Source organism: Micromonospora sp. DT201 (assembly GCF_049841575.1).
GTDB lineage: Bacteria > Actinomycetota > Actinomycetes > Mycobacteriales > Micromonosporaceae > Micromonospora.
This window is the reverse complement of the sequence record NZ_JBNCKP010000006.1, coordinates 1-57671: the sequence shown is the minus strand read 5'-3', so window position 1 is coordinate 57671 and position 57671 is coordinate 1. Positions and strand designations below refer to the sequence as shown.

Annotated in this window: 46 protein-coding genes (1 of these 46 running past the window's edge); 28 read left to right on the top strand and 18 right to left on the bottom strand. The window is 70.6% G+C overall.

The features are described 5' to 3' along the window. Positions 1–571, top strand: partial view of a hypothetical protein gene (locus ACLQ28_RS13650; RefSeq protein ID WP_425686613.1) — the 3' portion only. 26 nt of this gene lie to the left of the window's left edge; 571 of the gene's 597 nt are visible here — the last part of the coding sequence; its start codon lies off the left edge, out of view; it ends in the stop codon at positions 569–571. Positions 572–605: 34 nt separating this feature from the next. Here the strand turns inward: ACLQ28_RS13650 and ACLQ28_RS13645 are convergent, their stop codons facing one another. The 6 genes from ACLQ28_RS13645 to ACLQ28_RS13620 all read right to left on the bottom strand — a co-directional run bounded on the left by ACLQ28_RS13645 (position 606) and on the right by ACLQ28_RS13620 (position 8035). Continuing rightward, on the bottom strand, positions 606–1346 hold the full coding sequence (locus ACLQ28_RS13645) for a cellulose binding domain-containing protein (protein ID WP_425686612.1): 741 nt from the start codon (positions 1344–1346) through the stop codon (positions 606–608). 74 nt (positions 1347–1420) lie between these two features. Then, positions 1421–1804, bottom strand: a complete 384-nt coding sequence (locus tag ACLQ28_RS13640; protein WP_425686830.1) for a DUF742 domain-containing protein — start codon at positions 1802–1804, stop codon at positions 1421–1423. Further along, positions 1779–2228 carry a roadblock/LC7 domain-containing protein gene (locus ACLQ28_RS13635; RefSeq protein ID WP_425686611.1) on the bottom strand — a complete coding sequence of 150 codons (450 nt, stop codon included), beginning with the start codon at positions 2226–2228 and terminating at the stop codon, positions 1779–1781. Before ACLQ28_RS13635 ends, ACLQ28_RS13640 begins: the two co-directional genes overlap by 26 nt. Next, positions 2225–4156: a nitrate- and nitrite sensing domain-containing protein gene (locus ACLQ28_RS13630; protein ID WP_425686610.1), complete on the bottom strand. Its 1932-nt coding sequence runs from the start codon at positions 4154–4156 to the stop codon at positions 2225–2227. Before ACLQ28_RS13630 ends, ACLQ28_RS13635 begins: the two co-directional genes overlap by 4 nt. Before the next feature lie 43 nt (positions 4157–4199). Continuing rightward, a complete protein-coding gene (locus ACLQ28_RS13625) occupies positions 4200–6764 on the bottom strand; it encodes a LuxR C-terminal-related transcriptional regulator (RefSeq protein WP_425686609.1) in 2565 nt (854 codons plus the stop codon). A 5-nt stretch (positions 6765–6769) separates the two neighbouring features. Continuing rightward, positions 6770–8035 carry an Hsp70 family protein gene (locus ACLQ28_RS13620; RefSeq protein WP_425686608.1) on the bottom strand — a complete coding sequence of 422 codons (1266 nt, stop codon included), beginning with the start codon at positions 8033–8035 and terminating at the stop codon, positions 6770–6772. A 297-nt stretch (positions 8036–8332) separates the two neighbouring features. Between ACLQ28_RS13620 and ACLQ28_RS13615 the strand changes: the two genes are divergently transcribed. From ACLQ28_RS13615 to ACLQ28_RS13600, 4 genes are all read left to right on the top strand, one after another. Continuing rightward, the gene (locus tag ACLQ28_RS13615; protein ID WP_425686607.1) at positions 8333–9220 is read left to right on the top strand and encodes an IniB N-terminal domain-containing protein; all 888 of its coding nucleotides are present in this window, start codon (positions 8333–8335) and stop codon (positions 9218–9220) included. Between the two features lie 115 nt (positions 9221–9335). Next, positions 9336–11192 (top strand): dynamin family protein, encoded by a 1857-nt coding sequence (locus ACLQ28_RS13610; RefSeq protein ID WP_425686829.1) that lies wholly within the window; start codon positions 9336–9338, stop codon positions 11190–11192. Beyond that, positions 11189–12649, top strand: a complete 1461-nt coding sequence (locus ACLQ28_RS13605) for a hypothetical protein (RefSeq protein WP_425686606.1) — start codon at positions 11189–11191, stop codon at positions 12647–12649. The genes ACLQ28_RS13610 and ACLQ28_RS13605 overlap by 4 nt, the downstream gene beginning before the upstream one ends. 218 nt (positions 12650–12867) lie before the next feature. Further along, positions 12868–16800, top strand: coding sequence for a ThuA domain-containing protein (locus ACLQ28_RS13600; RefSeq protein ID WP_425686605.1), 3933 nt, complete (start codon positions 12868–12870; stop codon positions 16798–16800). Between the two features lie 54 nt (positions 16801–16854). Here the strand turns inward: ACLQ28_RS13600 and ACLQ28_RS13595 are convergent, their stop codons facing one another. Next, a complete protein-coding gene (locus tag ACLQ28_RS13595; RefSeq protein ID WP_425686604.1) occupies positions 16855–17265 on the bottom strand; it encodes a hypothetical protein in 411 nt (136 codons plus the stop codon). 87 nt (positions 17266–17352) lie between these two features. Here ACLQ28_RS13595 and ACLQ28_RS13590 point away from each other — a divergent pair, with 87 nt between their 5' ends. Together ACLQ28_RS13590 and ACLQ28_RS13585 are read left to right on the top strand one after the other, a co-directional pair. Next, complete coding sequence (locus ACLQ28_RS13590) at positions 17353–17700, top strand: PadR family transcriptional regulator (RefSeq protein ID WP_425686603.1); 348 nt, start codon at positions 17353–17355, stop codon at positions 17698–17700. After that, complete coding sequence (locus tag ACLQ28_RS13585; protein ID WP_425686602.1) at positions 17697–18773, top strand: hypothetical protein; 1077 nt, start codon at positions 17697–17699, stop codon at positions 18771–18773. The genes ACLQ28_RS13590 and ACLQ28_RS13585 overlap by 4 nt, the downstream gene beginning before the upstream one ends. Positions 18774–18785: 12 nt before the next feature. Here the strand turns inward: ACLQ28_RS13585 and ACLQ28_RS13580 are convergent, their stop codons facing one another. Beyond that, complete coding sequence (locus ACLQ28_RS13580) at positions 18786–19280, bottom strand: septum formation initiator (protein WP_425686601.1); 495 nt, start codon at positions 19278–19280, stop codon at positions 18786–18788. Between the two features lie 132 nt (positions 19281–19412). On the opposite strand from ACLQ28_RS13580, the gene ACLQ28_RS13575 reads away from it, so the two are divergent. The 6 genes from ACLQ28_RS13575 (at position 19413) to ACLQ28_RS13550 (ending at position 23781) form a co-directional block, all read left to right on the top strand. Further along, positions 19413–19541: a hypothetical protein gene (locus tag ACLQ28_RS13575; RefSeq protein ID WP_425686600.1), complete on the top strand. Its 129-nt coding sequence runs from the start codon at positions 19413–19415 to the stop codon at positions 19539–19541. A gap of 24 nt (positions 19542–19565) precedes the next feature. Further along, a complete protein-coding gene (locus tag ACLQ28_RS13570) occupies positions 19566–20261 on the top strand; it encodes a response regulator transcription factor (RefSeq protein ID WP_425686599.1) in 696 nt (231 codons plus the stop codon). After that, positions 20258–21547, top strand: a complete 1290-nt coding sequence (locus ACLQ28_RS13565; protein WP_425686598.1) for an ATP-binding protein — start codon at positions 20258–20260, stop codon at positions 21545–21547. Before ACLQ28_RS13570 ends, ACLQ28_RS13565 begins: the two co-directional genes overlap by 4 nt. Positions 21548–21575: 28 nt before the next feature. Further along, positions 21576–22130, top strand: a complete 555-nt coding sequence (locus tag ACLQ28_RS13560; RefSeq protein ID WP_425686597.1) for a DUF5872 domain-containing protein — start codon at positions 21576–21578, stop codon at positions 22128–22130. A gap of 94 nt (positions 22131–22224) precedes the next feature. Then, positions 22225–22824, top strand: a complete 600-nt coding sequence (locus tag ACLQ28_RS13555; RefSeq protein WP_425686596.1) for a PepSY domain-containing protein — start codon at positions 22225–22227, stop codon at positions 22822–22824. A 153-nt stretch (positions 22825–22977) separates the two neighbouring features. After that, positions 22978–23781: a metallophosphoesterase gene (locus tag ACLQ28_RS13550; RefSeq protein WP_425686595.1), complete on the top strand. Its 804-nt coding sequence runs from the start codon at positions 22978–22980 to the stop codon at positions 23779–23781. Between the two features lie 99 nt (positions 23782–23880). On the opposite strand, the gene ACLQ28_RS13545 is transcribed toward ACLQ28_RS13550, so the two are convergent. From ACLQ28_RS13545 to ACLQ28_RS13530, 4 genes are all read right to left on the bottom strand, one after another. Continuing rightward, positions 23881–25263 carry a DUF222 domain-containing protein gene (locus tag ACLQ28_RS13545; RefSeq protein ID WP_425686594.1) on the bottom strand — a complete coding sequence of 461 codons (1383 nt, stop codon included), beginning with the start codon at positions 25261–25263 and terminating at the stop codon, positions 23881–23883. Positions 25264–25320: 57 nt separating this feature from the next. Beyond that, positions 25321–25896 carry a DinB family protein gene (locus tag ACLQ28_RS13540; protein WP_425686593.1) on the bottom strand — a complete coding sequence of 192 codons (576 nt, stop codon included), beginning with the start codon at positions 25894–25896 and terminating at the stop codon, positions 25321–25323. A 181-nt stretch (positions 25897–26077) separates the two neighbouring features. Beyond that, positions 26078–27970: an ABC transporter ATP-binding protein gene (locus ACLQ28_RS13535; RefSeq protein WP_425686592.1), complete on the bottom strand. Its 1893-nt coding sequence runs from the start codon at positions 27968–27970 to the stop codon at positions 26078–26080. Positions 27971–28094: 124 nt separating this feature from the next. After that, complete coding sequence (locus ACLQ28_RS13530; protein WP_425686591.1) at positions 28095–29303, bottom strand: chitosanase; 1209 nt, start codon at positions 29301–29303, stop codon at positions 28095–28097. Positions 29304–29577: 274 nt separating this feature from the next. Between ACLQ28_RS13530 and ACLQ28_RS13525 the strand changes: the two genes are divergently transcribed. The 3 genes from ACLQ28_RS13525 (at position 29578) to ACLQ28_RS13515 (ending at position 31609) form a co-directional block, all read left to right on the top strand. After that, positions 29578–30177, top strand: a complete 600-nt coding sequence (locus ACLQ28_RS13525) for an RNA polymerase sigma factor (RefSeq protein ID WP_425686590.1) — start codon at positions 29578–29580, stop codon at positions 30175–30177. Further along, positions 30174–30887, top strand: a complete 714-nt coding sequence (locus tag ACLQ28_RS13520; RefSeq protein WP_425686589.1) for a hypothetical protein — start codon at positions 30174–30176, stop codon at positions 30885–30887. The genes ACLQ28_RS13525 and ACLQ28_RS13520 overlap by 4 nt, the downstream gene beginning before the upstream one ends. Positions 30888–31000: 113 nt before the next feature. Continuing rightward, positions 31001–31609 carry a hypothetical protein gene (locus tag ACLQ28_RS13515; protein ID WP_425686588.1) on the top strand — a complete coding sequence of 203 codons (609 nt, stop codon included), beginning with the start codon at positions 31001–31003 and terminating at the stop codon, positions 31607–31609. A gap of 47 nt (positions 31610–31656) precedes the next feature. Here the strand turns inward: ACLQ28_RS13515 and ACLQ28_RS13510 are convergent, their stop codons facing one another. After that, positions 31657–33282 carry a glycoside hydrolase family 43 protein gene (locus tag ACLQ28_RS13510; protein WP_425686587.1) on the bottom strand — a complete coding sequence of 542 codons (1626 nt, stop codon included), beginning with the start codon at positions 33280–33282 and terminating at the stop codon, positions 31657–31659. A gap of 347 nt (positions 33283–33629) precedes the next feature. Between ACLQ28_RS13510 and ACLQ28_RS13505 the strand changes: the two genes are divergently transcribed. Then, complete coding sequence (locus tag ACLQ28_RS13505; RefSeq protein WP_425686828.1) at positions 33630–34625, top strand: LacI family DNA-binding transcriptional regulator; 996 nt, start codon at positions 33630–33632, stop codon at positions 34623–34625. Between the two features lie 6 nt (positions 34626–34631). Here the strand turns inward: ACLQ28_RS13505 and ACLQ28_RS13500 are convergent, their stop codons facing one another. The 4 genes from ACLQ28_RS13500 to ACLQ28_RS13485 form a co-directional block, all read right to left on the bottom strand. Further along, positions 34632–35339 (bottom strand): SanA/YdcF family protein, encoded by a 708-nt coding sequence (locus ACLQ28_RS13500; protein ID WP_425686586.1) that lies wholly within the window; start codon positions 35337–35339, stop codon positions 34632–34634. 88 nt (positions 35340–35427) lie between these two features. Beyond that, positions 35428–35661, bottom strand: a complete 234-nt coding sequence (locus ACLQ28_RS13495; RefSeq protein WP_425686585.1) for a hypothetical protein — start codon at positions 35659–35661, stop codon at positions 35428–35430. 17 nt (positions 35662–35678) lie between these two features. After that, positions 35679–36521, bottom strand: a complete 843-nt coding sequence (locus ACLQ28_RS13490; RefSeq protein ID WP_425686584.1) for an ABC transporter permease subunit — start codon at positions 36519–36521, stop codon at positions 35679–35681. Further along, entirely contained in the window at positions 36518–37444 is a 927-nt protein-coding gene (locus tag ACLQ28_RS13485; protein ID WP_425686827.1) for an ATP-binding cassette domain-containing protein, read from the bottom strand. The genes ACLQ28_RS13490 and ACLQ28_RS13485 overlap by 4 nt, the downstream gene beginning before the upstream one ends. 360 nt (positions 37445–37804) lie before the next feature. Here ACLQ28_RS13485 and ACLQ28_RS13480 point away from each other — a divergent pair, with 360 nt between their 5' ends. From ACLQ28_RS13480 to ACLQ28_RS13450, 7 genes are all read left to right on the top strand, one after another. After that, positions 37805–39949: a TOMM precursor leader peptide-binding protein gene (locus tag ACLQ28_RS13480; RefSeq protein WP_425686583.1), complete on the top strand. Its 2145-nt coding sequence runs from the start codon at positions 37805–37807 to the stop codon at positions 39947–39949. A gap of 578 nt (positions 39950–40527) precedes the next feature. Then, positions 40528–40713 carry a thiazolylpeptide-type bacteriocin gene (locus tag ACLQ28_RS13475; protein ID WP_089021435.1) on the top strand — a complete coding sequence of 62 codons (186 nt, stop codon included), beginning with the start codon at positions 40528–40530 and terminating at the stop codon, positions 40711–40713. A gap of 91 nt (positions 40714–40804) precedes the next feature. Further along, positions 40805–42769 (top strand): TOMM precursor leader peptide-binding protein, encoded by a 1965-nt coding sequence (locus ACLQ28_RS13470; protein ID WP_425686582.1) that lies wholly within the window; start codon positions 40805–40807, stop codon positions 42767–42769. 10 nt (positions 42770–42779) lie between these two features. Continuing rightward, on the top strand, positions 42780–44384 hold the full coding sequence (locus ACLQ28_RS13465; protein WP_425686581.1) for a SagB family peptide dehydrogenase: 1605 nt from the start codon (positions 42780–42782) through the stop codon (positions 44382–44384). A 38-nt stretch (positions 44385–44422) separates the two neighbouring features. Next, on the top strand, positions 44423–47203 hold the full coding sequence (locus tag ACLQ28_RS13460) for a lantibiotic dehydratase (RefSeq protein ID WP_425686580.1): 2781 nt from the start codon (positions 44423–44425) through the stop codon (positions 47201–47203). Continuing rightward, positions 47196–48269 carry a thiopeptide-type bacteriocin biosynthesis protein gene (locus ACLQ28_RS13455; RefSeq protein WP_425686579.1) on the top strand — a complete coding sequence of 358 codons (1074 nt, stop codon included), beginning with the start codon at positions 47196–47198 and terminating at the stop codon, positions 48267–48269. The genes ACLQ28_RS13460 and ACLQ28_RS13455 overlap by 8 nt, the downstream gene beginning before the upstream one ends. Then, on the top strand, positions 48266–49528 hold the full coding sequence (locus tag ACLQ28_RS13450) for a hypothetical protein (protein WP_425686578.1): 1263 nt from the start codon (positions 48266–48268) through the stop codon (positions 49526–49528). Before ACLQ28_RS13455 ends, ACLQ28_RS13450 begins: the two co-directional genes overlap by 4 nt. Before the next feature lie 18 nt (positions 49529–49546). Here ACLQ28_RS13450 and ACLQ28_RS13445 read toward each other — a convergent pair whose 3' ends face one another. Continuing rightward, the gene (locus ACLQ28_RS13445; RefSeq protein WP_425686577.1) at positions 49547–50896 is read right to left on the bottom strand and encodes an extracellular catalytic domain type 1 short-chain-length polyhydroxyalkanoate depolymerase; all 1350 of its coding nucleotides are present in this window, start codon (positions 50894–50896) and stop codon (positions 49547–49549) included. Between the two features lie 494 nt (positions 50897–51390). Here ACLQ28_RS13445 and ACLQ28_RS13440 point away from each other — a divergent pair, with 494 nt between their 5' ends. From ACLQ28_RS13440 to ACLQ28_RS13425, 4 genes are all read left to right on the top strand, one after another. Next, positions 51391–54729, top strand: a complete 3339-nt coding sequence (locus ACLQ28_RS13440; protein ID WP_425686576.1) for a GH92 family glycosyl hydrolase — start codon at positions 51391–51393, stop codon at positions 54727–54729. Positions 54730–54941: 212 nt separating this feature from the next. Continuing rightward, positions 54942–56111: a glycoside hydrolase family 3 N-terminal domain-containing protein gene (locus ACLQ28_RS13435; protein WP_425686575.1), complete on the top strand. Its 1170-nt coding sequence runs from the start codon at positions 54942–54944 to the stop codon at positions 56109–56111. Between the two features lie 29 nt (positions 56112–56140). Next, entirely contained in the window at positions 56141–56383 is a 243-nt protein-coding gene (locus tag ACLQ28_RS13430; RefSeq protein WP_425686574.1) for a hypothetical protein, read from the top strand. Positions 56384–56602: 219 nt separating this feature from the next. Beyond that, entirely contained in the window at positions 56603–57406 is an 804-nt protein-coding gene (locus ACLQ28_RS13425) for an SAM-dependent methyltransferase (protein WP_425686573.1), read from the top strand. Positions 57407–57671: the final 265 nt, after the last annotated feature.

Sequence of the window (57671 nt, the reverse complement as noted above, 5' to 3'; positions counted from 1 at the left end):
CGCCGGGCCGGTCGGCATCGCGGCCTACGGCCTCGTGCGTCTGTGGGGAAAATCCGATGAGGTGTACGGCCCGGGGTTCGACTGGCAGGCCGCACACCTGCTCGGCCTCGCCGGCATGGTGTTCTTCGTTCCGGCCGTGCTCGCACTGTCCCGCCTGCTGCCCCGCAGCCCGTGGCGCAGTGGGGTGGTGGCCCTCACGTTGATCGGGCTCGCCGCGACGATGGTGCAGTTCGGCGCCGACATCGTGGAAGGGCTCCTGGCCGCCGACCGGGCGGAGATGTCGGCGCTCAGCGCGGACTTCAAGGACATTCCCGGTGTCGAGGTGGCCTTCTACGACGTCGTACCCCAGCTCTTCTTCCTCGGCCTGGTCGTCCTCGCGGGCATGCTTGCGGCCAAACGGCGGCTGCCGTGGTGGAGCGCGCCGCTGCTGCTCGTCGGCATCGTCCTGCCGGTGGTCACTCTCGACCTGCTTCCCATCGGCGGCCTGTGCATGCTGGTGGCGTTGGCACCGGCGCTGCCGGCCGTCGCACAGCAGAGTGAGCCGACCACGCCGCCCATCATCGTCCACTGAGGACGTTTGCGATGCGCTGGTCTGCGCGGACCGATCAGTTCGGCAGACCGGTGCAGGCGGCACCGTCGATGGTGCACGCCTCGGGGGCAGAGCCAGCAGGTGAGCCGTTGACCCGGAACGTCACCCGGACCGAAGCGCTGCCGGGCACCCCGGCGGCGCCTTCGTCTGGCACGAACGTCCACACCTCACCGTCGCGGCTGGCCTGGGCGCCTTCGACCGCGCTGACGCGCAGAGACTCACGGGGCAGGGTGAGCGTCAATGTCCACCGCGGCACCGACACCGGCCCGGGGTTGTTGATCGTCACGGCCGCGCCATAGCTGAGCAGGGCCTTGTCCGCGATGGCGAAGGTGGCGTTCAGGGGGGCTGGTGTGGGTGGTGCCGTCGATCCGGTTGGTGTGGGCCTGGTCGACGCACCGGCGGTCGGTGGGATTGCGGTGGCCGACGCGGTTGGCGGGGGAGCGGCCACGGCCGGGCTGGTGGCCGCCGGTCGCGCCTGCGCCCGAGGAGTGCCGGCCGGCGGGGTGCCTACCTGCTCGACGGATGGTGGCGGGTCGAGAGTCACCGGCGTCATCTTCTCCGGCGTACGCAGCACCCCGACGACGGAGACGGCCGTGGCGATCAGCACCCCGAGCGCCGAGATCAAAGCCACCCAGGTGGCCCGCGAGACGTCGTCCCGACCGGTGAGCACCCGCCGGACGGCCGTGATCAGGGCCACGATCCGGTCCAGCAGGATGATCGCCACGGTACGGCGTGGCTGGGGTGGTGTTGCCGGCACTGCTTGTGTCTCCTTCAGTTCGTCGCCGGAAGCCAGCCCGCGATCGGTCTGGGTGGCGGATGGCACCTGTCCTGTCACAGGGCGCGAAGCCCGACGAGGATCGCCTCGAGCAGATCCTCGGCCGGCAGCTCCGACAGCATTGGCGGGTCATGCGTCTCGATCAGGCCGGCCGCGAGCAGGTCGCCGAGCAGCACACGAACGGTCCCCAGTGGAAGGTCCAGCTCGGCGCCGACCTCAGCCACCGACACTGGATGGTGACACAGCTCGACGATCCGCGCCTGTTCAGGGAAGAGCGGTGTCGAAGGTGTGACCGCCCGCCGGGCGACGACCAGTGAGATCAGGTCGAATCGACCGCGCGCGGGCGCGGTGCGCCCACCGGTCATCGTATAAGGCCGGGCGACGGGGCCCGCGTCGTCGTCGTACCACGCCTCGTCAGCGGTGCCGCTGGTGAGCACCAGTGTCCCCGATCGTCGCCGACGAGGCCGGTCCCAAACTGATCGGCAGATGCCGCTCCGCCTGCCCCACGAAGAGCGCGACCTCGTACGCCATGTCGCCGACCTCGATGTCGTCACCGGCGATCCGCACGGTGAGGATGGTGCCGTTCGGGATGGTGGCGATGAACAGGAACGCGCGGGACATCTGCACCACGACCTGGCGAAGGCGGCCCGAATCGCAGGTCCGGGTGGCGGCCAATCCCAACGCGATCAGGCCGGCGACGACGCCGGAAATCTGCTCGGCCAGCTTCGCCTCCACCTGCCGGGAACCGCCGATGGGCAGCCCGTCAGGGGAGAGCACGACCGCGAATTCCGCGCCGTGCACGCGGTCGACCAGGCGGTCCAGCGCGCCGGTCAGGCCGTCGTCGGTGACCACTGCAGACGTCATCGGTGTCTCCTCGCTGTTCTCGCGATCGGTATCTCGACCGTGTCGAGGCCGGTCCTGCCACGTTCGGGGCCGGTCGGCCCGGTGTGCCGGACCCGTGTCGGCAGCTCGCCCTCGCCGCTCGGGTCAGGCAGGTCGGCGCCGTCGCGGGCCGGCGGGTACGGGGTGCCTGTCGGTGCGGTGGCCGGTCCACGGCCGGTGTCACTCGCCGTGACCAGCCGGGCCGGGAGGAGCACGATCGCGGCCGTCCCACCGCGCTGGCTCGGACGCAGCGAGACGTGGGCGCCGCAACGGTTGGCAAGTACGGCAGCGGTGTACAAACCCGCGGGGCCAGTCGGCGGGCCGTCCGGTGGCGGGTTGCTGAGCAGGTGGTTTGCCTCGACCAGCCCGGACGCGTCCAGGCCGGGCCCATCGTCGATGACCAGGACGGCGCACCCCTGCGGTCGGTGCTCCCCGGTGACGCGGACGGTGGTCTCTGCCGCCGAGAAGGCGAGGGCGTTCTCGATCAGCTCAGCCAGCAGGTGGATCACGTCCGTCACGGCGGGGCCCGCGAGCGACCATGGCCAGTGCGGGGCGATCAGCACCCGGTGGTAGTCCGGCACCTCTGCGGCCGCACCGCGTGCGACGTCGAGCAGCGGGACCGGGCGCCGCCAGCGGCGGGCGGGCGTCGCACCGGCGAGGGCGATCAGCTTCTCCACGTTGCGTCGGATTCGGGTGGTGAGGTGGTCGAGCTGGAACAGCTCGCTGATCTCCTCGTCGGACCGCTCCCGGCGCTGCATCCCGTCCAGCAGGCTGAGCTGGTCGCGCAGCAGGACCTGGTTGCGTCGGGTGAGCCGCAGGAACAGCTCCGGGCCGCCGCCGGGAGTCGCCGGGGCATCCGGGGCTGGGGTCGGGGTCGGGGAGTCGACGTCCGGCCTGGTCAAGGCGTCGGTCAGGCGTCGGACGGTGCCTGCCCAACTCAACAGGAGCACGAGTACGACGATGAGGCCCAGCCCCAACACGGCGCCGGTACGCGCGACGATCACGGCGGCGCCCGGCGTGGCCCGCTCGACGCTGCTGCGGGCGGTGGTCGTCACCAGTGTCTGCAGTGCGCCGAGGGCGGCGTCCGCCGCGGCCCGCCAGCCCTGGACGGTGATCTCGGCAAGGGCGTTGCCGGTGTCCGCCCGGAGCAGGCTGTCCTCCAGGACGAGCAGGCCCGCGAACTCCGGGCCGGTCGCTATCCGCTGGTGCTCGGCCTGGCCGTCGACGGGCAACTCGGCTGCCGCCTCGGTGCGCGCGAACCGCTGGTTGCTGACCCGTTCGGCCAGTCGGCTCTGATCGTCGACGCCGAGCCGATCACTGGTCAGGGCCGTGCTGACCAGGGTGTCCTCCCGGGCGAGCAACTCCCGCGCGTGGGCCAGCGCGATCACCGCGCGGGTCTCGGCAGCCAACGCGCTCTCGTACCCGCCCCACTCTGGGCCGTACACCCAGAAGGCGACGTCGATGACCTGGTCGTACCCGTCGACCGCGTCGGCCTGGTCAAGCCCCCTGGCGTCAACCTGGGACCGGAGGGTGCCCAGGCCGTCGAGCCGTCGGACCAGCTCGCCGGCCCGGTCGCGGACCTCGCCGGCGCTGACCAGCCGCAGGTCGAAGCCCTCGGTGAACTCGCGGACCTCGGCAGCGGCCCGGTCGGTGTCCTCGCGTGCCCCGACCAGCGGGGTCGCCGTAGAGGCGGCTCCGGCGATCGTTTCGGCAGTGACCCGGCGCTCGGTCTGCAGGCTCAGGATCAGGCGGTCGATCGGTTGGCCCAGGGTGTCCGCCAGGGCCCGCACACGCAGCAGGTCGGCGGCGTCCTGGCCGGTCACGTAGGCCGCGTACGACCAGAGCGTGATCAGAACGGCCGCGAGCACGGCCAGCCTGGTCCGGATCAGCCGGACCTCGTTTCGCGTCACGTCCCGCTCCGCTCGGTGCGGTGGCGTCCGCGGCGTGGGCACCTCATTGGGTCACCCGCTGCGGCCACGGCTGCCCGGCCGTGTCGTTGGCCCGGTCGGCGACGAGGGTGCGCAGCAGAGCCAGCAACTCCGTGCGGTTGGCGCAGTTCAGCCGGTTGCGCATCCGCGCCACGTGGTGTTCCACGGTCTTCGCCGAGATGAAGAGCCGGTCGCCGATCTCCCGGTAGGTCAACCCGGCCAGCACCAACTCGGCAACCTCGTACTCGCGGTCGCTGAGCCCCTGCTGGGTCGGGCCGGTGGCCCGTGCCGTGCTCTCGGCGGTCGTCGGTGTCTGCCTGCCGGGACCGCCGGGCGGTCGCCCCTGCAAGGCTCGGGCGCACTCCAGCAGGGTGGTCATCGCCCGCCGGTCCGGGGTACGGATCGCGGCCTGGCCGGCGAGGCGAGCGCCGTCCCAGCACAACCCGGTGTCGTGCAGCCCTCGGGCGGCGGCCTCCACCCGGGCCGGGTCGACGACGCCCCGGAGCACCTCCACCCAGCTCTCCCCGGCGGCGGCGACCACGGCGGCGTAACGGCTGTGGCCCGCTACGGCGAGCAGCGCGGCGACGTGTTCGTCGGCGAGGGCCGGTTCACCGGTGAGGATCGCGGCGTGCAAGCCACTCCAGTGCAGCGGGACACTCCATAGTGGCGGGTTGCCGAGCCGGCCGAGCAGCGCACGCCCCTGCCGCAGGTACGGCTCGAGTCGGGCCAGATCACCGAGCCGGGCGCCCGCGATGGCCAGCTCACCCAGCGGCAGGAGCGTGAACAGGTCGACGGGGTGCCGGACCACCGCCTCCAGCGCCTGCCCCCAGCCACGCTTGAGCGCCCCGAGGTCACTGTTGCGCCGGCCGATGCCCATCCGGATCGCGGCGGCGAAGAGCAGATCGCGTGACTCCAACTGCCGCCCGTCGAGCGTCACCGCCGCGAGCCGGTCGGTCGCGGCGTGCGTCTCGCCCCGGACCATCAGGATCCAGGCCTGCAACAGTCGGTGACGGCGAGCCATCAGCGGGCCACCGACACCGGCACCCAGGGCCCGATGCAGCACCCGCTCGGCGATCTCCAGCTCACCGCAGTGCACCGCCGTCAACGCGGCGAGCGCCGCCGGGCTGTCCGGTAGGAGCGCCGCCCGCCCGTCCGGCTCCAGCAGCGCGGCGGCCTGCACGAGCGCGGAGAGCGCGGCGGTCGGCGGGCCGCTCACGCTCTCGCGTACCCCGTTGGCCATCAGCCGGGCGGCGCTGGCGTGCAAGGTTGGTGGTTCGCCCGTGGGGTCACCTGTCGGCGGCTCGGCGGTGGTGCTCAGGTCGCCGGTGGCGAGCTGACCGACGATGGCGAAGGCCGCCGCCGAGGCGGTGCCCGACCACCGGTACAGCTCCACGCTGCGACCGACGTGGCCGCGGTGCGCCAGGGCGGTCGCCGCCACCACTGCCGCCTCGGAGCGGTCGGTCGGAGCGGCCGTGGCCAGCAGTCGGTCCGCCAGCCGCAGGGCGTCGTCGAGGTTGCCGGCGAGCGCGGCGGCGTGCGCCTGCTGGGCGCTAGCGGGTCGTCCGGCCGCGGTGGCGGCCGCGAACAGTTCGGCGGCGAACGCCGGCTCGTCGGCCAGCGCCTCACCCGCTGCGGCTGCCAGGGTCGAGGCCGGGCAGTCGCCGAGCGCGCCGACCGCGAGCAGGGAGCGGACCAGCGGCAGCACCGCGCCGCCCCGAGCGAGCTGCAACTCGGTGAGCCGACGCCAGACCGCAGTCCGTTCGGTGGCGGCGCCGAGTGTCGTGACGGCCCGCCGGACGATCGGCGCGAGCCGGCCGTCGGCGCCGATCAGCCCGGCCGCCCGGGTGGTGGCGATCAGTTCGTCCACCGCCGCAGGCTCCCGGCTCAGGAGTGCGCCGAGCATGCTCACCGGCAGCGGTCCGCCCGCCGCGACGGCGAGCAGCAGCCGTCGTACGGCGGCGGGCTGGACGTCCAGGTCCGGCCCGAACTCTCCGACGACCGACCGGGGTGGGTTGACCACCGGGCCGGTCCGGGTCTCCGCGCCGGCCAGGCCGCGGGTCAGCCGTTCCACGTCCCGGGGTACGCCGGCGGTCTGTGCGTGTATGAAGTCGACCAGGTCCTGGTGGCGGCCCAGCTCTGGCGTGGCGGCGAGGTAGGCGGCGGTCTGCTCCCGGGTGAAAGGTGTGAGCAGCACGGCCTGCCCGTCGCGCCGTAGGGTGTCGACCAGTTCGCTGAGCGCCGCTGACCGGGGCCACGGCCGATGGGCGACCACCAGCCGGTGCCGACGGGTGGCGACCATACGCAGGAGCACCCCGATCCGTGCGTCGTCGAGTAGGTGCGCGTCGTCGACCAGCACCAACACGTCGGGGTCGAGCGGTTCGTCAGGCTCTGGAGCGGCCGTGCGTACGGTGATCCCGGCCCGCTGATGGACCCGCGCCAGCTCCGCGAGCAGTGCGGTCTTTCCGTGACCGCCTGGGCCGGCGATGCCGACACTGAGGGGGCCGGTCGGGTCCTGCCTGACCGCGTCCAGCAGGGCTTGCAGCCCCTTGTCGAGCGTCAGCCCCGATTCGGCGATGCCATGCATGATCATTGAAGTCATCCTTCGCGTCCCCGGCTGCGGGCCAGCACCAGGCGGGACGGCTTCGGCAGTTCCAGTGGGAGGACCCGGACCGGTGGCCGCGGTGGCGGATCACCCGGGACGGTGGTGTCGTGGTGGGGGCGGCGCGGTGCCGGGACGGTGGCCCGGCCGGTGCCGCTCACCGGGGCCGGGTCGCGGACCGGTGCCGGCTGGCGAGGGCGCGGCGACACCACCTGGCAGGCGGCCATCGCCGCCCCGGTCGCTGCGGTCAGTTGCGAGTCTGGTTCTACCTCGACGGGCACCGGAAGGGCCGCGCTGATCAGCTCGGTGACGAGCGGAATGCGGGTCGAGCCGCCCGCCAGTAGGACGCCGTCGAGCTGCGCCGGCGTCAGGTCGGCACTCTGCACGGCCCGAAGCAGGAGGTCGATGGTGGCCTGCACCGTCGGGCGGATCATGTGCTCGAATTGCGCCCGGGTCACCGGTATGCGTGCCGGGCCGTTCGGCAGGGTCAGCACCACGTCGGCCGTCAGCTCGACGGTCAGCGCCCGCTTGACCCGGTCACACTCCGCGCGCAGCCCGCGTAACGCGGCCTGGGTGCCGCGCCGTGCGGTGGTGGCCAACTCTCGGGACAGTGTCGTACGGGCGTACTCGGCCAGCGCCTCGTCGAAGTCGACGCCGCCGATCGCGTCGAGACCCTGGGGGGTGCCGAACGTCTCGTACGTGCCGCGCGGGGTGCGACGCACCAGGGCCGCCTCGAAGCTGTTGCCCCCCAGGGCGTAGACGACGGCCATGCTGCCCGCGAACCCACGGGCTGCGTGGCTCTCGGCCACCGTGACCGTGCGGGGCAGCAACGTCACGTGACGTAGGCCGAAGCCCGACAGTGCCCGGTGCAGCACCTCTCGCCGGTAGGGGCGCCACCCCGCCGGGTGGCTCAGCACGATCGCCTCGGCGGCACCGCCCTCCAGGGCGTGGACCCGATCCACCACCCACGCCGCCAGCTCGGCGGTCAGCGTCTGCGGCGCGCAGGCTTCGCCGCCGAGCAGCAGGGGCACGTCGTCACCGATCCGGTGGACGAAGTCCCGCGTGGTGCGGCTGCCGTCGTCGGTTGCGGGCTCGCCGACGTGCAACGAGCCGTCCTCCGACAGGGACAGCACCGACGGTACGAGAGCTGAGTTGACGTGCAGCGGGACGGCCTCGGGACGCGTCCAGGTCGCGCCGTGTCGCCGTGCGACCGCGGCGGCCGTGTTGGTGCAACCGATGTCTATCCCCAGGACGTACGGCATCGTCTCTTCTCTCCCCGTGGGTCGGCCGGTCGGTGGCGATGGCGTCGGTGCTGCCCGACGACCCACCCCCGGCGAACCCCGCGGGCTCCTACGTTCGTACCAGAGATCAGTCCCTGGTCGGGACCCTAATCTCGCCGGTATGGTTTCCCCCTCTCCCCCTAACGTACGAGGTGGCGGTGCCCCTAGTTCAACCGGGCCGGATGCGGGCTGAGCCCCGATGCCCGGGGGTGTGCCCGGCAATAGCGTCACTGTCGACGTACGACACTCGCCGACGCCACATCCGAGGAGACCCGGCACATGGACTCGCACCAGACCCTCCACGACTTCGTGCTCGACCTGCTGACCAACCCCGACGCCCGGTCGGCCTTCGACCTCGACCCCGAGGGTGCGCTGCGAGCGGCGGGGCTCACCGACATCACCGCGGCGGACGTGCAGGACGTCGTGCCGTTGGTCGTCGACTACGCACCGGGGCAGGGCCTCACGCCGTTCGCCGCGTCCGCAGGGCAGCTCGGGCTGGACCCGCTGGTGACCGACACCACCGACGTGGTGGGCCAGTTGCAGAGCGTGGCGCACCAGATCAGCGTCACGAGTTCTCCCTACGGTGTGGACGTCAAGGCCGGCGTTCTCGGTGCCATCGCGGTCGACCCGGCGACGGCTGCCGCCGGGGTCACCGTGCTGCCGGGGATCGGCCTGGGCGTCGGTCCGTACGGCCTCGACACCGACCTGGCCGGTGTCTCCGACGTGGCGCACACCCTCGACGCCGATGTGGTGCAGCCGGTGGACGCGATCGCGGACCCGGTGCTCGGGGACGTCACCGACACCGCCGGTGACCCGACCGGCCTGCTCGGCGACACCGACCCGAATCTGATCGGCGGCGACCTGACCGGCGGCGTCCTCTCCGGCGCCCACGGTCAGCTCGGCGGGGTCGTCAGCTCCCTCGGTGTCGACGACACCCTCGGCGGGCTGGGCCTCGGGCACGGCGACGGTGTCGTCGGCGGCGTGGTCCCGCCGCTCGACGTGCCGTCGACGGTGGGCGACGTGACGCACCAGGTGGACAGCCTCCTCCCCGGTGTCACCGACACGGTCGGTGACGTGACCGGTGGGGTCACCGATGGTGTGCTCGGCGGCGACTCGCACGCCTCGGCCGATCACGGGCTGCTGGGTATCACCGGCGGCCTGCTCTGACCCGGATTTCCGGTCGGAGCGGGGGGCCGGATCGTCTCGGGCGATCCGGCCCTCTCCGGTTCCAACTCCGGCCCCTCTTGATAATTGAGCCGAAATCAGCACACTTGGTGCGGTGATGGCCGGGATCTGGTTGGACGTGCTGGACGACATCGCCCGTACGTGCAGTGCACACGGTCGTGGTGACCTGCTCCAGACGGTCCGGCAGAAGCGCGCCCAACTGCTGGACCCGACGCTGCGCGTCCTGGTCATCGGTGAGCCGAACCAGGGCAAGAGTCAGCTGATCAACGCGATCATCAACGCGCCGGCCTGCCCGGTCGGCGATGGGCGCACGACAGTCCTACCAACCGTGGTGCACCATGCCGAGGCCCCGTCGGTCGCGGTGGCCCAGGCTCCGCCGCCGGCTCCCGGCCGTCCAGCCGGCACTGCGGTCGCGGTGACCGTCGAGCGGACCCCGGTGGCGCTCAACCAGGTCGCGGAGGGCGTGGCCGGCATGATCGGGCGTCGGCCGGGCGGCGGCCCGGCGTACGTCGAGATCGGGGTGCCTCGCGCCTTGCTCGGCGCCGGGTTGGTGCTTGTGGACACTCCCGGCACCGATGAGGTCGCCGGTATCGGCGGCGCCGCCTCGGTCGCTGCCCCCGCCCGGGCGGACACTGTGTTGCTGGTCTCCGACTCCACCCGGGAACTGTCGGTCGCCGAGCTGAACATGCTGCTGCACGTCATACGCTCGCACCCGAACGTGGTGGTGGTGCAGAGCAAGACCGATCTGGTGGCGGACTGGCGGGCGGTCGCCGAGCGCAATCGTCAGCACCTGGCCGAAGCCGGCGTCCCGGCGGCGCTGATCCCGGTCTCGGCGACGCTGCGGCTGCGCGCTGCCGCTGCCGACGACCGGGGCCTCAACGCCGAGTCCGGTTTTCCCGTGCTGATCGCCCGACTGCAACGGGACCTTGCCGGTAAGGCCGACCAACTGGCCCGGGCGTCGGTGCAGACGGTGGCTCGAACGGTGGTGGAGCAACTGGCCGCGCCGCTGCGTGCCGAGTTGGCGACCCAGGAGGCCGAGGAGCAGTCCGGGCCGATTTCCCGGCTGCATGCGGCGCAGCGCGAGGTCGACGAACTGCGCCGCTGCTCCACCCGGTGGCAGAACATCCTCAGTGACGAGATCGCCGATCTGCTCTCCGACATCGAGTACGACCTTCGTGACCGGACCCGACAGATTCTCCGCACGGTGGACGAGGCGTTCGACACCGCCGATCCGTTGGTCGCCTGGGACACCTTCGAGGACTGGCTGGCGAGGAGCCTGGTGGAGGCGGCGGAGGCCAACCACGAGTGGCTGATCCAGCGCTGCGACTGGATCGCCCGCCGGGTGGCCGCCAACTTCGACCGGTACGGCTACGACGTGCTGCCGCCCTGGTCGATGACGATGCCGGACGATATCGGCGAGCGGCTGCCAGAGCTGCAACGGCCGACGATCGACCGGTTCACCACCGGCCAGAAGCTGTTCACCGGCATGAAGGGCTCGTACGGCGGCATGCTGATGTTTGGTCTGGCGACCACACTGGCCGGAATGCCGATGATCAACCCGGTCTCGGTGGGCATCGGGGCGCTCTTCGGCGGCAAGAGCATCCGCGACGAGAGTAAGCAGTTGCTCCGTCGCCGCCAGGCGACCGTCAAGACGGCCATCCAGCGGCATGTCGACGACTTCTTCGTCCGGATGATCCGTGACTGTCGAGACGCCACCCGGCAGGTGCAGCGGATGCTGCGCGACCACTTCACGGGGCTGACCGAGGAGCTCCAGGAGGCTATTGTCCAGTCGTTTCGGAGTGCCAAGCAGGAGGCCGACACCGATGCTTCAGTGCGCGAGCAGCGGCAGCGCGAGATCCGGCTGAAGATGACCCGGTTGGCGGCGCTCTACGAGCAGGCTCAGCAGTTGACCGGCACCCGTTCGGCCCCGCTGCTGTTGGAGCCGCAGGCATGACCGTGGGACTGCGCCTGGACGAGGCGGCCTGGGGTTTGCTGCACCAGGCCATCGATCTCTATCAGGACAATGCCCGAGCCGTCGGGCAGTTGCGGCATCAGGTTGCCCGGTTGGAGCAACCACTGCGGATCGCGGTCGCCGGCCCGTGGCGTTCCGGCAAGTCGACGGTCGTCAACGCGCTGATGGGCGAGGAGGTCGCACCGGTCGAGAGGGCAGACGGCGCGTTCACCTGGTATGAGGACGGCGCTGAGCCGCGCGCGACCGCCTACCCGGCGGGTCAACCTCCGCAGGAGCTGACGGTGGTCAAGTCGGCAACCGGGCTGCGGGTGGATCTCGGCTGGGGCACGGGGGACGTGCGCGACATCGTGGTGCAGTGGCCGACGCGGGCGCTGCGGCAGGTCACGCTCATCGACACCCCGGCGGTCGGCGGAAGTGTGGAGCAGGGTCGGGTGCCGGTGTTGGAGCGGGTGCTGCGGGACTCGGACGCGGTGTTGTACCTGACCCGCGATGCCCGCGACAGCGATCTGCGGGTGCTGGAGTCCGGCCGGGACAGTGCGGTCGGACAGGCCGCCCCGATCAACGTGATCATGGTGTTGTCCCGGGCCGATGAGACCGGCGGAGGCCGGATCGACGGTCTGCTGACTGCCCGCCAGCTCGCTCGCCGGCACTACCGCGATCCGCGGGTGAGTGCGCTCAGCGTGAACGTGGTGGCGTGCAGTGGGATGATCGGCCTGGCGGGCAGGATGCTCGGCGAGTCGGACTTCGCCGCGCTCGCGACCCTGGCCCAGGTGCCCCGGGCGGAGCTGGACGCCCATCTGATCTCCGCCGACCGTTTCCTCGCTGGTGAGCTGCCGGTACGGCTGGAGACCGAGGTGCGCGCCGCGCTGCTGGATCGGTTTGGGGTCTTCGGTGTCCGGCTGGCGGCCACCTTGGTGCGCAGTGGTTTCGACAGCCGGGTGAAGCTCTCTGCCGAGCTCATTCGGCGCAGTGGTCTCACCGAGCTGCGTGAGTCGGTGACACGCTGTTTCATCGATCGCGGCGACACGCTCAAGGCCCGGTCCGCGTTGGCTGCGGTGGAGACGCTGCTGCGGGCCGAGCCCACCCGGGGTTCCGACGAGTTGGTTGGCGCGGTCGAACGGATCCTCGCCGGTGCACACGAGTTCCGGGAGCTACGCCTGCTGGTGGCGCTGCGCAACGCCCGGCTCGGGTTCGACGCCGAGTTGGCCGCCGAGGCGCAGCGGCTCATCGGGGGTAACGGGGTGGGCCTCGCCGCCCGGCTCGGTGTCGAGCACGAGGCGACCGCGCAGCGACTCTGGGAAGTCGCCGCTGACGCGCAGTGGCGATGGCGGGACCGGTCGGAGGACCCCCTGCTTTCGTTGGCGCAGCGGCGCGGGGCGCAGGTCGTCGTCCGCAGCTGCGAGGGGATGATCGCCGAGCTGGTCGCGGGCGGTCGCTGAGGCTGACGTGCGCCAGTGGCGGATCGTGTGGCCCGAAAACCGTTATCTGATCTCGCTCTCCACGGTCGCCTCTGACCTGCGGAGATAACGCTCTCACAGATTCTGTGTCGGTGCTTGACGCACCTACCGTCCGAACGCAACGATGCATTCGCATGTCTCGTCCCACCACCGCCAGGCGTGATCGGCGCACGCCGTCCCCGCACCGCGAAAGGACTATCGTGCGCAGATCCCTGAGAGCGTGGCTCGGCGTCGCGCTGAGCGCGATCCTCGTGGCGGGCGGCATCGTCGCCGTGCCACCCGCGGCCAGCGCCGCACCGTTCACCGTGCTGGTCTTCAGCAAGACCGCCGGCTTCCGGCACGGATCCATCACCCCGGGCATCGCCGCCATCCAGCAGCTCGGCGCCGCCAACGGCTTCACCGTCGAGGCCACCGAGGACGCAGCCCAGTTCACCGACGCCAACCTGGACCGGTTCGCCGCGGTGATCTGGCTGTCCACCACCGGCGACGTGCTCAACGCCGCGCAGCAGGCCGCGTTCGAGCGCTACATAACCGGCGGCGGCGGGTACGTGGGCGTGCACGCCGCGTCCGACACCGAGTACGACTGGCCCTGGTACGGCGGGCTGGTCGGGGCGTACTTCGCCTCGCACCCGGCCGAGCAGACCGTCACCGTCAAGGTCGCCGATCAGGTGCACCCGTCCACCGCGACGCTGCCGCAGCGGTGGAGCCGGTTCGACGAGCTGTACAACTACCGCACCAACCCTCGGGGCAACGTGCACGTGCTGGCGACCCTGGACGAGAGCACCTACACCGGCGGAAGCATGGGCGCCGACCACCCGATCTCCTGGTGCCAGAACTACTCCGGCGGCCGGGCCTGGTACACCGGCCTGGGTCACACCGACGCGTCGTTCACCGAGGCGAACTTCCGTCAGCACCTCCTCGGCGGCATCATGACCGCGTCCGGAGCGGTCGGCGCCGACTGTGGCGGCACCGTCAACAGCAGCTTCCAGCAGGTCGAGCTGGCCAAGGGCGCCGCCGAGACCGGCGAACCGATGAGCCTCACCGTCCTGCCGGACCGGGGCGTGCTGCACACCTCCCGCAACGGCGTGATCCGGCACACCGACGCCGCCGGCAACACCAAGATCGCCGCCACCCTGCCGGTCTACACCGGGGACGAGGAGGGCCTGCAGGGCATCAAGGCGGACCCGAACTTCGCCACCAACCGCTGGGTGTACGCGTACTACGCCCCACCGCTGAGCACACCCGGTGGCGGTGCCCCGGCGACCGGCACCCCGGCCGAGTTCGCTGTCTGGGATGGCGTCAACCGGCTGGCCCGGTTCACCGTGAACGCGGACAACACCATCAACCTGGGCAGCGAGACGCTGATCCTGAACGTGCCGACCAGCCGGGGCATGTGCTGCCATGTCGGCGGTGACATGGACTTCGACGCGGCCGGCAACCTCTACCTGTCCACCGGTGACGACACCAACCCGTTCGACTCGGCCGGCTTCACCCCGATCGACGAGCGGGCCGGGCGCAACCCGGCCTTCGACGCGCAGCGCACCTCGGCGAACAGCAACGACCTGCGTGGCAAGGTGCTCCGGATCAAGCCGAGCGCCGCCGGGGGCTACACCATCCCGGCCGGCAACATGTTCGCCCCGGGCACCGCGCGGACCCGCCCGGAGGTCTACGCGATGGGCTTCCGCAACCCGTTCCGGATGAGCGTGGACAAGGCCACCGGCATCGTCTACCTCGGTGACTACGGCCCCGACGCGGGCACTGCCGACCCGAACCGGGGGCCGGCGGGCAACGTCGAGTTCGCCCGGATCGACCGGCCCGGCTTCTACGGGTGGCCGTACTGCACCGCCCGCAACGACGCGTACAACGACTACACCTTCCCGTCCGGCCCGTCCGGGCCGAAGTTCAACTGCGCGGGTGGGCCGGTGAACAACTCGCCCAACAACACCGGCATCACCCAGTTGCCGCCGGCCATCTCGGCGTGGCTGCCGTACGGCGGGTCCGGCTCACCGCCGGAGTTCACCGGCGGCGGCCTGTCCCCGATGGGCGGCCCGGTCTACCGGTACGACCCGAACAACACCTCCGCCGTCGCGTTCCCCGAGTACTACGACGGGACCTACTTCGCCGGTGAGTTCGGCCGCCGCTGGATCAAGAACATCAAGCTCGACTCGGCCGGCCAACCCTTGAAGATCAACCCGTTCCCGTGGACCGGCACCCAGGTCATGGACATGGAGTTCGGGCCGGACGGCGCGCTCTACGTGCTCGACTACGGCACCGGCTGGTTCAACGGCGACGCCAACTCGGCGCTCTACCGGATCGAGTACGCCCGCACGGGCAGAGCGCCACGCCCGGTTGTCTCGGCCACTCCGACCAGCGGCACCGCCCCGCTGACCGTAGCCTTCTCCTCGGCCGGCACCCTCGACCCGGACGGGGAACCGTTCACCTACGCCTGGGACTTCGACAACAACGGCACCACCGACTCGACCGCGGCGAACCCGAGTTTCACGTACACCACCAACGGGACCCGCAGCCCGACGCTCACGGTCCGGGACACCACCGGCAAGGCAGCCACCGCGAGCGTGGTCGTCACGGTCGGCAACAGCGCCCCGGTCGTCACCGTGAACACCCCGTTGAACGGGCAGACCTTCAATTTCGGGGACGCGGTGCCGTTCTCCGTCACCATCACCGACGCCCAGGACGGCGCGATCAACTGTGCCCGGGTGAAGGTCAACTATGTCCTCGGGCACGACTCGCACGGCCACCAGCTCGGCAGCGTGCAGGGCTGCACCGGGGTCATCCAGACCTCGGCCGACGGTGAGCACGACACCGCGGCGAACATCTTCGGCATCATCGACGCCGAATACACCGACCTGGGCGGGGGCGGCCAACCGGCGCTGACCACACACACCCAGGCCGTCCTGCAGCCGCGGGTGCGTCAGGCCGAGCACTTCGGTGACTCGTCCGGCGTCCAGGTCGTCGCCGGAGCGGCCGGGCACGGCGGGGCCGCCGTCGGGTACGTCGACAACAACGACTGGATCTCGTTCCGCCCCTACAACCTGAACGGCATCCAGTCGTTCAGCGCCCGGGTCGGCGCCCCGGCCGGCGGCGGCGGCACGTTGGAACTGCGGGTCGATTCGCCCACCGGGCCGCTGGTCGGCTCGGCCACCGTGGCGCCCACCGGCGGGTACGCCACCTTCGCCACGGTCACCGGTGGGGTCACCGCACCGACCGGCACCCGGACCCTGTTCCTGGTCTTCAAGGGCACCGGCCCGTACTTCGACATCGACGAGTTCACCCTCTCCACCAACCCCGGCGGCCCAGGCCCCGATCCGGACCCGTCCACCGGCAACCTGGCCCAGGGCAAGCCGGCCCGAGCTTCCAGTTTCGAGGGTGCGTATGTCGCGGCCAACGCGTTCGACGGCGCGTCGGGCACCCGTTGGAGCAGCGTGTTCAGCGACCCGCAGTGGATCGATGTGGACCTCGGGGCCACGTACTCCATCAACCGGGTCAAGCTGACCTGGGAGGCGGCGTACGGCAGTGGGTACCAGATCCAGACCTCACCGGACGGGGTCAACTTCACCACGATCCGGACGGTGACCGGCGGCGACGGCGGCGTGGACGACCTGACCGGGCTTACCGGCTCCGGCCGGTTCGTCCGGCTCCTCGGCACCGTCCGGGGCACCGGCTGGGGTTACTCGCTGTTCGAGTTCGAGGTGTACGGCGGCACCGGTAACCCGACCGGGCCGGGAACCAACCTGTTGTTGAGCAAGCCGACGTCGACGTCCAGCAACGAGGGGGCCGACGTGGCCGGCGCCAAGGCGGTGGACGGCAGTCTCACCACCCGCTGGTCGAGCACGTTCTCCGACCAGCAGTGGATCCGGGTCGACCTCGGCACGCCTACCGCGATCGGTCGGGTCAAGCTGAGCTGGGAGGCGGCGTACAGCAGCGCGTACCAGATTCAGACCTCGAACGACGGCACCACCTGGACCACCGTGAAGACGGTGACCGGCGCCGACGGCGGCGTGGACGAGCACACCGCGCTCGGCGCCAATGGTCGCTACCTGCGGATCAACGGCACCGCCCGGGGCACCGGTTACGGGCACTCGCTCTGGGAGGTGGAGGCGTACACCAGTTGAGTCACCACCGCTGACGTGGCCGGCACGGATCACCGTGCCGGCCACGTCGGTCGCTCAACTGCTGGGCGTCGGCGAGGGCTGCCTGGTGAACGGCCACGGGTAGGCGCCGAACAGGTTGGTGCACGCCGTGAGCAACCCCTTCCGGGCGTCGGCCAGGCGCAGGTTGGCCGGCCCCTTGTCGACGGTGGGGTCGTTCTCGACCCAGAGCCTGCCGGCTTCCTCGGCGAGGGGTCCGAGTCGTTGCCCGGCCTCCCGGACGCCGGGATCGGTCGCTTCGATGGCGCGCATCGCAGTGCCCACGTCCTCGACGGGAGGGTTGTTCTTCTCGATGGTGAGCGCCACGCGGGTGCACGCGGAGGCGGCGAACTTGTCCGAGGGCGTGGTGGAGCTGGCCGCGGGGGCGGGCGCTTCGGTGGGAGAGCAACCAGCCAGCAGCAGAGAGGCGACAACGAGGGTGCGGATCACGGCAGGAGCTTAGCGATCTTCAGGTCCGGACCAGGTAGCGAATTCCTCCTCCTTGCATATACCGATGGACGGTATATGCTCCTCGGCATGACCGAGAGTCCACTTCGGGAACCGACATTTCTGGTGCTCACCGCGCTGGCCGAGGCACCCAAGCACGGTTACGCCGTCATCGAGGACGTGCTGCGCATCTCCGACGGTCGGGTGCGCCTCCGCGCCGGCACCCTCTACGCCGTCCTCGACCGGCTCCGCGCCGACGGCCTCATCGAGGTCGAGCGCGAGGAGGTGGTGCAGTCGCGACTGCGCCGCTACTACCGACTCACCGCGCTCGGCGCGCGTCGACTCGTCGAGGAGGCGGATCGACTGCGGCACAACGCGGACGCCGCCCGCGTGCGGCTGCGCCGAGGCGGCCTGCTGAGCAATGGAGGCGCAGCGTGAGCAGCGACGATCTGGAACGCCGCTACCGACGGTTGCTGGCCGTCTATCCGTGGGAGCACCGCCGGGCGTACGAGGACGAGATGCTGGCCGTGCTCGTCGCCGGCGCGCGGCCGGGCCAGCGGCGACCCGCCGCCGGTGACACGCTGAATCTGATCGGTGCCGGGCTGAGGGCTCGGCTGCGGGTGAGCGCACGGGGGTTCACCGGGTCGACCTGGGCGGACACTGCGGCGGTGACGGGCCTGCTGGTCGCGTCCATTCTGCTCGCGCTCGCCGGGAAGTCGCTGCTCGACCAGCTCATCCGGGATCCGAGCCTGCCACCGGGGTACGGGCCGGGCAGCCCCGATCTCGTCGACTGGCTTCGGGTGGCCGGCTGGGCGGGTGTCTGCCTCGCCGTGCTTTTCGGGTGGCGCTGGGCAGCCGCCGGTCTGGCCTGGGCTGGCGCGATCGGCTGGGTCGCGCTGGTCGCTCCCCAGGCCGGTGCCGAGCTCACCTACGTGGTGGACACCCTGCCGCGGATCGCCCTCGCCGTCGTGGCGGCCGCCGCGCTGACCGTGCCAGCATCGCGTCACCGGGCGAGAGCACTCCTGGGCGTACGCCGGTTGATGGCGTTGCTGCTCGCACCGGCCGTGATGGTCGCACTGTTGGAGATCAACCGGATGACCCGCCCCACCCTCGACCCTGTTGGCGGAACGTCCTACCAGGTCCTCTACGGCATCGAGGCGAGCAGCGAGCTGGTCATCTGGCTCTACGTCGCAGGTCTGGCAGCCGCCGCGCTGACCATGTTGGTCGCGCTGGTCAGGCTCGACCCCGGGGTACGCCGACGGATCGTCGTCATGCTCCTCCCGGTCGCGGCGCTCGCCCTGGTGATCGACAGCGCCCTCGCCGGTTGGTCCACCTCCACCATGCACATGGGGCACGTCATTCCCCTGGTGCCGGCGCAGTGGGCGATGCTGCTGCTCGTCCTACCGGTGACCTTCCTGGCCGGGGCACTGCTCGTCCGTCGTCGGGAGGAGACCATGCGCATGGTCGCCCTCGGCCGGGCCGCCGACCGCGAGCAGCCAGTGGGGCAGTAGGTCGCCCCACGGTCAGTCGTCGGCGGCGGCAACCGGCTCCGAGCCGATGCAGCGCACCTTCAACTCGTACTCGCGGGCCGCCCCCTCGAACGTGACCTCGACATCGTCGTCCGGGCCCCGGTCCACGTCCCTGACCCGGTAGCCCTGTGCGGGTGCCCAGGAGACGAGGCGTACGCCGCCGGCACCGCACTCGGCCACGGCCGTGCCGCCGTCGGTTGCGAAACTCCGGCGGACCCCGGAACTGGCGGTCGGCGCGACGCTCGTCGTGCCCGGGCCGGGGTGTGTGGCGCTCGTCGTGCCCGGGCCGGGAGGCGCGACGTTCGTGGTGGCAGTGGGCGTCGGCTCCGGCGAGGCGAGCGCGCGTTCGATCTCGGCCTCGCTGCGCACCCCGCCCGGCGTGCCGGTGATGCTCTCGCCCACCAGTCGGATCGCACCCAGCCCGATCAGGGTTGCCACGGCGGCGGTGGCCACCCACCCGGCGGCGACGAGGATCGAACGACGGCTCATGCCTCGACTATCCCCGATTCGGTGTTGACGCCGGCACATCCCGATGGGCACTGCTGGTGGTCGACTCCGCTTCGGCGATGTTGCGGTATCCCTGAGCTGAGATACCGCCACATCGGCGACATGGAGTCGATCATGCGCGAGCCGTCCGTCCCGCAGACCGCCACCGAGGGCACGGACGCCGTCGTCGCCCTCGCTACCGTTGGGCCCGGACAACGATCGGGCCGCTTCGTCGACCGCCACGGCGAGATCGCGAGGTCCTGAGGGCGAAACCGTTAGCCTGCCAGGGTGGCCCGCCTGCTGCTCATCGAGGACGACCTGACCATCCGTACGCCGCTGATCCGGGCCTTGCGGGAACGCGGCCATGCGGTGGCCGCGGCCTCGACCGCGATGGCCGGGCTCCGCGACGCGCTGGAGGACCGGCCCGACCTCGTGGTGCTCGACCTGGGCCTGCCCGACCTGGATGGACGCGAGCTGCTGCGGATGCTGCGCGCGGTCAACTCGGTGCCGGTCATCGTGGCCACCGCGCGCGACGACGAGGCCGAGATCGTGCGGGTGCTCGACGCGGGCGCCGACGACTACGTGGTCAAGCCGTTCACCGCCGCGCAGCTCGATGCGCGCGCCCGGGCGGTGCTGCGACGGGGACCCGCCGGCGCCGACGCGCCGGACCCGGCACTCGTCGTCGGCGGGCTCCGGATCGATCCCAGGGCCCGACAGGTTGCCCTGGACGGGGTGGCGGTCGAGCTGACGCCCCGGGAGTTCGACCTGCTGCACCACCTCGCCGGCCGACCCGGACAGGTGGTCACCAAACGTGAGCTGCTCACCGAGGTCTGGCAGATCCCGTACGGCGGCGCCGACAAGACCGTCGACGTGCACCTGTCCTGGTTGCGCCGCAAGTTGGGTGAGAGTGCTCAGCAGCCTCGCTATCTGCACACCGTGCGCGGTGTCGGGGTGCGACTTGAGGCACCGGTGGCGCAGCTGTGAGGGCACGGCTCGCGCTGCTGGTCGCCGCCGTCAGCGTGCTCACCCTCATCGCGTTCCTGGTGCCGCTGGCGCTGTTGGTTCGGACGGTCGCCGAGGATCGCGCCACCGTTCGGGCCACCGCCGACGCGCAGAGTCTGGTGCCGGTGGTCGGCACTGCCGACGCGGCGACCATCCGGCTCACCGTCGAGCAGCTCGCCGCGGAGTCCGGACGGCCGGTGAGCGTCTTCCTGCCGGACGGTACGGTGCTCGGCGCCCAGACACCCCGTACGCCTGCGGTGGCCCTGGCCGCGCGGGGGCAGAGCCTCACCGGGGAGTCGGCGGACGGCCGGGAAGTGGTCATCGCCGTGCAGGGGCGGGCGGACGGCACCGGGGTGATCCGGATCGTGGTGCCCCAGCACGAGCTGACCGCCGGGGTGACCCGGGCCTGGCTGGTGCTGGCATTGCTCGGCGTGATCCTCGTGCTGATCGGGCTGCTGGTCGCCGACCGGCTGGCGCGCACCCTGGTCCGGCCGATCAGCGACCTCTCCGCCGTCTCGCACCGGCTGGCCAACGCCGAGCTGGACGCCCGGGTCACGCCAGCCGGCCCGGCTGAGCTGCGCGAGGTGGCTGGTGCGCTCAATAATCTCGCCACCCGGATCCAGGTGCTCCTGGTTCAGGAGCGCGAGCAGGTCGCCGACCTGTCGCACCAGTTGCGTACCCCGCTGACGGCACTGCGGCTGGAGGCGGAGTCGTTGCGTGACCCAGACGATGCGACCCGGATCACCGCCGCCGCCGATGGCCTCGAACGGGCGGTCACCGGGCTGATCCGGCAGGCGCGGTGGCGCCACTCACCGGCGGCGGAGCCAGCCACCTCGGACGCGGCGGCCATCGTCGCCGACCGGGTGGCGTTCTGGTCGGTGCTGGCAGAGGACACCGGCCGGTCCGTCACCCTCGACCTGGCGCCCGGCCCGCTGCCTGTCGGCGTTGCCGCCGACAACCTGACGGCTGCTGTGGACGCTCTGCTCGGCAACGTCTTCGCGCACACGCCCGACGGCACGCCGTTCGCCGTCCGGCTCGCCCAGGATGCGGGGGAGGTGGTCCTCACGGTTGCCGACGAAGGCCTGGGTATGCCGGTCGGGGCGGTGCGTCGAGGTGCCAGCGCGGCCGGGTCGACCGGCCTCGGCCTGGACATCGCCCGGCGTGCCGCACAGGCCGGCGGCGGCCGTCTGGAGCTGCGGACCGGCCCGGAAGGCGGGGCGCAGGTGTTGCTCCGGCTCGGACCACCGACGTCGCGCCGGGAGGCATAGGCGCGGTACGCGCGGGTAGCTGCCACCTATGGCGCGGTATACGAAACCCGAGCTCAGAGAGCAGATCAAGGAAGAAGTCAAGGCTTCCGACAAGGGTGGAAAACCGGGGCAGTGGTCGGCGCGCAAGTCACAGCTGGTCACTCAGGAGTACAAGAAGCGCGGCGGGGGATTCCTGGGCGAAAAGGACGAGCGGCAGAAGTCCCTCCAGCGCTGGGGCAACGAGAAATGGCAGACGAAGGAGGGCGACACTCGTGCACGCAAGGGCGGCACGACGAGTCGTTATCTGCCCAAGAAGGCCTGGGAAGAGATGTCGGAGAGCCAGAGGCGCGCGACCGACACCAAGAAGCGCGAAGCGTCCCGATCCGGCAAGCAGTACGTCGCCAACACCGGGCCGGCCAAACGAGCGCGTCGAGATGCCACCACGGCCGGCCAGATGTCGGAGATGTCGGTTGCCGAGGCGGCCAAGCTGGTCCGTGGCCTCGACACGCGACAGCTCAGGACCGCACTACGGAACGAGCACGCCGGTAAGGATCGCAAGACGCTCGTCCAGCGGCTCGAAGCGGAACTCAACCGGCGCGGCTGACGGACTTAACCCGGCCTTAGCGTTCGGACAGCGCGCTGCTATCCCGGTCCGACCGATCCTCAACGTCGACAACTGAGGAAAGGTGGAGACCACGATGAAGCGCACCAATCTGCTTCTGGCGACGGTTGGCGGGTCGGCGGTGCTGGCGGTGGCCGGGGTCGCGCTGGGCGTCAACGCCGCGAACGACTCGCGGACGGGCGGCACGGCACTCGCCGCGGCAACCGTCGCCCCCACGGCCACGGACGCGCCGGACGACAGCGCCACCACCGCCGCGCCGGGGACCACCGGGACGCCGTCGAGCGGCACCCCATCGAGTACGCCGTCGACCGGCACTCCGTCGACCGGCGCTCCGTCGACCGGCACGCCCTCGGCGGGCAGTTCGCCGGCGGGCAGCGCGGTCGATGAGAAGCGCGCCGGCGAGATCGCGCTGGCCAAGGCTGGTGGCGGCCGGATCGTCGAGGTCGAGGCCGAGCAGGAGCACGGCCGACCGGTGTGGAGCGTCGAAATCGTCGCGGGTGACACCGAGCACGAGGTGGACGTCGACCGGGACAACGGCTCGGTGGTCAAGGCCGAGCAGGAGCCGGTCGACGACGATGACGATGACGGCAAGGACGATGACGGCAAGGACGACGACGGCAAGGACGACCAGTCCGACGACGACGACGATGACGACGGCTCCGGCGACGACGACTGACATTAGGTCGACGACCGGCAACACGCCGACGACCGGCATCAATCAGCGGCGCTCCGGCCGGATCCCACGATCCCGGTGGGGGCGCCGCTTCTTGCGGTCAAGCGCTGACCACGACGTGCATCGGGTTGACAGCTCAGCGAGTAGGCTTGATCGATGTCAAAAACGGAGTCGCCGCTGTACGTGGTCGCCGACGTGCATGGTCACCGGTCCGAGTTGCGGACCGCACTTCGCGACGAAGGTCTCGTCGACCCTGCGGGACAGTGGTCCGGGGGAGACGCCAGGCTGTGGCTACTGGGTGACTACGTCGATCGTGGCCCGGACGGCATCGGCGTCATCGATGACATTCGACAACTTGCGGTGTCGGCCGAGGTCGCGGGCGGCGAGGTACGCGCGCTCCTGGGCAACCATGAGGTGCAACTGCTCGCCGCGCACCGGTTCGGCACCGCCCCGATCCCCGGATGGGATGAGCCCGGCGGCTTCCGAGGTGGCTGGGCGCGGTTCGGCGGGCGTGCGGACGACCTACGCCGACTGACCCCTGAGCACGTCGCCTGGATCAGGAGCCTGCCGGCGGTCGCGGTCGTCGACGGGTACCTCCTTGTCCACTCCGACACCGCTCGCTACCTGGAGTTCGGACAGACCGTTGACGCCGTCAACGCGGCAGTGGCCGCGGCTATGACCTCTCCGGACAGTGTTAACTGGCTGGAGTTCTGCGGGCGGATGAGCGATCGGGGTGCGTTTCGGAAGGCCGAGTCGGCGCGTCCGGACGATGTGGTGTCGGCGATGCTGGGCACGCTCGGCGGCGATGTGCTTGTGCACGGGCACAGCACGCTCACCAAGTATTTCGGCGTAGCGCCGCAGGATGTCCGGGAAGCACTGTGGTACGCCGACGGTCGGGTCGTCGCCGTCGACGGTGGGGTGTACGAGGGTGGCCGCATCCTGCTCACCCGGCTTGTGTGAATCCATGGCTGCGGGACGTGTCTCGCGTCGCGGGGTGAGTCGCGCCGCGACGTGTGCCTGAAGCCGCCGATCATCGTGGGCCACTCCGCAGGCGGGGCGTTACGTTCGCCGGTGGTAGTGGTTGCGGCGGGGGAGCTGTTCGGGGTCGAGCCAGGCGGGTGGGGTGAATTCGGGGTGGCCGTCGCTGGCGAGGTGGACGGTCCAGTCGCTGTGGTGGATGTGTCGGTGGTGGTGGCCGCAGAGCAGGACGGCGTTGGCCAGGCTGGTGGTGCCGCCGTTGGCCCAGTGGTGGATGTGGTGGGCGTCGCACCAGCGTGGTGGGCGGTCGCAGCCGGGGAAGGCGCAGCCGCGGTCGCGGAGGACGAGGGCGCGTCGTAGCGGGCCGGTGATGAGTCGGCGTTGTCGGCCGATGTCGAGTGGTTGGCCGGTGCCGCCGAGGACGGCGGGCAGGATCGTGGCGTCGCAGGCGAGTCGCCGAACGGTTTCCGGGGTGAGCTGGAGGCCGGTGTCGAGAGTGCCCGCGCCGGGCTGGAGGCTGGTGTCGGGAAGGCCCGCGCGGAGCTGGAGGCCGGTGTCGGGATTGCCCGCGCGGAGCTGGAGGCTGGTGTCGAGGGTGCCCGCGCTGAGCTGGACCCTGGTGCCCGCTGTGCCCGCGCTGAGCTGGCCGGCGAGGTTGTCGTAGCTGGTGGTGACGACGATTTGGGCGGGGTCGCCGCCGTGGTGGGGTAGTTCGTTGGTGCGCAGGGTGAGTCGGCAGAGGTCGGCGAGGGCGTCGTGTCGGCGTTGCCCGGGGGAGCGCTGATCGTCGGGGCCGGTTGGTGCGGTTAGTGGGTCGATGGCGGCGCGGAGGAGGCCGGCTGTTTCGGTGTCGAGGGTGCCGGTGAGTCGGAGTCGGCCGTCGGTTAGTTCGGAGAGGGTGAGGTGCCGGTCGCGGGTGGCGCGGCGGGTGTCGGCTTCCAGTGCGGCGCGGGCGGCGGCGTCGGCGATGTCGGGGGCGACGTGGTCGAGGATGCGGGTGCCGAGTTTGCGCAGGAGAGTGGGGTCGAACTGGCCGGCCCAGTCGACGAGGACGGTGGCGGCTTTGTCGGCGGCTTTGGGGCCGGTGGCGTTGTGCACGGTGTCGAGGGTGTCGGCGATGACTCGGGCTTGGTCCAGGGTGATGTGCGCGTCGGCTAGCGCTTGTCGTACCTCTGGGTTGCTGTTGTCGAGTGCGGTGGCGAGGTCGACGAGCCGGCGGGCGGCGGGGACGGTGAGGTGTAGCCGTTCGCGCAGCCAGACGGCGGTGGAGGAGGCGCCCTGTGCGCGGGCGGTGCCGCGGCCGTCGAGCTCGCGGACCAGGGCGAGTTTGACGGCGGCGAGGCGTTGCTCGAGGTGGTGCGCGGCGTCGAGCGCGGCGACCAGCTCATGCTCGGGGAGGGGCCAGGTGGCGGCGGTGGCGCAGGCTGCGATCGCCGCGTCTGCCTGGGCCAGCTCCTCAACCATGAGCCCGACATTAGAACAGGTGTACGACACATTTGGTTGTCGTGATCGACGGAAGACCTACTCGCTGCGTTTGCTGGCGTCGAGGGCAGCCTGTTCCACTCGCTGGCGGTGGTTCAGCCACCATGACTCGTCGGCAGCGGGCAAGTTGTCGTTCCTGGGCAGCAGCCCGGCCGTGCCGTCGATGAGTTCGCGCACGATGTCAGCGTGGCCGGCGTGCCGTTGAGTTTCGGCGATGACGTGGACCAAGATGTGGTGCAACGTGACAGCTGCGTCGCCCCACCACGGCACACGGCCGGCCTCATCCAGTTCAAGGGCTTCAATGGTGGTGTCGGCGTGGGCGATCGCGCGACGGTACAGTGCGACGATCTCCTCGCGGGTCTCATCCGCGGTCGCCCACATGTCGGCGTTGGTCTCGGCTCCGTCGCCGACGTACGGCAGTGTCTGCTCGAACGGCCGGCCGAACACGACGCCGAAGTAGAGGGTCTCCATGGCCGCCGAGTGCTTCACCAGACCGAGCAAGTTGGTTGCGGTCCGGGTCAACGGGCGTCGAATATCGTATTCGCTGAGCCCGTCGAGCTTCCACAGCAGCGAGTCGCGGCCGCCCTTCAAGTAACTGTGCAGGTCTGCCTTCATCGCGGCACTATGGCATCCGGTCGGGTGTCGGTGCTGCCCCGGACGATCCGTGGAGCTGATGATCGGCGGGAAGCGCCCTGCGCAGCACACCTCGTGCCGCCGCCCGTCACGGTGATCACCGGGCACGGGCGGCGGCATCGGGTCCGAGCACGCGCCCCTTGTGCCGGGCGCGAGACGTCCCTCAGATGGCGACGCGTTGCTCCTGAATCGTCGGCTGCTGCTGGTCGAACTGGGTGCGGTACAACTCCTCGTACCGGCCTCGGGCGGCGAGAAGGTCGCTGTGTCGCCCGCGTTCGACGATGCGCCCGTCTTCGACGACGAGGATCTGATCGGCCGCCCGGATGGTGGAGAGCCGGTGCGCGATGACCACGCTTGTCCGGCCCGTCAGAGCTTCGGCGAGGGCGTCCTGCACCGCTGCCTCCGAGGTGGAGTCGAGATGCGCGGTGGCTTCGTCGAGGATGACCACGCGCGGACGGGCGAGCAGCAGCCGCGCAATGGTGAGCCGTTGCCGTTCCCCACCCGAGAGGCGGTATCCGCGTTCACCGACGACGGTGTCGAGCCCATCCGGAAGTGAGCGGATCAGGACGTCGAGCCGGGCCCGCCGGAGCACCTCCCACATCTCATCCTCGGTCGCGTCCGGCTGGGCGAACGCAAGGTTGACGCGGATGCTCTCGTGGAAGAGGTGCCCGTCCTGGGTCACCACGCCCAGTGCCGTCCGGATCGATCCAGCGGACAGGTCACGGACGTCGACGTCGCCGAGCCTCACCGCGCCGTCCTCGACGTCGTACAGGCGTGGCACGAGCTGCGCGATCGTCGACTTGCCGGCCCCGGAGGAGCCGACCAGGGCGACCATCTGCCCCGCCTCGGCGCGGAACGACACGCCGTGCAGCACCTCCTCGCCGCCCCGCGTATCGAGTTTCGCCACATCCTCGAGAGACGCGAGCGACACCTTGTCCGCGGACGGGTAGCCGAACCGTACCCCGTCGAACTCCACCGCGACCGGCCCATCGGGAAGCGGGCGGGCGTCGGACCTGTCGAGGATCAGCGGCTTGAGGTCGAGGACCTCGAACACCCGCTCGAAGCTCACCAGCGCGCTCATCACCTCGACCCGGGCGCCGGCCAGCGATGTCAACGGTGCGTAGAGACGCGACAGGAGCAGCGCGAGGGCGACCACGGTCCCGGCGTCGAGGCTGCCCCGGAGGGCGTAGAGACCGCCCAACCCGTAGACCAGGGCCAGCGCCAACGAGCCGACAACGGTGAGTGCGGTGATGAAGACCCACTGGAGCATGGCGGCGCGGATGCCGATGTCACGTACCCGTCGTGCCCGCGCCGCGAACTCGGCGGACTCCTCGGCCGGACGCCCGTACAGCTTGACAAGTGTGGCGCCGGGTGCGGAGAAGCGCTCTGTCATCCGGGTGCTCATGGCCGCGTTGTGCTCGGCCGCCTCACGCTGCAACTGGGCGAGCCTCGAACCCATCCGTCGGGCCGGGAGGACGAAGATGGGCAGCAGGACGAGCGCCAGCAGCGTGATCTGCCAGGAGAAGGTGAGCATCACGGCCAACGTCAGGATCAGCGTGACGGCGTTGCCGACCACACCCGACAGGGTGTCGCTGAAGGCCCGCTGCGCGCCGATCACGTCGTTGTTCAAACGGCTGACCAGCGCACCCGTGCGGGTCCTGGTGAAGAACGCCACCGGCATGCGCTGAACGTGGTCGAAGACCGCCGTCCGTAGCTGGACGATCAGCCCCTCACCGATGCTGGCGGAGAGGAAACGCGTCACCAGACCCAGGCCGGCCTCGGTGAGGGCGATCAGGGCAATCAGCACCGCCAACCAGATCACGACGCTGCTGTCGGCGCCGTCGACGATCGCATCGACCACCCGACCAGCGAGAACCGGCGCCGCCACCGTGAGGACCGCCGTCACCACGCTCAGCAGCAGGAACCTGATGATCAGAGTGCGGTGGGGCCGCGCGAACTGCGCGATGCGTTTCAAGGTGGCCCGTGACAGTGGTCGTTCGTCCTGTGCGTTCATCGCGCGGTGCAGGGACATCCACGCGGTAGTTTCCATGCTCATGCCGTACCTCCGCGAACAGGCTAGAACTTCGCGCGGGGTTGAGGTCAAGCGGCGCGCGGGGACGCGTACGCGCTCAGGGCGCCGCCGGCGAGGCGACGCCCTGAGCCAGAGGTGAGTCGCGAACCTAGCTGATGCGGAACTGTTGACCGTAGACGGCGAACGCCAGCGGGGTGTTCAGGTTGAAGTTGCCGTTGTTGAGGAAGACCCGTTGGGCCGTGTCGACACGGGACGTGTCCGAGTGGGCTTCCTCCTTCTTCATCTCGATGACCCGTTCGTCGAGAAACGCGTTGAGCCAGGTCCGCTCGTCGCCGCCCTGGGCTGGGGGCTTCGCCCGGTTCAGGGCGCGGCTGCGGATCTGGCGCATGCCCTCGTACCCGTGCATGACCGCCGCGTCGTAGTAGGCGAACTGGCCGAGCGCCCGGACCTGGTCGCTCTTGCCGTCGCGTACCGATGGATTGAAGTAGACCCGGTCCCGCTCGGACTCCTGCGCGGCCCGGAACACCGAGTCGTTGGCGGCGGCCCGCCAGTCGCGGGTGAAGTTGGGGTCGAGGCCCGCGTGCGAGGGGGTGCCGTTGACGGAACGCAGCGCCGGCAGGTACGCGGCCAGCACGTTGCCCGGCTTGGTGCGTGTGTACGCCTCGACCAGTTCGAGCATGTCCCCGGTGCCGGAGCAGAAGCCGATGATGCCGGCGGTGTAGCCCCGGCCGTCGCCGATGTCTTCGATGTAGGAGAACTGCGCACGCCAGTCGAGCGACGAGTTTTCGGCAGCCGAGACGAGCTGCATGGCGACGTCCTTCTTCGCCGGGTCGTCGAGGTTGGTCCCGGTCGGGGTGGTGGGCGTGGGGGTGGCGGTGCCACCGCCAGGCAGGGTCCACCGCTGGTTGGTGGTGCCCCCGCAGGTCCAGATCTGCAACCGGGCGCCGTTCGCGGTGCTCCGGTCGGTGACGTCGAGGCACTTGCCGGAGCCGGTGTTGATGAGCGCGCCGTTGCTGGCGGTCCACTTCTGCGCGGCGGTGTTGTTGCAGTCGTACAGCTGCACCTTGGCCCCGTTGGCGGTCGACGCGGCCGTAACGTCGAGGCATTTGCCGAGCGCGCGGATCGAGGTGTCGGTGTTGCCGACCGTCCACGTCTGGGCCGCGCTGCCGTTGCAGTCGTAGAGCTGGACCGGCGTGCCGTTGGCCGGGTTGGCACCAGCGACGTCGATGCACTTGCCGGCGAGGCCGGTGATCGGACCGGCTGTCGCGGCGCTCGCCGATGGCAGGCCGTAGCCGACAGCTGCGACGGCGATCAGCAGGGTGCCCACCACGTAGGCGGCTGTTCTCTTGTGAACCATGGTGTTCCTCGGGGAAGGGGCGGCATGCCGCCGGCCGGTCGGTGGCCCGGCGCGGCGGTTCGGCCCCGGCGGGCACCGCGAGCATCAGGAAACTGTATTAACAGATACCAGTAGGTCGATGCGTCGTCAATCGGTGACCGCGAGGCGTGACGAAGCCTGTTCACCTCGTCGTTGGCACGGCGTGCGGATGGGTGGCTATCGTCGGGCGGCAGCGAATCAGCGGGGTGCCACCGGTCCATCGGAACCAGCGCCGCCCGACGGACAGAAAGTGGTCATGGAGTCGAGTCTGCGTGTTCGGGTGCGAGCCGGTGATCCCGGTGCGTTCGCCGAACTCTTCGACCAGTACGCGCGCTCGGTGTACAACCACGCGTTCCGGCTCACCGCCGACTGGGCCACGGCGGAGGACGTCATGGCTGCCACCTACCTGCAGGCCTGGCGCTCCCGGGAGCGGGTCACCCAGGAGGGCGGGTCGCTGCGGCCGTGGCTGCTCGGCATTGCCACCAACGAGGCCCGCAACCACATTCGCAGCAACCGCCGGTACCGCAGGGTGGCCGCCGCGTTGCTCGCCTCCGACGTCACCCTGCCCGATCACGCCGACGAGGTCGCCGGCCGGCTCGACGACAGCCGGCGCATCGCCGCCGCGATCGACGCGTTGGCCCGGCTACGTCGGTCCGAGCGCGAGGTGCTGACGTTGTGCCTGTGGGAGGGCCTCGACTACGAGTCGGCGGCACAGGCGCTGGGTGTGCCGGTCGGCACGGTCCGGTCCCGGCTGTCGCGGGCCCGCGCCCGGCTTCGTACCCTCGTCGACGCCCCGGCACGTGCCTCTCGGCCGCCGGTCGTGGACGCCTCGTTCGTGCGGGAGGGCAGTCGGTGAGCGCGCCAGACCCGTCGGAGTGGGCGGGGATCGCCCCGCATCCCGGTGACCACAACCTGCCGGCGGGCCGGCACGAGGTGCACCGGAGCCGCCTGCTGGCGGCGATCGCGCAGGAGACGCGTACCCGCAGGGCAGGCCGCGCGACGCTGCGGCCGGTCCTGGCGGTGGCCGTGTTGGTCCTGGTCGTGGCGGGGGTCGGTGCCGGGCTCGCCACCACGTCCGGCGACGAACCGTCGGCCGCGCTCCCGACACCCGCCGCGAGCAGCCCGGCCGCGCGGTCCGCGCCGCCCGGCGCGGTCGGCAAGATCCGTGGGTACGGCACGGTGCGCCAACTCACCGACACGGCGGACCTGGTGGTTCGCGGCGAGGTCGTGTCGACGGCCGACGGACGGTCGGTGTACCGGGTGGCCGAGGTGCTCTACCGCACGCCGGACGCGCCGGTGTCCACGCAGATCACGTTGGTGGGGGAGTCGGCCGGGATGTCCGGCCAGCCGACCGTCCTCTACCTGGCCCTCAGCGACCCGGCTGCGCGCGTCTACACCCCGCTGAGCGGTGACTTCGGCATCTTCGACGTCGTCGGGGACAGGGTCACCGGCCGCTCGCCGAGCATGTCGGTGACCGGGCTGCGCACCGAGGACGCCACCTCGGCGGGTCGCGCCTTCGTGACCACGCTGGCGGAGCTTCGCCAAGTCGCGCGAGAGCGGGGCTGACGCCGGAAAAAAAGATGGAACTCGGTGGCCGGACCGCACAGATAGATGGCATAAGCAGTGCCACGTACCGGGCGAAGCGACCCGGCACGGCACCGAGACGCAAGGAGCGTTCCATGGCAGTCGACCTCCGCCGTACCCGGCCTTTCTGGGCCACGGCCGCCGCGGTGCTCGCCGTGGCGGCGTTGTCCGCCTGCGGCAGCGCCGGGGCCGCCGACCCGGTCGCGGCACCCGCCACGAGCAGCGCCGCCACGCCGACCGCCGCCGCGCCCCCGCCGATCAAGGGCAAGCTGCGCGGGTACGGCACCGTGCGGCAGCTCAGCGAAACCGCGGACCTGGTCGTACGCGGAAAGGTCGAGGCGGCTGGGTTCCGGGTCGACGAGGTGCTGCGCGCGGCGACCGGATCGTCCGTGCGGGCCGGGTCGCAGATCACGCTCGCCAGCCTCGACGGCGGTGTGGCGGACATGGCGCAGATGTCCAAGCTCGAGGCGGGTCAGGACGTGGTGCTCTACCTCTCCCAGGACCCGTCGGCTCCGACGTTCCGGACGCTCAGCGGCGACTTCGGCGTGTTCGACGTGACCGGGTCGGGCGACGACGCAGTCGCGGCGACCCGCTCGCAGTCGATGGCAGTCAGCGGCCTGCTCGCCGAGGACCCGGCCGCGTCCGGCCACGGTTTCCGTACCACCCTTGGCCAGTTGCGCGCCGTCGCCGCCCAGGTGAAGTAGCACGGTTGGAACGCGGACGGCACCCGACCCGGGTGCCGTCCGCGTGGTCAGTGCTCCCGGTAGGTGGCCAGGTCGAAATCGGCGTACACGCCGTCGCCACCGAGATCCTGCACCCACAGGCCAACGAACGCCCCGGTGAAGCCCCACGCCGCCGGTTCGCCGTCGATGATCAGCGCGGCGTGCTCGTCGGACAGGATGGTCGCGTCCAGGTCGACCGGCAGCCGCTGCCAACCGGCACCGAGGTCGTAGTCGAAGCGCACCACCGGCCCGTCGAACACGGCCCGCAGACCAACCCTGGTCACCCCGCTGACGTCGGTGGTCAAATCGGGGTACGGGGTGCGCCGCCCGTTGTCGGAGCTGAGCAGCTCCAGCACCGTCCGCCCGTCGTCGGCGCGGGTCAGGTAGAGGTGGTGCCAGTTGATGGTGTTGTAGTAGGCGGTGATTCCGGCGAGCTGACGGTGGTCGGCCGGGTCGAACTCCACCACCGTCTCCAGCGAGCAGTGCGTGGCGCCGACGCGCCTGGCGACCAGGCTGGGGGCCTGTCGACCGACCGGTGACTGCCCGCCGTAGACGCGCAGGTGCGACGGACGGGACCGCAGGTCGATCCAGTCCGGGCTGGCTGGCCGGCGCAGCGTCGACCAACACAAGCTCAGCTCGGCGGTGTCGAAGTCGTCGGTGGCGGGTGCCGCCGGCCATGGGTGCGCGGGCAGGTCGGGTGCGACGACCTCGTCTGCTGGCACCCCGCCGGCGACCCGGGGCCAGCCATCCGACGGCCACTCGACCCGCTGGATCGCGGTTTCCCGGCCCAGCACGCAACTGCCCAGCGGCGAGTAGGGGCGGCCCACCAGGTGCGCCAGATACCACTCCCCGTCCTGGGTGCGAACCAGGCTGCCGTGACCGGCCTTCTGCAAGCGCAGGTCGGGCCGCCCGAACGAGCTGAGCAGCGGCCCGTCCGGGTCCACCTCGTACGGCCCGAAGAGCTCCCGGGACCGGGCCATGGTGACCTGGTGCTCCCAGCTGGTGCCGCCCTCGGCGGTGATCAGCCAGTACCAGCCGTCGTGGCGGTACAGGTGCGGACCCTCGGTAACCCCGACCGGTGTGCCGGTGAACAGGATGCGGGGCCGGCCGACCAGGCGGCGCGCGGCCCGGTCGTACTGCTGGATTTCGATGCCGCCGAAGCGGTCCCGGCCGGGTCGCCAGTCCGCGCTCATGCTCAGCAGCCAACTGGTGCCATCGTCGTCGTGGAACAGCGCGGCGTCGAACCCGCGCCCGTGCAGTTTCACCGGATCTGACCAGGGGCCGGCGATGTCGTCGGCGGTGACCAGGAAGTTCTGTGGGTCCCAGTAGCCGCTGGCGAAGCTGGCCACGTCGCTGTAGACCAGGTGGAACTGACCGTCGTGGTAGGTGAGGTCGGGGGCCCACACCCCGTTGGAGTCGCCGCAGCCGCGCAGGTCGAGCAGGCGGCGGTCGGTGATGATCCCGCCAAGGGTGCGCCAGTTCACGAGATCTCGCGAATGGTGCACGCGCACCCCCGGGTACCACTCGAAGGTCGAGGTGGCCAGGAAGTAGTCGTCGTCGACGCGCAGGATCGACGGATCCGGGTTGAACCCGGCCAGGACGGGATTGCGGATCGACCGGGCAGCGGTCGCCACGTTAACGATGTCGGTCGACACGAAGGCTCCTCTGGGCGGCTTTCTGGAATTTCCGGAAACTTGCGGTCCAGGATCACTGGATGCGCTGCCTACGCTAGCCGGTATTTCAGCATAGGACATAGGCCTTGACCGATGCTGCTACAGCTCGTAGCGTGCCGGCCATCGATCGGTAATACCGGCGAAGCATTGAAAGTTCCGGAGATCCGCGTTTCGCGCCCTGCCGGCTCGGTCGGCGTCCGAGCACCCCCGTGGGTCTGGCCGGCAGCGTCAAGGGATGACACCGCACCACCGCGAGCAGACCTGAAGCTTCCAGCACAACGAAGGGGTGGACCGTGGGCGTGGAGAACGGCCGTAACGTCACCATCGCCATGATCGCGCGGCTGGCCGGTGTCTCCGTGCCCACGGTCTCCCGGGTCATCAACGGCCGCTCGGACGTCGCCCCCGACACCCGGGAACGTGTCGAGGCATTGCTCAACCGGCACGGCTACCGCCGACGGTCACCGGCCCGGCGTACCGATGCCGCCCTCATCGACCTGGTCTTCAACGACCTGGACAGCCCATGGGCCGTGGAGATCATCCGCGGGGTGGAGGACGTTGGCCAGACCAGCGGCGTCGGCACCGTCGTTTCGGCCATCCACTGGCGCATCTCCTCGGCCAAGCAGTGGCTCGACAACATGCGAACGCGCTCCACCGAGGGCGTCATCTTCGTGACCTCGATGGTGAACCCACCGTTGCAGGCCGAGCTGAGCCGGCTCCACCTGCCGGTGGTCATCATCGACCCCGCCGGCGTCGACCCGCAGGAATCACCCACCATCGGCGCCACCAACTGGGCGGGCAGCCTGAGCGCCAACCAGTACCTGATCAGCCTCGGCCACCGCCGCATCGGCTTCATCGCCGGCCCACCGCACCTGATGTGCAGCCGGGCCCGGATGGACGGCTACCGGGCCGCCCTCGGTGCCGCCGACATCCCTTTCGACGACACCCTCATCCGCCCCGGCAACTTCTATCATGAGGCCGGTTTCAGTGCGGGTACGCAACTGCTGGCCCTGCCCGACCCACCCACCGCCATCTTCGCCTCCAGCGACCAGATGGCGCTCGGCGTCTACGAGGCGGTCCGCAAACGCGGCCTCCGGGTGCCCGACGACATCAGCGTGGTCGGCTTCGATGACCTGCCGGAGGTCCGGTGGTGCTCCCCGCCGCTGACCACCGTCCGTCAGCCCTTGGCCGAGATGGGCATGCTGGCCGCACGGACCGTGTTGCGCCTCGCCGGCGGTGAGAAGACCGAAAGCCCTCGGGTCGAGCTCGCCACCGAGCTCATCGTGCGCGACAGCGCCGCACCACCTTGGAGACCGTCAGGGTCGTGACCGTCGTCAGGCGGTGCGGAGGGCATCGTCGACGCCCGTCTCCCGGTGGCCGAGGTGCGCCGGGTCGCGACCGGAGAGTAGATCCAGCGCGGCCTTCAGGCAGGCGCCGTTCTCTCGGGACGAGCTGACCCGCCACGTCTGGGCGTAGCGCCTCGCGGTTTCGTCACCCACCCCGGCGGCGTCGATGCCGAGACGCCTGCACAGTGCCACGGCGCGGGGCAGGTGGAAGGACTGGGTCACCACCGTCGCGCGTCGCACCCCGAAGATGCGCTCAGCCCGCGCGCACGAGTCGTACGTGTCGAAACCGGCGTAGTCGAGCACCACCTTGCGCGCCGGCACACCTCGGTCGACCAGCCAGCCAAGCATTGCGGCGGGCTCGTTGTAATCCGCGTTCATGTTGTCGCCGGACACCAGGATCGCCCGCACCTTGCCGCCCACGAACAACCGTCGCGCGATCTCCAGCCGGGCCGCGAGAAACGGGGACGGGGTGCCGTCCGCGTCCACCTTGGTCCCCAGCACCAGTGCCACCGGCGCATCCGGCACGGCAGCCTCGCTGTAGATGTGGCCGTCCGCGGCATCGCGGATCCACAGCACGCTGGCCACCGTGCCGCCGGTCAGCAGCACCGCGCCAACCACCAGCGCGACGAGCATGCGGCGAACGAACCGCCGGCGCTGCGCGTACCACCGCCTGAGCGCACCGAATCGTCCCTGCATGCCGCGAGACTATTCGGGCTGCGCTCAAGCCGACCTGTCGGCACCGGTGCGCGGCAGTTTCAGCTCGACTGGCTGCGAAGACCCGGTGTCATCTCTCCGGGTGGCGGCGGACGAAGTCCTGGTAGGTCTCGTTGGCTAGTTCCATCTCCCGAACCTCGGCGGTCAGCTCGGCCTGGCGCACCTCGGCCGTGGACCGCGCCCGGGCGAGTTGCAGCTCGTGCCGCCGGTAGCGCGCCCGGGCCCAACTCCGTCCCAGACCCCACACGATCCAGCCGCTGGAGGCGACGAGCCCAGTCAGTACGAAGGCGAGGAGGAAGTCCATCTCGACATCCTTTCTGATCAGCCGACGTCCCGGCGGACGGCGAGCCAGGTTCCCAGCCCGAACATCAGCACGACGTATCCGAGTAGGACGATCACGGGCAACAAAGGGCCCGCCGATTCGATTACCCCGGGGGTGCCGCCCTCGAACTGTGAGCGGGCACCGAGCGCACCGGCGAGAGCCCCGGAGCTGGGGGCAAGGAGCAACTTCTGGACCAGCTCAAGGGGGTTCAGCACCAGGGCGAGCCCACTGATTGCGTTCTCCAGCACGAGCGTCCACACGAGGCCGACGGCGATCGCGGTCGCGGTGCTGCGGAACGCGATGGCGAGGAAGAAGCCGAGGCTCGCGTGCGCGCTGCAGATCAGCCAGGCTGCCGCGACGGCCTTTGCCAGGTCGTCGGCGGGAGGCCAGTCCAGGCCGCGTCCCTCGGCCAGCCCCAGCAGTGCGGTGACCGCGGCCAGCGCGGCAAAGGTGAGCGCGACGAGCAACAGGGTCAGGGCGCAGAGCGCAACGGCGTGCCCGGCCAGGACCTGTGCCCGCCGGGGACGCTGGGTGAAGATCAGATTGAGGGTGCCCCAGCGGTATTCGTTGCCGACCACCACGGCACCGAGGATCACCACGATCGCGCCGCCGAAGAGCGGAAACAGTGCGATGCTGGTGGGCACGAGTTGGCCGGGCAGCACTGCGTCCAGCAGTGACGCGGCGTCGTCGGCCTGCTTCGGGTCGCCGGCGAGGGCCAGGTGCACCAGGTAGGGGACGCCGACGCCGAAGGCGAGCGCCAATGCGATCCAGGTGAGGGTGATGGTCCAGACCGCCGGTCGTTTCCGGTCCGCGAACCAGGCCGCGCGTACCGAGGCGATCATCGGCTGCTCCCCGTCGTGGTGGTCGGCACCGGGTCGGGTTCGTCCGTCCCGGTCAACTCCAGGAATGCTTCCTCCAGCGAGTGGCGTACCGTGCGCAGCTCTCGTACGTCGATGCCCGCCTCGACCAACGTACGGTTGAGTTCCGCGGCCAACGACGGCTCTGCGTCCACCCGCAGCCTGCCATCGGCGGCCTGCACCGCCCGGACGCCCCGGTGCTCGCGCAGGCACGCGGCGGCCTTGTCGATCGGGTCGGCGGCGATGAGCAACTCGCCGCCGCCGAGCGCCGCGCGCAACTCGTCGGAGGTGCCGTCGGCGATCAACCGACCCCGGTTGATGACGGCGATGCGGTCGCAGACCTGCTCCACCTCGCCGAGCACGTGGCTGGAGAGCAGCACGGTGCGCCCGTGTTGCCCGAGCGAGCGGAGCAGCTCTCGGATCTCGGAAACGCCGGCCGGGTCCAGCCCGTTTGTGGGTTCGTCGAGGATGAGCAGGCTCGGCTGCTTGAGCAGCGCGGCGGCCACGCCGAGCCGCTGTTTCATGCCCAACGAGTAGGTCCGGAACGGGGAACGCGCGCGCCCGGTCAGGCCCACCTCGGCCAGCACCTGGTCGGCGGCGCTGTCGGCCACACCCGCGTAGCGGGCGGCGAGTTTGAGGTTGTCCACGCCGGACAGGTGCGGATAGAAGGCCGGCGACTCGATGAGGGCACCGACCCGGGCCAGTTCGCCCGGGGTGCCGGGTGGTTGACCCAGCACCCGGATCCGGCCGGACGTCGGCCGGACGAGGCCGACAAGCATCCGCATCGTCGTGGTCTTGCCGGCGCCGTTGGGGCCGAGGAAGCCGAAGACCATCCCCTCGGGCACCCGCAGGGTGAGCCCGTCGACCGCCGTGACGCCGCCGGGATAACGCTTGGCCACGTCAAGCATTTCAATGGCGAATCGGTCATTCTCCAACGGACTGGCGCAATCGTCCGGCGGAGTGGCTGAATTTGCCGTCAGGATTTGCTCTCGCCTTCATCTGCCGGTCCTTACTCGCTCCCGACCGCAGCGCAGGGTTAACTGCACACGGCCATTAACTGATCGTTAAGGTGGGGGCCGGGGTAGGGGTCGCGGCGGGACGGTCCGCCGTGGTGGGTGGGTGTGGCGAATCCTTCCCGCCATAGCTCAGTGTCCTCGCATTCACTCCGGATGCTACCTGAAATGGAACTCTCTGATGTCGACAGGATTGACATTGACCAACATGTTAAACACTCCAAGTCGATGGTTGTCGTTGGCATAGGAGCCCGGATGAGTCTGCCACTGGACGGTGCGGAAAACCTGGAAGTCCGACCTAAGCTGCGACATGATGTGGTCTTCCTGGATGCGCCGGCCGGCGCCTACCTACGCGGCCCGGACACCGCCTTCCTGATCAAGGGCAAGTCCGCATTCCGCTGGCTGACCACGCTGAGCCCACATCTCACCGGGGAACACACGCTGGGGCAGCTCACGGCGTCCCTGGAGCAGGGGCAGCGGCAGACCGTGCACACCCTGGTCCGCGCGTTGCTCACCCGCGGCTTCGCCAAGGACGCCGGCGACCGTAGCGAGCTGGCGGAACCGGTGGCCCGAAGATTCGCCCCGCAGATCGAGTTCGTCGACCACTTCGCCGACGACCCCACCGTTCGGTTCCTGCGCTTCCACACCGCCCGGGTCGTGCTGGGCGGTCAGGGATCGACCCTGCTGGCCGCGGCGAGCGCGCTACTCCGCAACGGGTGTCTCCACCTCGACCTGCATCCGAGTGATGACCCGTCGCGTTACTCCGAGGCGCTGCGACCCGAGGTGGCTGAGCTGCGCGGGGACGGGCTCGCAGTCGACGTAGACGTGCACGATGGGCCGGTCGACCCGACAGAGGCCGACGCGGTGGTGTATTGCACCGACCGTACCGGCCTGCCCCGGCTGGCCGAGCTGGCGCGAACGTGCCACCGCGACGGCCCGCTGCTGATTCCGGTGCTCTGGGACGACGAGCGGGCGGTGGTCGGCCCGGCGGTCGAGCCGGGACGGACTCCGTGCTGGTTCTGCGCCCAACTTCGGCTCACCGCAAGCGCCGAGGCCACGGACGCCTGTGAGTTCTGGCGGCACCTCGCCGTCGGTAGCGGCCCCGACGTGCCCGCGCCGCTGCCGGAGGTGACCGCGCGAATGCTCGGCAACGCCGCCGCGTTCGAGGTCTTCCGGGTGCTCACCGGCGCGCTCGCACCGGACACCGGAGACGGCGTCCTGCGGCTGGAGCGGTCCACCCTGGAGTCTGCCCGCGAACAGGTGTTGCCACATCCGGCCTGCCCGGTCTGCCGCGACGTCGACGTGCCCGAGCCGGCCCTACCCGCCGAATCCGACGACGCGACGTACCAGCGTGCCCAGAAGTTGGTGTCACCGAACGCGGGGGTGTTCACCCGGTTCGTGGACGACCCGCTGGAGCAGGCGCCGCTGAAGACGGCCCGGCTGCGGTTGCCCGGCCGGCGCGGTCCGCGTGAGGTGGACGCCTTCGACGTGCACACCGTGATGAGCGCCCGACTGGCCGCGTACCGAGTGGCGGTGCGCGACCACGCCGCCCGGTACGCCGACCCGCACGCCGGCGTGCTCGCCACGGCCGAGCAGCTGCGCGACCGCGGCGAGCACCCGGTGCCGTGGACTGAGCTGGACACCGCCACCGGGGCAGTGCCCTACGACCCGTACCGGTCGGTCCGCTGGCTGCCGGCGACCGTCCTGGGCCGTCCGGGCACGGTATGGGTGCCCGCCGCGTTGGCGCTACCCACCTCGGCCGCGAACGGCGAGGGCCTCGCCGAGCGGACCGTGGCCGGCGCGGCCGCCGCCGACAGCCTCGACGGAGTCGTCGACCAGGGCCTGGCCGACGCGTTGGCGTACCACGCGCTGGCCGCCACGATCAGGGGCGCCGGCGGCCTCACCACGGTCGGTGAGGAGGAGCTGGTCGGTGACGACGACACCGCGTTCGTGGTGAAGGCGGCGCACCGCTTCGGCCGCCAGCTCGCGGTCTACGCCCTCACCGGCGCCGCCCCCGCGCACGCCGTGCTCGCCGTCACCGGGGCGCACGACGGCTGGGATCGCGACTGGCGTCTCGCCGGCGGCTTCGACCCCGTCGCCACGCGGCTCGCCGCAGTACGCGACCTGGTCGGGCGGATCCAGGTGCGGCACTTCGAGGGGGCCGACGCCGACCTCGGCGACCCGGTGCTCACGGACTTCGACCCCGCCACTCTCACCGGCGATGCGACCAGCGCAGGCGCGGGGCTCGGCGGCACCGATCGGGCCGCCGTGCTGGCCGCCCTCGCCGAGCGGGAGATCAGCGCGTTGCTGGTCGAGACCACCACCCGGGACGTCCGGGCCAGTGGGGCATTTCGCAGCGGGGTAGTCCTGCTGCGCCACCACGGCCCGACGTCCGACTAAACCACCACACCAGTGGTCCGAGCGAGGCACGCACCGTGGAAGGAGGTGGAAATATGCCGATCACTCTGAACGATGAGCTCCGCGAACTGGAGACCGAGACCTTCGAAATCGAGGAGGTGGAGGACGGCGGCGAGGCGCTCGCCGCTACCAGCTCCAGTTGCTCGTGTTCGAGCTGCTGCAGCTGTAGCACGTCAAGCTGCTGCAGCACCAGCACCAGCACCTCCAGCTGCGGCTGACCGGGTAGCCGGGCGACCCGGGTTGACCCCCAGGCGCTGACGCAATCCAGTCTCCGGTGGGCCGTCGCATCCGAACGCACCAACCGCCGCCGGTCCGACCGGCGAGTAGCCCTTGCGTGCCTCCGCTGGCTCCATCGTGGTGGTGCGGACGCAAATCCACCGACGACTGGCGCTGACCGCGACTCATGGAGCGGCCCGTGTCGCAACCCTGGCATCCGTCGCACTGCACCATCTGCACCTCGTCGAGTTGCAGCGGCACCAGCCAGAACCCGGCGCCACCCGACCGCTCCGGACGGCCGGACGGCACCGAGGCCTGCGTACACCCGAGGGGAGGTAGAGGGAATGCCGGATCTGACTGAGGAACTCCGCGCGTTGGAGACCGAGACGTTCGAGATCGAGGACGTCGACGCGATCGACGCGATGGTCATGGACTGGTCCAGCTCCAGCTGTTCCTGCTCCAGTTGCTGCAGCTGCAGTACGTCCAGTTGCTGCAGCAGCAGCACCAGCACCGGATGCGGCGGCGGGTAATCCCGTCGAAGCCGTCCCCGCCGGCGAGCCACGCCGGCGGGGAATTCCGGCCCTGACCTCTGACCGCAGCGACCGCAGACAGGTGAACCGCATGATCGTCGACGTCCGGACCACCTCCACCGGGTGGGACAGCAGCCTCAAGCAACTCGGCGAGGCGTTCCACGAGCGACTCCAGGACCGGTCCGACCAACCGGCCGACAGCGACCTGCCGCTGGCCGGAATCACGGTACGGATCGCCGCCCTCGGCCTCGCCGACGCGTACGCCGACACCGGTGCCGGGCTCACCAGCGACGTGGTGCCGATCTGGCTGCACGGCGCCGCTGCGCTGGTCGGCCCTCGCTGGAACGGGGTCACCGAACCGGGTGCCCTACCCGGCCCATGCCCGCTCTGCGTCCAGCGTCGCTGGCAGGCCATCCGGCTCCGCGACGAACGGCACGCCCTGGAGCACGGCGCCGCGGTCGGGGTGGTGGCGCCCCTGCCACACCTGACTCCGTTCGCCGTCGACGCGCTCTGGCAGCTGTTCCGGCAAGCCTGCCGGTCTCGCGCCGGGCGCCCTGGCGTGGCCCGGCTGCACCAGCTGCGAATGGACACCCTGGAGACGACGGGGGTCGAGGTGCTGGCCGACTCCGAGTGCCCGGCCTGCGCCACCGTCCGCGCGGACACCGCCGAGAGGGCCGTGATTCCGCTGACCCGCCGACCGAAGCCAGGCCCGACGACGTACCGGCTGCGCGCCGCCGACGAGCTGGACCTGCCGGTCGAGGCGTTGGCCAACCCGGTCGCCGGCGCGCTGGGCGGCAACGCGCTGCGGGCGTACAACGCCACCGCCACCGCACCCGTCACCGGCTACTTCCGGGTCCGCAGCCGCTACGACCTGCACGAGATGTGGTGGAGCGGGCACGCCAACAGCTACGGCGGAAGTGAGACGTACGCGCTGCTGGAGGGCCTGGAGCGGTATGCCGGCCAGTTCCCACGGGCCAAGCGCACCGAGGTCTTCGACAGCTACGCCAACCTCGCCCCGCAGGCACTCGACCCGGCCGGCCTGGGCTACCACCCGGCGTTCTACCAGGGGCACGGGCACTACTACGCCCCGTACTCCCCGGATGAGCCGATGCACTGGGTGTGGGGGTGGTCGCTGCGCGACGAGCAGCCCCGCCTCGTCCCTGAACAGCTCGTCTACTACCTGGACCGTCGCGCCGACCAGCGCAAGTTCGTCCAGGAGTGCTCCAATGGCTGTGCCAGCGGCAGTAGCCCGGAGGAGGCGTTGCTGCACGGCATGCTTGAGCTGGTCGAGCGGGACGCTTTCCTGCTCGCCTGGTACGGCAAGGCCCGGCTGGCCGAAATCGACCCGGCGACCTGTCGGGACGAGCGGGTGCACTTCATGCTCGACCGGGTCGACCTGCTCGGCTACGACGTCCGACTCTTCGACACCCGCGCCGACCTGCCGATCCCGGTCGTCACGGCGGTGGCGGTCAAGCGCGGTGACGGGCTCGGCCAGCTCTGCTTCGCCGCCGGAGCGAGCCTCGACCCCGACGACGCGGTCCGCGCGGCGCTCTGCGAGACCGCCTCCTACGTCCCCGGCTTCGACGAGCGGGTCGCCGCCAGCGAGCCCGAGTTGCGGGAGATGATCCGCGACTACACCCGGGTCACCGAGCTGAGTCACCACGCCCTGCTCTACGGGCTGCCGGAGATGGCGCGCCACGCGGCGTTCCTCTTCGACGACCCGCCCCTGCGGTCCATGTCCGAGCTGTACGGCGACTGGCTCGCCATCCGAGAAGAGCACGACGATCTGAGCGCCGACATGACGTACCTCGCCGGCCTGATCGCCGGCCTCGGCGGCGACGTCGTCGCGGTCGACCAGACCTGCCCCGAGCAGCAGGTCGCCGGGGTGCACACGATGGCCGTGGTGGCGCCCGCGCTCGTCCCGATCGACTTTGGCTGGCAGCGGCAGCGGGTGCTCTGGAGCGAGCGCCTGGGCCGGCACCTGGCCCGTGGCCGGCACGGGCCGGACGGTCTCGGCGCCACCGGTCGCAATCCCCACCCGCACCCCTTCCCGTAGGAGCAGCGCCATGCAGCAGGAGGCCATCGAGGTCGTCCGGGAGTACACCGAGGCGGTGTTCCGTCGTGCCCGGACGCCGATGGAACCGCTCAACTACGAGGTGGACTGGGCCGATCAGCCGTCCCGGCACAAGAGCTACCCCGACGCGCCCCGGTTGCCGCTGCCCGCCGAGCTGCCCGACCTGCCGAGCATTCGCGACCTGCACACCTCCGAGGGCCTGCCGCCGGTCACCGGCTGGTCGCTGGCCCGACTGGCCGCCCTGCTGCGGCTGTCGTACGGGGTGCTGGACCGGCGGTTGGCGGTCAACTGGAATCAGGACGTCGCCAAACGGGCGCACTTCGAGCACGCGGTCTGGGGGCGGGGCACCGCCTCCGGCGGCGGGATGTACCCGGTGGAGCTGTATCTGGTGGTGGGCCCGGACGGGCCGCTGCTGCCGGGCGTCTACCACTACCACACCGGGACGCACGTGCTGGAGCGGCTGCTGGTTGGCGACGTCACCGGCACCGTCCGTGCCGCCCTCGGCGTCGACACGACCCCCACCGACAGTTACCTGTTGGCCGGCATCCGGTTCTGGAAGAACTCGTTCAAGTACAACAGCTTCTGCTATCACGTGGTCACCCAGGACCTCGGCGCGCTGCTCGGCTCCTGGGACCTGCTGGCGCCCGCGCTGGGCGTACCCCTGCGGCGGTTGCTCTGTTTCGACCCGGCGCCTCTGGAACGGCTGCTCGGCCTCGACGGCGACGCGGAGAGCGTCTTCGCGGTGGTGCCCGTGGACTGGGGCGGCACCGCCGTGGCCGCGACGGAGACGGCGGCGGACACGGACGTCCGGGTCTGGTATCCCGCGTTCGAGCGGTCCTGTCGCGTCCGCGACTTCGCCGCCGTCACCGCGGTGCACCGGGCGGCGGCGGCCCCGGCCGTCCCAGCTCCGGACGTGGTGGACGCCGCCGCACCCCGGGACCTGCCCGGTGCGCCGGTGTCACTGCCCGCCGCGCAGCTGGATCGGCTCAGCCGGCCACTGTCGACGGTGTTGGCGACGCGGTCCAGCAGCTTCGGCCGGTTCCGCCGTCCGCCCGACCTGACCGCCGCCGAACTCGGCACCACGCTCGCGGTCGCCGCCGCCGGCCGCCGCTATCCGGCGGACGTCAAGCGGCCCGACGGCGGGCCCGAACTGACCCGACTCTGGGTCTTCGCGAACCACGTCGAAGGGCTGCCCGGTGGCAGCTACGCCTACTGCGAACGGCGACACGCCCTGCTGCCGGCCGGTCCCGAGCCCGACGGCGGAATGGCCGCGTTCCTGCAACAGCAGTACTTCCTCACCAACTACACGATGGGTCAGGTCGGCGCGGTGCTGGCCATCTCCGGCAGACCCGACGCGGTCCTCGACGTGCTCGGGCCGCGTGGCTACCGAATCCTGAACGCCGAGGTCGGCAGCGTCGCCCAGCGGGCGTACTGCGCGGCCACCGCACTGGACCTCGGCTGCGGCGCGGTCCTCGGCTTCGACAACGTCGCCATGAACACCGCCCTTGGGCTGGACGGCACCGACGAACGGACGGTGCTCTTCCTGCTCCTTGGGCGACACCCGCAGGCCACCGCCGATGTGGCGTACCGGCTGTGACGGCCCCGACGCGTGACGACCCGACGAAGGAGAGACCCGTGACGGTGTCCCTGCCCGCACCACCGGTGACCCCGATGTCCTGGCGGATGCCCGGAGTGTTCATGCTGCGCACCGCCGGACTGCCGTTCGAGGTCGCCGACCGGCTCGCCTTCGAGCGCAGCGCCGACTGGGCCCGCCGGGTGCTCGACCTGGAGGAGCGGCTCCGCGTCACCGGACGGGATCTGGCCGACGCGTTGCAGACCGCGGTGGCCCGGAACCTGACCGACGACGGGTTGCGGCAGCGACTCATCCGACTCCGCCGGGACGTGTTCAACCTCCGCCCGCCCCGCCTGCTGGACGCGGCGTCCTGGCCGGTCGAGGCGTTGGGCGTGGACACCCACCGGGAGTTGACCGGCTGGCTGGACACCTTCGGGGCGTACCGCCAGGAGTTGGCAGCCGGCCCGGCGGTGCTCGACGACGAGTTGGAGAGCCGGCGGGCGGTGCTGCGTGCTCTGGCCGAGGACCCGGACCTGCGCGGGGGGATCCTGCTCGCTTCTCCGTCACTGGATCGCTACCTTGCCGGCTACGTCACCGCGACCGGTCCACTCGGCAAGCGGGCCCGCCGCATCGAGCGGTCACTGCTGGAGTACGCGTACCGCACCGCTGCCAAGACCAGCCCGTTCAGCCGGCTGACCACCGTGAACGTCGGCACCTTCGACACCGGGACCGGCCGGCTGCTGGACGCCGCGCCGAGCAGCGACGACGCCGCGGCGGCGACGAGAGGCAGCGCCCGCCTCAACCTCGCCGCGCTGGGCCGGCTGTCGGCAATCGTGCTCGCCGAGGAGACGCTGCGCCTCGACCTGCCGGTGGCCCTTACCAGCGGTTGGCGCATCGCCCACGGCCGGTTGCGGTACCTGCGTCGACGACGGACCAGCTCGGAGGACGGTGACGCCGCGATCACCCTGGAGTCGATCCACGAGTCGCTGTTCGTGCTCCCCACCGGCCGGGTGCTGCACGACATCCTGGCCGCGCTCGCCGGCGGCCGGGTACGACGGTTGGCCGACCTGATCACCGAACTGACCACCGACGAACGCCCCGCCGACGAGATCGCCCAGTACCTGCACCACCTGCTGCGGGTCGGCCTCCTGGTGGTGCCGAACCTGCAACTGGACATCCACGCCGACGACCCCGTCGAGGGTTACCGGGCCGCGTTGCGGCAGATCGCCCGGGACTGGTCCGACCGGCTCGCCGAGCGGGTGGCCGTCGCCAACCGGCTGGCCACCGCGTTCCCGCAACAGGACGTACCGGGGCGCCGCCGGGCGCTCGACGGCATCCGCGACGAACTGGTCGCCGCCCACGCCGACCTCGGACGTCCGGACATCCCGGCCCCCCGCACCCTGGTCTACGAGGACGCCACTCGGCACACCGACGCCCCGGTCACCGCCGACCGCGAGCGCTGGGAGCGGGAGGTCCTGCCCGGCCTACGGGCACTCGCCCGGATCATGCCGGTGTTCGACATCAACCTGCCCCGCCGGTTGGCCACCAAGGGCTTCTTCCGAGCCCGGTACGGCGACGGCGGCCGCTGCGACGACCTGCTCACCTTTGCCCACGAGTTCCAGCAGGACTTCTTCGAGCACTACAGCGGCCGGATGATGCGCCGCCGCGCTTTCGACGAGGACAACCACTACGTCCGGCAGGAGAACTGGTTCCGGCAGGACGAGATCACCGCGCTGGACGATGCCCGGCTGGAGGTGGCACGGCGGATGAACGAGGCGTACGACCGGCTGCCTGCCGACGCCGAGGAGCTGGTCCTCGACGACGACTTCATGACCGACGTGGCCGCCATGGTGCCCGAGACACTGGGCACGCTCGACCCCCGGTCGTTCTTCCTTCAGCTCGCCGACCAGGGCGGACGACACCGGGTGGTGGTCAACCGGGTCTACTCCGGAATGACGCTGCTCTTCTCCCGCTTCGCGCATCTCTTCGCCGAGCAGGACCTCGCCGGGGCGCTGCGCTCCGAACTCCTGCGTCTCCAGCCGCCCGGCGCGGTGCTCGCCGAACTCAAGGGCGGGTACGACGCGACAAACCTCAACCTGCACCCGGTGGTCACCCCGTACGAGCTGGTGTGCCCGGGGGAGATCAGCCACCGGCCGGCGGCCGAGCAGATCGACATGGACGATCTCAGCGTCGAGCATGACCCGGTCAGCGATCGGCTGCTGCTGCGCTCGCGGCGGCTCGATGCCGAGGTCGTCCCGGTCTACCTCGGGTTCCTGCTGCCGATGGCGTTGCCGGAGGTGCAGCAGGTGCTGCTCACCTTCGCCTACCTGGGCATGGCTCAGCCCGACCTGTGGGCCGGCACGACCGTGCCGCTGCCCGGTCGGGGCATCGCGGGCTATCCGCGCATCGTGCACGGCGACCTGGTGCTGCAACGGCGGATGTGGAAGCTGCACCCGGAGCACCTGCCGACCCGTACGCCCGGGCTGAGTGACGCCGAGTGGTTCCTGGCATGGCAGCGGTGGCGGCGCGACAACGGCTTGCCGCGTCGCGTCTTCGCCACCCCGGAGGGCGCGCGGCTCACCCCGGCGGCCGGGGACGACGGCGCGAGACCTGGCGCGCAGCCCGCGGCCCGGCCGGACCACAAGCCCCTCTACGTGGATTTCGACAGCCACTTCTCGCTGCAACTGCTGGACGCGACGGCGCGCGGCGCGGGCAGTCGGCTGGTGCTGACCGAGATGCTGCCGGGCCGCGACGAGCAGGTGCTGCGCAGCGACGCCGGCACCTACGTTACCGAGCTGACCGTGGAACTGAACGGCGTCCGAGACGGAGTGAACCATGACTGACTACCCCTCGCCGGTCGCCCACGGCTGGCTCAGCGTGCACGTCTTCTACGCCAGCAACGCCAACCCGATGCTTGTCGAGGGCGTCCGGCCGATTGTCGACGAGCTGCGGGCCGAAGGCCTGATCAGCCGGTACTTCTTCATCAAGTACTGGATGGAGGGGCCGCACGTACGCCTGCGGGTGCTGCCCGCGCCCGGCGTCGACCCGGCGGTGGTCCGCGCCCGGGTGGACGCGGCCATCGGGGCGTTCCTGCGCCGCCGGCCCGCCCTGTACGAGGTGGACAGCGCCGGCCTCGGTGACCTGTACAAGCAGATGTTCCTCGCCGAGTACGGCCAGCAGCGGTGGGACGAGGAGTACGGCGCGGACGGCGTCATGCCCATGCGGGCGAACAACAGCCACCATCACATCCCGTACGAGCGGGAGTACGGCAGGTACGGCGGCCCTGCCGGGATCGAGCTGGCCGAGTGGCACTTCGAGCATTCCAGCGACGTGGTGATCGACCTGCTGGCCACCACGAACGTACACGTCCGCCCGGTGCTGCTCGGGCTCTCCGCGCAGCTCACCATGATGATGTGTGCCGTCTTCCTCGACGACGACCAACGGATCGCCGGCTTCCTCGACGAGTACCGGAAGTTCTGGGAGGTTTCCTACTCGGAGCCCAGCGACGACTACCACGCGAGCTTCGACAGCAGCTACCAGCGGATGGACGCTGCCCTGCGCGGCCGGCTCGCCGACATCCGCGTGGCGGCCCGGGACCGTTCGGCGGAACGCCTCGGCGGTGTCGAAGGCCGCTGGCTGGCGCACTGCGCCGAGCTGCGGGAACGGGTGGTGGCGCTGGCCGAGGGCGGCGAACTGCTGTTCCAACGCGGCAGCGAAGCCCCGACACCGATCACCGACCTCGACGCGGCGATGCCCATCCTGCTCAGCTCGTACGTGCACATGACAAACAACCGGCTCGGGGTGAGCATCCTGGACGAGATCTACCTGTCGTACCTGCTGCGCGCCGCGCTGCTCGCTGAGGCGCCGGCCGGCGCGCTGCTTCCTGAGGCGCCGGTCGGCGCGCGATGACCACCATCGACGCGACCTGGACACGTCCCCGGCTGCGCGCCGGGGTGGCGCTCGGCCCCGGGCAGTGGCGCGGCGAAAAGCTCGTGCACCACGTCCGGGACGCCGAGACCGGCTGGTTCTATCGGGTCGGTCCACGGGAACACTTCCTGCTCTCCCGGATGGACGGCACCCGCACGCTCGACGATCTCGCCGCCGAGTACGCCTCGACGTACCAGCGTCGGCTCGGGCCCGAGAACTGGCAGCAGCTCTTCGGCATGCTGCACCGCCGTCAACTGCTCGACGGTGCCACCGACCCGGAGACGATCGCCGGCCTGACCGCCTCCGCCGCCGAGGGTGCGACGAAGGCGCGACGCGGGCCGCTGTCAGCGCGGTGGCCGCTCTTCGACCCGGACGCGCTCTTCACCCGGCTGCTGCCCCTGCTCGGGCCCCTGTTCAGCTGGTGGTTCGTGCTGCCCGCCCTGCTGGCCGTGCTCGCCGTGACCGGCTACGTCGCGGTGCACCTGCCGGATCTGCTGGGCGGGGTAAGCGGCGGACACCGCCCGCTCGCCGCGATCGTGGCGGCGGTGGTGATCACCTGGCTGATCGTCTTCCTGCACGAGTGCGCGCACGGGCTGACGTGCCGGCACTTCGGAGGGCGGGTCACCGAGATCGGGGTGATGTGGCGCTTCCCGCTGCTGGCGCCGTACTGCAAGGTCGACGACATCGTGCTGTTCACGCCCCGGCGGCGGGTGGCCACCGCGTTCGCCGGCGTTTTCGTCAGCATGCTGACCCTGGTGCCGTTCACCGCGATCCGGATCTGGGCCGAGCCCGGGGCGCTGCACGACCTGGCCGGGACCATGCTGCTGTTCGGCACCGCGACCGCTGCGCTCAATCTGGTGCCGTTCCTGCGGCTGGACGGCTACCACATGCTCAGCCACGCCCTCAACCTTGCCGACCTGCGGGCCGACACGTACCGGTTCTGGGGCCGTCTGCTGCGCGGCGGCCCGCGCGCGACCACCTCCTACCGACGACGGGAACGGTGGATCTACATCGGGTACGGCATCGCGTCGGCGGTCTTCGCGGTGACCCTGCTGACCCTGCTGATCCAGTTCTGGTACGCCTCGCTGGCCCGTTGGGTCGGGGGCGGCTGGGCGGTCGCTGTGCTGGTCGCCGAGGCTTTGGTGCTGCTGGCGTTCGCCGCGTACGTGGCCCGTCGCAGGCGCGCCGAAGCCCTCGACGACAACTCAGGGTTGCAGGCCGCGAACGGCCCGCAACCCTGAGCCGAGCTGCGCGCCGCCTCAGCTTCGGGTCCACCGCTGGCTGTTGCCGGCGTTGCAGGTCGAGAGGACCACCGGGGTGCTGTTGGCGGTGCCGGCGGCGTTCGGTGCGAGGCACAGGCCGGATTGCACTCCGGTGACCGTGCCGTCGGTGTTGAGGTTCCACTGCTGGTTGCTGCCGCCGTTGCAGTCCCAGATGATCGCCCGGGTGCCCGGCGTGGTCCCGGAACGCTCGGCGTCCAGGCACTTCGTGCCGTACACCTGGAGTTGCTTGGTGGCGGTCGGCGTCCACTGCTGGTTGGTGCCGCCGTTGCAGTCCCACAACGTCACCTGGGTGCCGTTCGTCTGCGATCTTGACGGGACGTCGAGGCACCGACCGGCGTTGACGTTGCGCAGCGGCCCGGCCGTGCCGCTCGGTGGCGGAGTGGTCGGGGGTGACGTGGTGGGGCTCGTGGTGTCGAAGCCGATGAACCGGACGGCCTGAGCGGCGTCGAACGGGATGGAGTGGCCGTACCCCTGGAAGCTGATCGCCTCGACCGGCGCGGTGCCGCCGGTGCCGCCGTAGCGAGTGCGGGTGGCGCTGGTCTGCGGGGAGTCGGTGTAGCTGGGGGTCTGCGACACGCCCTGCACATTGGTCCACTGCTTGATCTGTTCGCCAAAGTTGACGTAGCTCAACGTGGTGTCGGTGGTGCCGTGCCAGATCTGCACCCGGGGACGCTTGCCGGTGTAACCGGGATAGGCGTTGCGCACCAGGTCACCCCACTGTTGCGGGGTCTTGACGATCCGTCCGCCGGAGCACTCGCTGTTCCACTCCGAGCCGTTGGTGGTGGCGAAGCAGCCGAACGGGACCCCGGAGGAGCTGAATCCGGCATTGAACAGGTCCGGGTAGAGGCCGAGCATGACGTTGGTCATCATGGCACCGGAGGAGAACCCACCCACGGCGATCCGGTTGGAGTCGACCGGGTAGCGGCTGCGGACGTAGTCGACCATGGACTTGAGGCCGATGGGGTCGCTGCCGCCGTCACGCCGGAGCGCCTGCGGGGAGGAGACGTCCCAACACTTACTGCTCCGGGTCACCGACGGGTAGATCACGATGAAGCCGTAGCGGTCGGCGAGTGAGCTGAGCCCGAAACTGCCGTGCACCGCGGGGCCACTGCCGCCGCAGTAATGCAGGGCGAGCAGGAGCGCCGGCTGGGCAGCGACCCGGTCCGGCACGTACAGGTGCATCTGCAGGTTCGTCGGGTTGGTGCCGAAGCTGGTCACCTGGGTGAGTGTCGCGGCCGACGCCGGGGTGGCGACCGTGACCACGGCCGTCATCGTCGCCAGGGCCGTCGCCAGCGCGGCGGCCAGCAGTGCGAGTCTTGGTTTCATCGGCGCTTCCTCTCTGCTTCGGGGCCCGGCCATCGACTGTGAGCGATAACATGCTGTTCGTCAAGACGTAACGTATGACGTCATCTGACCGGCTGGTAGAGCCCTCCTTGGGATCCTCGGTCCGCACATGACATTCCTGTGCGTCGATGACAAGTCGCGCGCGGGGCTGAGGTCCGTCCAATGGGTAGCCGCGATCCAGCACGGAATCCCGGGGGACGGCGAGCGGTGTGGCCGAGCCGGCGGTGCCGGATCGTGGCCACACTGCGCAGAGTGCATCCTCCCCGTTCTCCGAACGCAGTTCGCGGGATGCGCCGGCGGATCTTGACAGGTCTCCGATGAGGGACGAACATCCTTCCTGGATTGAGACAACGTTGTCACGGCTGAGTGCGACGGCCCCCGGCATGGAGAAGAGCGTGACGGTGTTCCCGTCGGGCTTCACGCACACGGTCGTTAATCGAAAGGCAAGTACTGTGCCAAACCCAACGGCTCGTGCGGTGCAGACCGCGAGACGCCGAACTCTCGCCGCTGTCGTAACGACAGCCGTTGCCGCGCTGGCGGCGGTCACCGCGGGCTCGCCCGCCTCGGCCGCCCCCGGTCCGCGGCTGGTCACCGACCCGGCTGCGTACGTCAACCCCCTGATCGGCTCCACGAATCTCGGCAACACCTACCCCGGAGCGGTGCGTCCCTTCGGCATGCTGGCCTGGAGCCCGCAGACCACCACGGGCAACCAGGTCTCGACCCCCGCGCCCGGTGGCTACGAGTACGGTGCGACCCGGGTCCGTGGCTTCAGCCTCACCCACCTCAACGGGGTCGGCTGCAACGGAGGCGCCGGCGACATCCCGATCATGCCGTACGTCGGTGACGTCACCTCGTCACCGAGCGTCGACACCTCCGACGCGACGTACGCGAGCGACTTCTCCCACGAGAACGAGACAGCGCGTGCCGGTTACTACCGGGTCGGCCTCGACAGCGGTGCGTCGGCTGAGCTGACCACCACCGCCCGCACGGGCTCGGGCCGGTTCGGGTTCCCCGCCAACCAACCCGCCAGCATGCTGTTCCGCACCTCCAACTCGGAGACCGGCAGCACCGATGCCACCGTGCAGGTGGACGCTGCGGCGCGGACCGTCACCGGCTCGGTCACCGCGGGCAACTTCTGCGGCCCGCAGAGCGAGAACAACCGCCAGGCCCTCTACACGGTGCACTTCACCGCGCACTTCGATCAGCCGTTCGCCCGGATCGGCACGTGGCAGGACGGCACCCTGACGCCGGGCGCCTCGACGGCCTCGGGCGGCACCGGCGTCGACACCGGCGGTCCGGTCCCGGGCAAGGGATCCGGCGCCTACGTCACCTTCGCCAACGGCACCACGAAGGTCGGCGTCAAGGTCGCCATCTCCTACATCAGCCTGGACAACGCCGAGGCCAACCTGCGGGCGGAGAACCCGCAGAAGAAGACCTTCGACGCGGTCCGGTCGGAGGCCACGGCGGACTGGCAACGCGAACTGGGCAAGATCAAGGTCGGTGGTGGAACCGCCGACCAGCTCAGCACCTTCTACACGGCGCTCTACCACTCCATGCTGGAGCCCACGCTCACCAGCGACGTGGACGGCCGCTACCTCGGCGCCGACGGCAAGCCCCAGCGGCTGGCCAAGGGCCAGCAGGCGCAGTACGGCACCTTCTCCGGCTGGGACCAGTACCGCGCCCAGGTGCAGCTGATGACGCTGATCAACCCGAAGGCGGGCAGCGACTATGCGCAGTCGCTGTTCAACTACGCCACCCAGCGTGGCGGCGAATGGGACCGCTGGCTGCTGCAGCACGGCAAGACGAGCGTCATGTCCGGTGACCCGGCGGCCCCGGCGGTCGCCGGCATCCACGCCTTCGGTGGGCGGGACTTCGACGTCAAGGGCGCTCTTCGTTCGCTGATCACCGCGGCGACCGTGCCGAACGCGAACGACTCCGACAGCGCCGGCTGCAACGTGGCCTGCGTCGGACAGCGTCCCGCGCTCGACAAGTACCTGAAGCTGGGCTACGTACCGGCCGACGGCTGCTCCTGCTGGGGCGGTGCGGCCGAGACGATGGAGGACGCGGTCGCCGACTCCGCGCTCGCCGAGCTCGCCGGCCAGGTTGGCGACCGGGCGAACGAGCGGACCTTCCTCAAGCGGTCGGGCAACTGGAGCAACGTCTTCGACGTGACCGCGACCCCGCAGGGTGGCTACATGCGCTCCCGCAAGGCCGACGGCACCTGGGCGGACCGCACCTTCACCCCCGCCACCGAGAGCGGGTTCGTCGAGGGCAGCAGCGCCCGCTACACCTGGATGGTCTACTCGGACGTCGCTGGTCTGGCCCGCGCCATGGGTGGTAACAAGGCCGCCGAGCAGCGGCTCGATGCCTTCTTCCGCGTTCCGGACGGCACTCCGGACGGCGCTTTCGACTTCTCGGCCCGCGACCTCAACCGGTACGACCCCACCAACGAACCTGACATGAACGCGCCGTACCTCTACAACTACTTCGGCGTGCCCTACAAGACCCAGGAGACGGTCCGGGCGGTAGTAGACCAGCTCTGGAGCAACACCCCCGGCGGCATCCCGGGCAACGACGACGCCGGCACCATGTCGTCGTGGTACGTCTTCTCCGCGCTCGGCATGTACCCGCAGAACCCGAGCCGGGCCGACCTGGTGCTCTCCGCACCGCTCTTCCCGCGCGCGGTGATCGAGGCCGGGCACGGCCGCAAGATCACGGTCAACGCCCCGGACGCTTCGGCCCACAACAAGTACATCCAGTCGGTCAAGGTGAACGGCAAGAAGTCGAACCGGAGCTGGGTCCCCGACTCCCTCGTCAACAAGGGCGGGACCGTCGACTTCGTGCTCGGTGGCAAGCCGAACACGTCGTGGGGCAGCGCTCCCTCCGACGCCCCGCCCTCGTACGGCGACGGTCGGCAGCCGTACCTGACCGGTGCGAGCCCGCAGACGCTGAAGGTGGAGCCGGGTGGCACCGCGGCTGCGACGTACAAGGTCCAGGCGCTCACCGACAAGCCCACCGCCGTGCGCTGGAAGGTCAGCGCGCCCGCCGGGCTGGCCGTCACCCCCGATCAGGGGGACTACAAGCTGACCGGTGACGGAACGGGTAGCAAGGCGCTCACCGTTTCGGCGGCGGCCGACCTCAAGGCCGGTGCGTACACGGTGACGGTGACCGCCACCACCACCTCCGGCGCGGTGCTGCCCACGGTCACGCTGCCGGTGACGGTCGCCGTCCGCGACAGCGTGCAGTGGAACCTGAACAGCAACGGCATCTCAGCCGACGACACCAACCCGCAGGCCAACTTCGACACCGGTGGCTGGAGCTACTCCGCCAAGGCGCTCGAAGCCGCCGGGGTGACGCCGGGGTCCACCGTGTCGGCCAACGGGTTCGACTTCACCTGGCCGAACGTGGCGCCCGGCGACCCGGACAACATCCTGGTCGGCGGTGGCGGTCAGGTGCTCAGCGTCCAGGCGGCCGAGGGTGACACCAAGCTGAGCCTGCTGGGCAGCGCCGTCTTCGGTGCCGCGAGCGGCACGGTGACGCTGACCTACACCGACGGCAGCACCCAGCAGGCGGTGATCGGCTTCAGCGACTGGACTCTCGGTGGTGGGGGCGATCAGCCGTCGTTCGGCAACGTGACGGCGGTGCACACGACCTACCGCGACAAGATGGGCAGCGGCATCGATCCGGTGGCCACGTACGTCTTCGCCACCGCCCCCATCGACCTGCAGCCGGGCAAGCAGCTCGCGAGCCTGACGCTGCCGGCCGCCGCCCAGGGCGACGCCGTCCTTCACCTCTTCGGCGTAGCGACGGCCTGACCTTGGGCCGGGCTGTCGCTCGGATAGCCACTGGCCGGCGTCGCGCAAGCGGCGACGGATGACGTGCGGGCCTGCTCTGCCGCGAGGCGGAGCAGGCCCGCACTGCCTGAAGGGGGCCAGCGACGGCGGCTCCGATCGGCCACGAGCATCGAACGGGTGAGGTGCTCGCGTTCGCGTCTCGCCGGGGGATCGGTGGCCGGTAGCGTGCGGACGTGAACGCTTCACGTCTGCCTCGTCGGTTGCTGCTCACCGGGGCCGGTTCGGCCGCCGTGGCCGCGCTCACCGCCTGCCAGACCGTTCGATCCAGCGTGCCCACGCCGCAGCCGACGCGCGCCGCGACGAGCGGTACGCCGGACCAGGCAGCGCTCCGGCGGAAGATCGCGAGCCTGCTCGTGGTGGGCTTCCGTGGCGACCGGGTGAAGAGCGGCGACTGGATCGTCAAGGCGATCAGAGACGGTCTCGGCGGGGTGATCCTCTTCGACCGTGACCTGGAGACCGGGGCCGCTCGCAACGTCCGTTCACCGCAGCAGGTCACCACGCTGGTGCGGGAGCTCAAGAAGGCCGCGCCGGGCCGGCTGATCGTGTCGATCGACCAGGAAGGCGGACGGACCGCGCGGCTCAACCAGAGCAACGGGTTCCCCGCCACCAGGTCGGAGGCCGAGATCGGCGCCGAGAACTCTCCGGCGGCGACGCGCGAGTGGGCACGGGGACTGGTGGAGAGCCTCACCCGGGTCGGGGTCAACCTCAACTACGCGCCCGTCGTCGACCTGAACATCGACCCGGCGAGCCGGGCGATCGGAGCACTCGACCGTAGTTTCTCCGCGGATCCCGACGTGGTCGTCAGCAACGCCACCGAGGAGATCCACGCCCACCGGGCCGCCGCCGTCAAGACCTCGCTCAAGCACTTCCCGGGCATCGGAAGCGCTGCGGGAAACACCGACTTCGAGGTCGTCGACGTCAGCGCCACCTGGCGGCCCATCGAGCTGGAACCGTACCGACGGCTGATCCGGGCCGGCCTGGCGGATTCGGTGTTGGCGGCGCACGTGCTCAACAAACAACTGGATCCGAACCGACCCGCCTCGCTGTCGCCGAAGGTCATCACGGATCTGCTCCGCGGTGAGCTCGGCTGGCAGGGCCCGGTGGTCAGCGACGACATGCAGGCGGTGGCCATCACGCGCCAGTACGGCTCCGCCGAGGCCGTTCACCTGGCGCTGCAGGCCGGCGTCGACCTGCTCGTCTTTGCCAACCAGCAGGTGTACGAACCGGACATCTTCGAAAAGACGCTGAACGTGGTGGTCGGGCTGGTCCAGAGCGGGAAGCTGAGCCAGGCGCGCATCGACCAGTCCGTCGCCCGGGTCGACACCCTCCGCCCGAAACGCTGACCTACACCGACGGCAGCACCCAGCAGGCGGTGATCGGCTTCAGCGACTGGACTCTCGGTGGTGGGGGCGATCAGCCGTCGTTCGGCAATGTGACGGCGGTGCACACGACCTACCGCGACAAGATGGGCAGCGGCATCGATCCGGTGGCTACGTACGTCTTCGCCACCGCCCCCATCGACCTGCAGCCGGGCAAGCAGCTCGCGAGCCTGACGCTGCCGGCCGCCGCCCAGGGCGACGCCGTCCCTCACCTCTTCGGTGTGGCGACGGCCTGACCTTGGGTAGGGGTGTGTTGCTCGGATGGCCACTGGTCGGCGTCGCGTGAGCGCCAACCGGCGATCTGAGGGCCTGTTCTGCCGCGAGGCGGGACAGGCCCTCACGCTGGTATTGGCTGGTGTCTGCTGCCGGCGGACCTGGCCACCCGACCCAAAGGGGCAGTTGATCGGCCATCGTGGACGTTATGCTGCCGGCATCGACGGGGGAGGCAGTCAGTCATGACGCAGTCGGAGTCCGAGATCGGCCTGCAGCCCAACAAGCCGAACGCAGCGAGGATGTTCGACTACTACCTTGGCGGCAAGGACAACTTCGCCGCCGACCGGGCCGCCGCCGAGATGGTGTTGCAGGTAGCGCCGTGGATGCCCGAGGCCGCCCGGCAGGGCCGCGACCTCATCGCGCGGGCGGTCCGCTACCTCGTGCAGGAGAAGGGCATCCGGCAGATCCTGGACCTCGGCTCCGGCCTGCCCACACAGGACAACGTCCACGAGATCGCGCATCGCCTCGACCCGGACGTGCGCGTCGTCTACGTCGACAACGACCCGGTGGTCTGCACGCATGGGCGCGCCCTGCTCGCCGACTCGACGAGGGTGGTGTCGGTGGTGCAGGCCGACCTGCGCGACCCCGAGCAGGTCCTCGACCACCCGGAGATCGGCGCCGCGATCGACCTCGGTGAGCCGGTCGCGGTGCTGATGATGTTCGTGCTGCACCTGGTGCCAGATGAGCAGGATCCGCAGCGGATCGTGTCGACCTACCGGGACGCCCTCGCCCCCGGCAGTTACCTGGCACTGTCACATGCCAGCACCGACGTGCACCCGGACCTGATGGCCCGCATCTCGGCGATCTACGACCGCGCGAACAGCCCGTTCGTGCCGCGCAGCCACGCGGACATTTCCGGGTTCTTCGGCGACTTCGTCCTTGAGCCGCCGGGGCTGGTCAACATGTGGCCGCACGCGGAGCCGCCGGCCACCGATGACCCGAGCGTCGCTCGCACCGGCTGCAGCGGCGTCGGCCGCAAACCCTGACGCCCGGGGGTCCTCCGCCGCCACACCACGAGATCCTGGACAGTTTCCATCACCCTGGCGGGTTCAAGATCGGAGGCGGCCGTTCGTGGGGCGGTCGCGTGGCGGGTCGTGGGTCGTCGCGTGGCGGTCGCAGGTGGTCGGGGTGGCTTGATCGACACAACTTCGCCGATGTCGAGGTATCCCGTGCAGGCGGTTTCAAGCGGCGGTTGCAACCAGGTGTTTGTGGAGTACTTCGGCCGGATTATGCCAGTCGAGGGTTTTTCGT

Coding starts and splice junctions, on each gene's coding strand:
- ACLQ28_RS13635 (WP_425686611.1), bottom strand. CDS start 2,228: ATGACGTCTGCAGTGGTCACCGACGACGGCCTGACCGGCGCGCTGGAC.
- ACLQ28_RS13625 (WP_425686609.1), bottom strand. CDS start 6,764: ATGATCATGCATGGCATCGCCGAATCGGGGCTGACGCTCGACAAGGGG.
- ACLQ28_RS13620 (WP_425686608.1), bottom strand. CDS start 8,035: ATGCCGTACGTCCTGGGGATAGACATCGGTTGCACCAACACGGCCGCC.
- ACLQ28_RS13615 (WP_425686607.1), top strand. CDS start 8,333: ATGGACTCGCACCAGACCCTCCACGACTTCGTGCTCGACCTGCTGACC.
- ACLQ28_RS13610 (WP_425686829.1), top strand. CDS start 9,336: ATGGCCGGGATCTGGTTGGACGTGCTGGACGACATCGCCCGTACGTGC.
- ACLQ28_RS13605 (WP_425686606.1), top strand. CDS start 11,189: ATGACCGTGGGACTGCGCCTGGACGAGGCGGCCTGGGGTTTGCTGCAC.
- ACLQ28_RS13590 (WP_425686603.1), top strand. CDS start 17,353: ATGACCGAGAGTCCACTTCGGGAACCGACATTTCTGGTGCTCACCGCG.
- ACLQ28_RS13580 (WP_425686601.1), bottom strand. CDS start 19,280: ATGAGCCGTCGTTCGATCCTCGTCGCCGCCGGGTGGGTGGCCACCGCC.
- ACLQ28_RS13575 (WP_425686600.1), top strand. CDS start 19,413: ATGCGCGAGCCGTCCGTCCCGCAGACCGCCACCGAGGGCACGGACGCC.
- ACLQ28_RS13560 (WP_425686597.1), top strand. CDS start 21,576: ATGGCGCGGTATACGAAACCCGAGCTCAGAGAGCAGATCAAGGAAGAA.
- ACLQ28_RS13555 (WP_425686596.1), top strand. CDS start 22,225: ATGAAGCGCACCAATCTGCTTCTGGCGACGGTTGGCGGGTCGGCGGTG.
- ACLQ28_RS13550 (WP_425686595.1), top strand. CDS start 22,978: ATGTCAAAAACGGAGTCGCCGCTGTACGTGGTCGCCGACGTGCATGGT.
- ACLQ28_RS13545 (WP_425686594.1), bottom strand. CDS start 25,263: ATGGTTGAGGAGCTGGCCCAGGCAGACGCGGCGATCGCAGCCTGCGCC.
- ACLQ28_RS13540 (WP_425686593.1), bottom strand. CDS start 25,896: ATGAAGGCAGACCTGCACAGTTACTTGAAGGGCGGCCGCGACTCGCTG.
- ACLQ28_RS13535 (WP_425686592.1), bottom strand. CDS start 27,970: ATGAGCATGGAAACTACCGCGTGGATGTCCCTGCACCGCGCGATGAAC.
- ACLQ28_RS13530 (WP_425686591.1), bottom strand. CDS start 29,303: ATGGTTCACAAGAGAACAGCCGCCTACGTGGTGGGCACCCTGCTGATC.
- ACLQ28_RS13525 (WP_425686590.1), top strand. CDS start 29,578: ATGGAGTCGAGTCTGCGTGTTCGGGTGCGAGCCGGTGATCCCGGTGCG.
- ACLQ28_RS13515 (WP_425686588.1), top strand. CDS start 31,001: ATGGCAGTCGACCTCCGCCGTACCCGGCCTTTCTGGGCCACGGCCGCC.
- ACLQ28_RS13505 (WP_425686828.1), top strand. CDS start 33,630: ATGATCGCGCGGCTGGCCGGTGTCTCCGTGCCCACGGTCTCCCGGGTC.
- ACLQ28_RS13500 (WP_425686586.1), bottom strand. CDS start 35,339: ATGCAGGGACGATTCGGTGCGCTCAGGCGGTGGTACGCGCAGCGCCGG.
- ACLQ28_RS13495 (WP_425686585.1), bottom strand. CDS start 35,661: ATGGACTTCCTCCTCGCCTTCGTACTGACTGGGCTCGTCGCCTCCAGC.
- ACLQ28_RS13490 (WP_425686584.1), bottom strand. CDS start 36,521: ATGATCGCCTCGGTACGCGCGGCCTGGTTCGCGGACCGGAAACGACCG.
- ACLQ28_RS13485 (WP_425686827.1), bottom strand. CDS start 37,444: ATGCTTGACGTGGCCAAGCGTTATCCCGGCGGCGTCACGGCGGTCGAC.
- ACLQ28_RS13480 (WP_425686583.1), top strand. CDS start 37,805: ATGAGTCTGCCACTGGACGGTGCGGAAAACCTGGAAGTCCGACCTAAG.
- ACLQ28_RS13475 (WP_089021435.1), top strand. CDS start 40,528: ATGCCGGATCTGACTGAGGAACTCCGCGCGTTGGAGACCGAGACGTTC.
- ACLQ28_RS13470 (WP_425686582.1), top strand. CDS start 40,805: ATGATCGTCGACGTCCGGACCACCTCCACCGGGTGGGACAGCAGCCTC.
- ACLQ28_RS13465 (WP_425686581.1), top strand. CDS start 42,780: ATGCAGCAGGAGGCCATCGAGGTCGTCCGGGAGTACACCGAGGCGGTG.
- ACLQ28_RS13455 (WP_425686579.1), top strand. CDS start 47,196: ATGACTGACTACCCCTCGCCGGTCGCCCACGGCTGGCTCAGCGTGCAC.
- ACLQ28_RS13450 (WP_425686578.1), top strand. CDS start 48,266: ATGACCACCATCGACGCGACCTGGACACGTCCCCGGCTGCGCGCCGGG.
- ACLQ28_RS13445 (WP_425686577.1), bottom strand. CDS start 50,896: ATGAAACCAAGACTCGCACTGCTGGCCGCCGCGCTGGCGACGGCCCTG.
- ACLQ28_RS13425 (WP_425686573.1), top strand. CDS start 56,603: ATGACGCAGTCGGAGTCCGAGATCGGCCTGCAGCCCAACAAGCCGAAC.